The organism is Streptomyces sp. NPDC007872 (assembly GCF_042868165.1).
Lineage (GTDB): Bacteria > Actinomycetota > Actinomycetes > Streptomycetales > Streptomycetaceae > Streptomyces.
Genome location: NZ_JBIAEA010000014.1, coordinates 54,861 through 110,494 on the forward strand (window position 1 = coordinate 54,861; position 55,634 = coordinate 110,494).

The 55,634-nt window shown below is 72.6% G+C and carries 51 protein-coding genes (2 of these 51 cut by a window edge); 19 read left to right on the forward strand and 32 right to left on the reverse strand.

What is annotated here, in order from left to right:
• Window positions 1–86, reverse strand: the 5' portion of a protein-coding gene (locus tag ACFYNX_RS32705; RefSeq protein WP_365548503.1) for a hypothetical protein. It extends 58 nt beyond the left edge of the window; 86 of the gene's 144 nt are visible here — the first part of the coding sequence; its start codon is at window positions 84–86; its stop codon lies off the left edge, out of view.
• Window positions 87–162: 76 nt separating this feature from the next.
• Window positions 163–3,537, reverse strand: coding sequence for an RHS repeat-associated core domain-containing protein (locus tag ACFYNX_RS32710; RefSeq protein WP_365548505.1), 3,375 nt, complete (start codon window positions 3,535–3,537; stop codon window positions 163–165).
• A gap of 755 nt (window positions 3,538–4,292) precedes the next feature.
• On the opposite strand from ACFYNX_RS32710, the gene ACFYNX_RS32715 reads away from it, so the two are divergent.
• The 3 genes from ACFYNX_RS32715 (at window position 4,293) to ACFYNX_RS32725 (ending at window position 8,567) form a co-directional block, all read left to right on the forward strand.
• Window positions 4,293–4,745: a nucleoside deaminase gene (locus ACFYNX_RS32715; protein ID WP_388667016.1), complete on the forward strand. Its 453-nt coding sequence runs from the start codon at window positions 4,293–4,295 to the stop codon at window positions 4,743–4,745.
• A gap of 128 nt (window positions 4,746–4,873) precedes the next feature.
• Window positions 4,874–6,997, forward strand: a complete 2,124-nt coding sequence (locus ACFYNX_RS32720; RefSeq protein WP_388667019.1) for a hypothetical protein — start codon at window positions 4,874–4,876, stop codon at window positions 6,995–6,997.
• Window positions 6,998–7,001: 4 nt separating this feature from the next.
• Window positions 7,002–8,567 (forward strand): ABC transporter substrate-binding protein, encoded by a 1,566-nt coding sequence (locus ACFYNX_RS32725; protein ID WP_388667021.1) that lies wholly within the window; start codon window positions 7,002–7,004, stop codon window positions 8,565–8,567.
• Window positions 8,568–8,620: 53 nt separating this feature from the next.
• Here the strand turns inward: ACFYNX_RS32725 and ACFYNX_RS32730 are convergent, their stop codons facing one another.
• From ACFYNX_RS32730 to hemL, 8 genes are all read right to left on the reverse strand, one after another.
• On the reverse strand, window positions 8,621–9,160 hold the full coding sequence (locus ACFYNX_RS32730) for an SRPBCC domain-containing protein (protein ID WP_388667023.1): 540 nt from the start codon (window positions 9,158–9,160) through the stop codon (window positions 8,621–8,623).
• Window positions 9,161–9,216: 56 nt separating this feature from the next.
• A complete protein-coding gene (gene ccsB / locus ACFYNX_RS32735) occupies window positions 9,217–10,302 on the reverse strand; it encodes a c-type cytochrome biogenesis protein CcsB (protein ID WP_388667026.1) in 1,086 nt (361 codons plus the stop codon).
• Window positions 10,299–12,116 carry a cytochrome c biogenesis protein ResB gene (locus ACFYNX_RS32740; protein WP_388667029.1) on the reverse strand — a complete coding sequence of 606 codons (1,818 nt, stop codon included), beginning with the start codon at window positions 12,114–12,116 and terminating at the stop codon, window positions 10,299–10,301. Before ACFYNX_RS32740 ends, ccsB begins: the two co-directional genes overlap by 4 nt.
• A gap of 5 nt (window positions 12,117–12,121) precedes the next feature.
• Entirely contained in the window at window positions 12,122–12,859 is a 738-nt protein-coding gene (locus ACFYNX_RS32745) for a cytochrome c biogenesis CcdA family protein (protein WP_125660945.1), read from the reverse strand.
• 4 nt (window positions 12,860–12,863) lie between these two features.
• Entirely contained in the window at window positions 12,864–13,466 is a 603-nt protein-coding gene (locus tag ACFYNX_RS32750; protein ID WP_365548525.1) for a TlpA disulfide reductase family protein, read from the reverse strand.
• A gap of 104 nt (window positions 13,467–13,570) precedes the next feature.
• Window positions 13,571–14,839 (reverse strand): hypothetical protein, encoded by a 1,269-nt coding sequence (locus tag ACFYNX_RS32755; RefSeq protein ID WP_388667033.1) that lies wholly within the window; start codon window positions 14,837–14,839, stop codon window positions 13,571–13,573.
• A gap of 203 nt (window positions 14,840–15,042) precedes the next feature.
• Entirely contained in the window at window positions 15,043–15,690 is a 648-nt protein-coding gene (locus tag ACFYNX_RS32760; RefSeq protein WP_125660988.1) for a histidine phosphatase family protein, read from the reverse strand.
• A gap of 188 nt (window positions 15,691–15,878) precedes the next feature.
• Window positions 15,879–17,186, reverse strand: coding sequence for a glutamate-1-semialdehyde 2,1-aminomutase (gene hemL / locus ACFYNX_RS32765; protein WP_365548531.1), 1,308 nt, complete (start codon window positions 17,184–17,186; stop codon window positions 15,879–15,881).
• 269 nt (window positions 17,187–17,455) lie between these two features.
• Here hemL and ACFYNX_RS32770 point away from each other — a divergent pair, with 269 nt between their 5' ends.
• A complete protein-coding gene (locus ACFYNX_RS32770; protein ID WP_365548534.1) occupies window positions 17,456–18,091 on the forward strand; it encodes a hypothetical protein in 636 nt (211 codons plus the stop codon).
• Between the two features lie 130 nt (window positions 18,092–18,221).
• Here the strand turns inward: ACFYNX_RS32770 and ACFYNX_RS32775 are convergent, their stop codons facing one another.
• A complete protein-coding gene (locus tag ACFYNX_RS32775) occupies window positions 18,222–20,201 on the reverse strand; it encodes an APC family permease (RefSeq protein ID WP_388667036.1) in 1,980 nt (659 codons plus the stop codon).
• 118 nt (window positions 20,202–20,319) lie between these two features.
• Between ACFYNX_RS32775 and ACFYNX_RS32780 the strand changes: the two genes are divergently transcribed.
• Window positions 20,320–20,736, forward strand: a complete 417-nt coding sequence (locus tag ACFYNX_RS32780) for a MerR family transcriptional regulator (RefSeq protein ID WP_125660991.1) — start codon at window positions 20,320–20,322, stop codon at window positions 20,734–20,736.
• A gap of 34 nt (window positions 20,737–20,770) precedes the next feature.
• On the opposite strand, the gene ACFYNX_RS32785 is transcribed toward ACFYNX_RS32780, so the two are convergent.
• A complete protein-coding gene (locus ACFYNX_RS32785) occupies window positions 20,771–21,880 on the reverse strand; it encodes an ABC transporter substrate-binding protein (RefSeq protein WP_388667039.1) in 1,110 nt (369 codons plus the stop codon).
• A 259-nt stretch (window positions 21,881–22,139) separates the two neighbouring features.
• Here ACFYNX_RS32785 and ACFYNX_RS32790 point away from each other — a divergent pair, with 259 nt between their 5' ends.
• Window positions 22,140–22,382 (forward strand): hypothetical protein, encoded by a 243-nt coding sequence (locus tag ACFYNX_RS32790; protein ID WP_125660963.1) that lies wholly within the window; start codon window positions 22,140–22,142, stop codon window positions 22,380–22,382.
• A 29-nt stretch (window positions 22,383–22,411) separates the two neighbouring features.
• On the opposite strand, the gene ACFYNX_RS32795 is transcribed toward ACFYNX_RS32790, so the two are convergent.
• Window positions 22,412–22,990, reverse strand: coding sequence for a TIGR03086 family metal-binding protein (locus ACFYNX_RS32795; protein ID WP_388667042.1), 579 nt, complete (start codon window positions 22,988–22,990; stop codon window positions 22,412–22,414).
• A 139-nt stretch (window positions 22,991–23,129) separates the two neighbouring features.
• Between ACFYNX_RS32795 and ACFYNX_RS32800 the strand changes: the two genes are divergently transcribed.
• A complete protein-coding gene (locus ACFYNX_RS32800; protein WP_388667045.1) occupies window positions 23,130–24,011 on the forward strand; it encodes a DUF6597 domain-containing transcriptional factor in 882 nt (293 codons plus the stop codon).
• 14 nt (window positions 24,012–24,025) lie between these two features.
• Window positions 24,026–24,562 (forward strand): GNAT family N-acetyltransferase, encoded by a 537-nt coding sequence (locus ACFYNX_RS32805; RefSeq protein ID WP_388667123.1) that lies wholly within the window; start codon window positions 24,026–24,028, stop codon window positions 24,560–24,562.
• Here ACFYNX_RS32805 and ACFYNX_RS32810 read toward each other — a convergent pair.
• Window positions 24,550–24,999, reverse strand: coding sequence for a GNAT family N-acetyltransferase (locus ACFYNX_RS32810; RefSeq protein WP_388667048.1), 450 nt, complete (start codon window positions 24,997–24,999; stop codon window positions 24,550–24,552). The genes ACFYNX_RS32805 and ACFYNX_RS32810 overlap by 13 nt on opposite strands.
• Window positions 25,000–25,185: 186 nt before the next feature.
• Here ACFYNX_RS32810 and ACFYNX_RS32815 point away from each other — a divergent pair, with 186 nt between their 5' ends.
• On the forward strand, window positions 25,186–26,037 hold the full coding sequence (locus ACFYNX_RS32815) for an NAD(P)H-binding protein (protein WP_388667051.1): 852 nt from the start codon (window positions 25,186–25,188) through the stop codon (window positions 26,035–26,037).
• A 125-nt stretch (window positions 26,038–26,162) separates the two neighbouring features.
• A complete protein-coding gene (locus ACFYNX_RS32820; RefSeq protein WP_388667054.1) occupies window positions 26,163–26,900 on the forward strand; it encodes a Mut7-C RNAse domain-containing protein in 738 nt (245 codons plus the stop codon).
• Here ACFYNX_RS32820 and ACFYNX_RS32825 read toward each other — a convergent pair.
• Entirely contained in the window at window positions 26,897–27,397 is a 501-nt protein-coding gene (locus ACFYNX_RS32825; RefSeq protein ID WP_365548560.1) for a MarR family transcriptional regulator, read from the reverse strand. The genes ACFYNX_RS32820 and ACFYNX_RS32825 overlap by 4 nt on opposite strands.
• Window positions 27,398–27,457: 60 nt before the next feature.
• On the reverse strand, window positions 27,458–27,859 hold the full coding sequence (locus ACFYNX_RS32830; RefSeq protein WP_388667058.1) for a hypothetical protein: 402 nt from the start codon (window positions 27,857–27,859) through the stop codon (window positions 27,458–27,460).
• 221 nt (window positions 27,860–28,080) lie between these two features.
• On the opposite strand from ACFYNX_RS32830, the gene ACFYNX_RS32835 reads away from it, so the two are divergent.
• Entirely contained in the window at window positions 28,081–28,845 is a 765-nt protein-coding gene (locus ACFYNX_RS32835) for an SDR family NAD(P)-dependent oxidoreductase (RefSeq protein ID WP_388667061.1), read from the forward strand.
• 89 nt (window positions 28,846–28,934) lie between these two features.
• Here the strand turns inward: ACFYNX_RS32835 and ACFYNX_RS32840 are convergent, their stop codons facing one another.
• On the reverse strand, window positions 28,935–30,128 hold the full coding sequence (locus ACFYNX_RS32840) for an RtcB family protein (RefSeq protein ID WP_388667064.1): 1,194 nt from the start codon (window positions 30,126–30,128) through the stop codon (window positions 28,935–28,937).
• A gap of 174 nt (window positions 30,129–30,302) precedes the next feature.
• On the opposite strand from ACFYNX_RS32840, the gene ACFYNX_RS32845 reads away from it, so the two are divergent.
• The 3 genes from ACFYNX_RS32845 to ACFYNX_RS32855 all read left to right on the forward strand — a co-directional run bounded on the left by ACFYNX_RS32845 (window position 30,303) and on the right by ACFYNX_RS32855 (window position 33,556).
• A complete protein-coding gene (locus ACFYNX_RS32845; protein ID WP_388667067.1) occupies window positions 30,303–31,202 on the forward strand; it encodes a DUF3558 domain-containing protein in 900 nt (299 codons plus the stop codon).
• 160 nt (window positions 31,203–31,362) lie between these two features.
• The gene (locus tag ACFYNX_RS32850; protein WP_388667070.1) at window positions 31,363–32,088 is read left to right on the forward strand and encodes a DUF3558 domain-containing protein; all 726 of its coding nucleotides are present in this window, start codon (window positions 31,363–31,365) and stop codon (window positions 32,086–32,088) included.
• Between the two features lie 130 nt (window positions 32,089–32,218).
• Window positions 32,219–33,556, forward strand: a complete 1,338-nt coding sequence (locus ACFYNX_RS32855; protein ID WP_388667073.1) for a DUF2637 domain-containing protein — start codon at window positions 32,219–32,221, stop codon at window positions 33,554–33,556.
• A 67-nt stretch (window positions 33,557–33,623) separates the two neighbouring features.
• Here ACFYNX_RS32855 and lysS read toward each other — a convergent pair whose 3' ends face one another.
• Window positions 33,624–35,411: a lysine--tRNA ligase gene (gene lysS, locus ACFYNX_RS32860; RefSeq protein WP_388667076.1), complete on the reverse strand. Its 1,788-nt coding sequence runs from the start codon at window positions 35,409–35,411 to the stop codon at window positions 33,624–33,626.
• A gap of 175 nt (window positions 35,412–35,586) precedes the next feature.
• Between lysS and argS the strand changes: the two genes are divergently transcribed.
• Window positions 35,587–37,377, forward strand: a complete 1,791-nt coding sequence (gene argS / locus ACFYNX_RS32865; protein ID WP_388667079.1) for an arginine--tRNA ligase — start codon at window positions 35,587–35,589, stop codon at window positions 37,375–37,377.
• Window positions 37,378–37,449: 72 nt separating this feature from the next.
• Here argS and ACFYNX_RS32870 read toward each other — a convergent pair whose 3' ends face one another.
• Entirely contained in the window at window positions 37,450–38,871 is a 1,422-nt protein-coding gene (locus ACFYNX_RS32870; protein WP_388667081.1) for a helix-turn-helix domain-containing protein, read from the reverse strand.
• A gap of 236 nt (window positions 38,872–39,107) precedes the next feature.
• Here ACFYNX_RS32870 and ACFYNX_RS32875 point away from each other — a divergent pair, with 236 nt between their 5' ends.
• The gene (locus ACFYNX_RS32875; RefSeq protein WP_388667084.1) at window positions 39,108–39,863 is read left to right on the forward strand and encodes a DUF4232 domain-containing protein; all 756 of its coding nucleotides are present in this window, start codon (window positions 39,108–39,110) and stop codon (window positions 39,861–39,863) included.
• A 92-nt stretch (window positions 39,864–39,955) separates the two neighbouring features.
• Here the strand turns inward: ACFYNX_RS32875 and ACFYNX_RS32880 are convergent, their stop codons facing one another.
• The 7 genes from ACFYNX_RS32880 to ACFYNX_RS32910 all read right to left on the reverse strand — a co-directional run bounded on the left by ACFYNX_RS32880 (window position 39,956) and on the right by ACFYNX_RS32910 (window position 46,807).
• Window positions 39,956–40,228 carry a DUF1876 domain-containing protein gene (locus ACFYNX_RS32880; RefSeq protein WP_383445781.1) on the reverse strand — a complete coding sequence of 91 codons (273 nt, stop codon included), beginning with the start codon at window positions 40,226–40,228 and terminating at the stop codon, window positions 39,956–39,958.
• A gap of 96 nt (window positions 40,229–40,324) precedes the next feature.
• On the reverse strand, window positions 40,325–41,326 hold the full coding sequence (gene hemB, locus ACFYNX_RS32885; RefSeq protein ID WP_365548593.1) for a porphobilinogen synthase: 1,002 nt from the start codon (window positions 41,324–41,326) through the stop codon (window positions 40,325–40,327).
• Window positions 41,327–41,465: 139 nt separating this feature from the next.
• Window positions 41,466–43,136 carry a uroporphyrinogen-III synthase gene (locus tag ACFYNX_RS32890; RefSeq protein WP_388667087.1) on the reverse strand — a complete coding sequence of 557 codons (1,671 nt, stop codon included), beginning with the start codon at window positions 43,134–43,136 and terminating at the stop codon, window positions 41,466–41,468.
• Window positions 43,133–44,119, reverse strand: coding sequence for a hydroxymethylbilane synthase (gene hemC / locus ACFYNX_RS32895; RefSeq protein ID WP_365548596.1), 987 nt, complete (start codon window positions 44,117–44,119; stop codon window positions 43,133–43,135). Before hemC ends, ACFYNX_RS32890 begins: the two co-directional genes overlap by 4 nt.
• Complete coding sequence (locus ACFYNX_RS32900) at window positions 44,116–45,471, reverse strand: glutamyl-tRNA reductase (RefSeq protein WP_388667091.1); 1,356 nt, start codon at window positions 45,469–45,471, stop codon at window positions 44,116–44,118. Before ACFYNX_RS32900 ends, hemC begins: the two co-directional genes overlap by 4 nt.
• Window positions 45,468–46,256 (reverse strand): redox-sensing transcriptional repressor Rex, encoded by a 789-nt coding sequence (locus ACFYNX_RS32905; RefSeq protein WP_365548601.1) that lies wholly within the window; start codon window positions 46,254–46,256, stop codon window positions 45,468–45,470. The genes ACFYNX_RS32900 and ACFYNX_RS32905 overlap by 4 nt, the downstream gene beginning before the upstream one ends.
• A gap of 272 nt (window positions 46,257–46,528) precedes the next feature.
• Entirely contained in the window at window positions 46,529–46,807 is a 279-nt protein-coding gene (locus tag ACFYNX_RS32910; protein WP_388667095.1) for a glutaredoxin family protein, read from the reverse strand.
• Window positions 46,808–46,971: 164 nt separating this feature from the next.
• Here ACFYNX_RS32910 and ACFYNX_RS32915 point away from each other — a divergent pair, with 164 nt between their 5' ends.
• The 3 genes from ACFYNX_RS32915 to ACFYNX_RS32925 all read left to right on the forward strand — a co-directional run bounded on the left by ACFYNX_RS32915 (window position 46,972) and on the right by ACFYNX_RS32925 (window position 50,714).
• Entirely contained in the window at window positions 46,972–47,913 is a 942-nt protein-coding gene (locus ACFYNX_RS32915) for an HAD-IB family hydrolase (protein WP_365548607.1), read from the forward strand.
• A gap of 449 nt (window positions 47,914–48,362) precedes the next feature.
• Window positions 48,363–49,148 (forward strand): ECF subfamily RNA polymerase sigma factor, BldN family, encoded by a 786-nt coding sequence (locus ACFYNX_RS32920; RefSeq protein ID WP_125656872.1) that lies wholly within the window; start codon window positions 48,363–48,365, stop codon window positions 49,146–49,148.
• 312 nt (window positions 49,149–49,460) lie between these two features.
• Window positions 49,461–50,714 carry a DUF5667 domain-containing protein gene (locus ACFYNX_RS32925; RefSeq protein ID WP_388667099.1) on the forward strand — a complete coding sequence of 418 codons (1,254 nt, stop codon included), beginning with the start codon at window positions 49,461–49,463 and terminating at the stop codon, window positions 50,712–50,714.
• A gap of 105 nt (window positions 50,715–50,819) precedes the next feature.
• Here ACFYNX_RS32925 and ACFYNX_RS32930 read toward each other — a convergent pair whose 3' ends face one another.
• The 6 genes from ACFYNX_RS32930 to ACFYNX_RS32955 form a co-directional block, all read right to left on the reverse strand.
• Window positions 50,820–51,848, reverse strand: coding sequence for a lysophospholipid acyltransferase family protein (locus ACFYNX_RS32930; protein WP_388667102.1), 1,029 nt, complete (start codon window positions 51,846–51,848; stop codon window positions 50,820–50,822).
• A 15-nt stretch (window positions 51,849–51,863) separates the two neighbouring features.
• Window positions 51,864–52,931 (reverse strand): NAD-dependent epimerase/dehydratase family protein, encoded by a 1,068-nt coding sequence (locus ACFYNX_RS32935; RefSeq protein WP_388667105.1) that lies wholly within the window; start codon window positions 52,929–52,931, stop codon window positions 51,864–51,866.
• A gap of 181 nt (window positions 52,932–53,112) precedes the next feature.
• The gene (locus tag ACFYNX_RS32940) at window positions 53,113–53,211 is read right to left on the reverse strand and encodes a 30S ribosomal protein bS22 (protein ID WP_003948845.1); all 99 of its coding nucleotides are present in this window, start codon (window positions 53,209–53,211) and stop codon (window positions 53,113–53,115) included.
• A 193-nt stretch (window positions 53,212–53,404) separates the two neighbouring features.
• Window positions 53,405–53,614, reverse strand: a complete 210-nt coding sequence (locus ACFYNX_RS32945) for a helix-turn-helix domain-containing protein (RefSeq protein WP_030223786.1) — start codon at window positions 53,612–53,614, stop codon at window positions 53,405–53,407.
• A 127-nt stretch (window positions 53,615–53,741) separates the two neighbouring features.
• Window positions 53,742–54,557: a phosphatase gene (locus tag ACFYNX_RS32950; protein ID WP_365548619.1), complete on the reverse strand. Its 816-nt coding sequence runs from the start codon at window positions 54,555–54,557 to the stop codon at window positions 53,742–53,744.
• A 102-nt stretch (window positions 54,558–54,659) separates the two neighbouring features.
• Window positions 54,660–55,634, reverse strand: partial view of an acetoin utilization protein AcuC gene (locus tag ACFYNX_RS32955; RefSeq protein ID WP_388667110.1) — the 3' portion only. Its footprint extends 201 nt past the window's final position; only the last 975 of its 1,176 coding nucleotides appear in the window; its start codon lies beyond the right edge, outside the window; it ends in the stop codon at window positions 54,660–54,662.

Consider the following 55,634-nt stretch of genomic DNA (forward strand, 5'->3'; position numbering starts at 1 on the left):
CCCACGAAGGCGTACGGGAACCAGGACGGCCCGTCGGGCCGGTAGTTGGCGAGGTGGTCCTGCGCGAGGAGGTGGATCGGGTTCATCCGTCTGGTCCTTCCGTCCCGTGGTCCGGGCCGCGGTGCGCCTCGTGACGCGTCCCGCGGCCCGGACCGTGAGTGATCAGAGTGTGTACTTCGCGGTGGCGGAGCACTTGCCGGTGCTGCCGCCGGTGCTGATGCCCGCCGAACCGTCCGTGGAGGCCGAGACCTGTGCCGGCCCCACTCCGCAGCCGACCTCGCCGGTCAGGCCCTGCTCGGCGCTGCCGGAGGACAGCCCCGCGTCCACGCTGCCACCGGGGGTTCCGGTGCCCGCGGAGACGTACGGGTGCGCGCTGCCGTCCTCGTTGATGGAGACCCCGCCCCCGATGCAGACCCCGGCGCAGAACTCGCCGCCGATCTCGAAGGAGAGGGTGCCCTGCGGGTCGATCCGGTTGACCGGGTCGCCCTCGGCGTACAGGTACGGGTTCTTCTCCTGGCCGCTGGGGTCGGGCGAGGTGAACCGGATCATGTTCGGGTCGTAGTAGCGCGCCCCGAGGTGGTAAAGACCGGTCGGGTCCTGGTAGCCGCCGGCGAACCGGTACGGCTGGGAGACCTTCTCCGAGGTCGCCGCGCGCTGCACGCCGCGCGGGCTGTAGCTGTAGGTGTTGACCTTGGTGCCGGTGCCGTCCGCGAGGGCGACCACCGAACCGAGGGCGTCCGTCAGGTAGTAGTACGAAGCACCCCCCGTGGTCATGGAGTTCAAGGTACCCCCGGGCTCCCTGTTGAACCCCGTGTCCACCCCGGCCGTCGTCTTGGCCGACAGGCCCAGCGGGCCGTTGTGGAAGAAGGTGTCGCCGAGCTTGATCCGCTCGCTCTGGTCGGTCGAGCCGTACTGGCCGGCGTAGACCTTGCCGCCCACCGTGAGCGAGGTGAGCTGCGAGTAGTCCGACCACTTCTCGGCGGTGCGGGTGCCCTCCGGCGTCGAGGCGCCGGCCGTCTCGTTCCCGATCTTGTCGTAGGACCAGTTGGCCGACGATCCGTCCTTCGCGGTGATCTGCTGCGCGTCGTTGACCGTGAAGGTCGTGCCGCGCGGGCAGCCGGGGTCCGTGCCCTGCGAGGTCAGGTTGCCCGCCAGGTCGTAGCAGTACTGCCAGGAGGAGGTGAGCGTGCTGCCCTTCTCCTCCTTCGCGTAGGAGAAGCGGCCCGCGCCGTCGTAGGTGTACGTCGTCCTCGTGCCGGCGACCGCGTCGGTGCTGGTGCGGATCTTCCCGCCGTCCTTCGTGCCGTTGAGGTACGAGTAGGACAGGTCGACCAGCGTCCCCTTGGAGGAGGTGGCCTTGATCCTCGAAGGCCGGCCGGACTTGTCCGGGGTGGCCTCCTGCACCGTGCCGCCCGGGTACAGCGTCTTGCTGCGGAAGTCGTTCTCGTCGTACTCGTACGTCGTGACCTTGCCGGTCGGGTCCTTGAGCTGCTTGAGCCTGTTGACCTCGTTCCAGGTGTAGTCCGTGGTCCCGGCCGGGTCCTGGTAGTAGTCGACGTTGCCGGCCGGGGTGTAGGCCAGCTTGGTCTGCGAACCGTCCTGGAGGGTGCGCACGGTCTCGCGCGAGAGCGGGTCGAAGTCGTACTTCGTCACGCCCGTGCCGTCCGAGCGCTGCTTGAGGTTGCCGTCGCCGTCGTACGCGTAGGTGACCGTCGCGTAGTTCGAGGTGTCGACCTTGGTGATGCGGTCGCGGTTGTCGTACTCGTAGAGGGTCTTGACCCCGCGTCCGTCCGTCGCGGTGGTGATCCGGCCGAGGTCGTCGTACCTGTAGGTGGTGGCGGTGAGCGGCGCGGGCGGGGTGACCTTGCTCAGGTTGCCCTTGGCGTCGTAGGAGAAGGACGTGGAGACCGACTTGGTGTCGCTCATCTTCGCCGTCGCCTTGCAGCGCTGGCCCTCGAAGCCGCCGCAGGTCGGGGTGGCGGGGTTGTAGGTGAAGGTCTGGTTGCCGCCGCCGGTGCCGGTGACCGCGACCGACGTGGTGTTGCCGGCCGCGTCGTACTTGTAGTCGGTCTTGTTGTCGTCGGCGGTGGTCAGCGTGCCGGGCAGGTCCGCGCCCGAGATCGTCTGGTAGCCGGTGGCCGTCGCGGTCGCGCCGGTCGGCAGCTTGGCGGAGGTGGCGTTGTTGCGGGCGTCCCAGCCGTACTGGGTGACGTTGGCGCCGGTGCCGCCCGTGCCCATGGCGTCGGACGCGGTGGCCACGTTGTGGTTCGCGTCGAAGGTCCTGGAGCGGGAGTGGTTGAGCGCGTCGGTCACCTTGGTGACCCGGCCCTCGCCGTCGTGCTCGTGCTTCGTCGCGTGCTGCTCGGGGTCGGTGACCGTCGTGGTGCCGGCGTCCCAGGAGTTCGGGGAGGAGTAGGCGTACGTGTACGTCGGGCCGGTGTGGCCGGTGCCGTCGAAGGCGGTGGCCCGCAGCATCGAGGTGACGCGGTTCTCGGCGTCGTAGGTGAAGACCGTCACCCGCCCCTCCGGGGTGGTGATCTTCGTGACGCGGCCGGAGGCGTCGTAGCCGAAGGTCGTGGTCTTGCCCTCGGTGTCCGCCGTGCGGGAGAGGTTCCCCTCCGGGTCGAGGTCGAAGACGGCGGTGCGGCCGGTGTGGTCCTTGGCCTGCCACTGCGAGGGGTAGGTCTTGACCAGGTCCACCCAGCGCCCGGAGCGGGTCTCGGTGAGCTTGAAGCCCTTGTGCTCGGACCCCTCGTCGTGCTGGGTGACGGTGATCGTGCCGTTGTTGCGGTCCGTGACCTTGGTCAGCGTGCCGTCGGCGTCGTAGGTGTCCTTCAGGCCCGACTTGCGGTCGGTGAGGGTGTACGTGCCGTCCGCGTTCTTCTTCAGGTCCTTCGAGTACCCCTCGGGGGTGGCGAAGGTGCCGTCCGCGTTCTTGTCGAACCAGACCGAGTCGCCGGTCTTGTCGTAGACGATGACCGTGTCGGTGAAGACGTGCAGGTAGCGCTCGTACTCCTGCCACCAGCGCTGGGAGACCTTGCCCCAGGGCGCGTCGAACGAGTTGTACGTACGGGCGAGGCGCAGCGTCCGGCCGACGCCCGCCACCTGGAAGTCCGTGGCCGCCAGCATCAGGTTGCCGTTGGAGAGGTCGATCCGGGCCACGAGGGAGTCGGTGATCCGGAAGTCCGAGATCTGGTGCCAGGGAACGGCCCCCTGGCCGCTCGGCACGTAGGTCAGGACCGACGCCGTGGAGGCCTCGGACGCCGGGGGCTGCCCGGCGGTCTTGGCGGAACGATTCTGCGCAGCGGGCGCCGGCATCTCCCCCGTCCGCGCCCGCCTCTTCTGCGCCGCGCGCCAGGCGGCCTCCTCGGGCGAGGGGGCCTTCTCGGCCCGGTTGGGCACGGGCTTGTTCGTGCCGACGAGCACCGGCGGCACGGTGAGCGGCGCGTCCGGCCTGCCCCACGCGGACCCGGGACCGGGGCCACCGGGTTCGGCGAGCGCCGAGGTGCCGGAGAGGGTGACCGTCAGGGCGGTCATGACGGCCAGGACGGCCGTTCTGGAAGTGGTGCGGGCACGCCGAAGCGACGTGCCGGGAGCACGCGAGTGCATGTACTTCCCCCCACAGGAAGATGAGACCCGGCCGCCCCAACGGCCACCGGGGCCCCACACGTTGACACAGGCCCAGGAGCGTCAACGGGCCCTGCCCGGAAATCTCGAACGCATGCGCGGGGGAATCGGCCTTTCCGTTTTTCGGGAACGAATCACCGCACGTCGGACGGACAGACGGACCGCTTCCAGTCACCCCAAGCCCGTTCGACCTGCGCCGGAGCAAACCCCAAAGTCCGAAGCTGGCCGAAAATGCTTCCTGCTGGACAACCACCCGGATCCTCTTGGACACCCCGGCCGCCGACGGCCGGCGGTCGTCGAGAACCGGCACGCGGAACCGCGGCTCCACGACGCCGAACCGATCGCGCCCGGTTCGCACGTCCGGAAGGCGCCCCGGCAGGTCGTGACGGGTGCGCCGGTCCGATCACCGCCGGTCGGGCCGGCGCCTCGTGGTCGGTCGCCGGACAGGCCGGGACCCTTCCGGTGGCAAGGGCACTCGCACACGCAGTGGCGCGCCCCCGGTCTCCGAGGAGTACGGCATCGCCGTACTGACGGCCCGCCGGGCCATGCGCGAACTCCGCGAACGCGGACTGATCGTCACCGTGCCCGGCAAGGGCTCCTGCGTCCCGCCGAGCGGCCCTCCGACCGACGCGTGATCCCCCCGCCCCGGCGGGAAGGATCCGCCCATGGACAAGGACCAGGCCCACTCATGGCTCGTCACCGCCCTCGACGAGGCCCGTGCCGGGCTGCGTGAGGGCGGGATTCCCATCGGGGCCGCCCTCCACGGACCCGACGGCACCCTCCTCGGGCGCGGGCACAACCGGCGCGTGCAGGACGGGGACCCCTCCGCGCACGCGGAGACCGCCGCGTTCCGGGACGCCGGGCGGCAGCGCTCGTACCGGGGGACGACCATGGTCACCACCCTCTCGCCCTGCTGGTACTGCTCCGGCCTCGTCCGGCAGTTCGGGATCTCGCGGGTCGTCGTCGGGGAGGCCGAGACCTTTCACGGCGGACACGAGTGGCTCGCCGGACACGGGGTCGAGGTCGTCGTGCTCGACGATCCGGAATGCGCCGCGCTCATGCGGGAGTTCATCGCCGAGAGCCCCGAGCTGTGGAACGAGGACATCGGGGAGGAGTGAGGGGGCGCCCCCCAAACCTCCCCTTCCGCCACAGACCCGCAACGCCCCCACAACAGACTCGAAAAGCCGACCGCTTTCCCAACACACCGTCGATATCCTTGAGTTGACTGTTACGGGGGTGGCGGGGCTTGGACAGGGAGCTGTACGGCCGCGAGGCGGCCCTGGACGACGGCGGGCTGGTCGCGCGGCTCTGCGGGCTCACGCGGCACGGGGTGGCGCGGGTGGCGTACGAGCACGGGGACGATCCGCCGGTCACCGTCTTCACCGGTGGGCGCGGGACCGGGAAGACCGCGCTGCTCAAGGAGGTGCGGAACCGGTACCGGGGGTACACCCCGCTCGCGCTGCTCGACTGCGGCCACGTCGAGCCGCCCGCCGACCACGGGCCCGGCTGGACCCCGCTCACCGGGGCGCTGGCCGAGCTGGCCGTGCAGTTCTCGCCCAAGGTGCTCGGGGCCGCGCCCGTGCGGTTCCCGCGGCTCTCGCTCGGGCTCGTGGCCGTCGCCGCGATCGGCTGGTCCCGGGAGGACGACGAGCGGGCCCGCCGCGACCTCCAGCGGCTCGGGCCGCTGCTCGCGACCGTCGACGCGGCCCGGGGCGCCGCCGCCCACTGGGTCGGCAAGGTCCTCACCAAGCTCGCCGCCACCTTCGCGGAGACCGCCGCCCCGCTCGCCGGGCTGCTCGCCGAGGCGACCGTCGAGACCGTCCTGGAGGAGGTGTTCGGGCGGATGCAGCGGTCCGCCGAGGGGTGGTACGGCGGATACCGCAACGCCGGGGGACGCGGGAAGGCCGGGCTCCAGCAGCTCGCCAACGACTTCGAGCAGGGCGGCCGGCGCCGCGGCGAGGCCGAGGCGTTCCTCGTCGGGGCGCTCACCGAGGACCTGCTGCACGCCTACACCGGCTTCCGGCGCGGCAGCCGCATCGGCCGGCCCCTGCTCCTCCTCGACGACGCCCACGAGCCGCTCGGCCGGCAGTTGGTCGAACCGATTCTGCGCGCCCGCGCCGAGGGGCGCCGGGACCGGCTCGTCGTCCTCGCCGCCTCCCGGGTCCGCGACCACGAGGCGCTGCGCCAGGCCACCCGGCTCCGGCTGCCCGAGACCGCGCACCGGGCGCCCTGCCCGCGCGGGACGAGCGTCGGCTCCGGCATCCTCGCCGTCGAGCTGACCCCGCTCTCCCCCGCCCAGACCCGGGGCGCCTTCGACCGGTACGACCCGGCCGGCCGCACCCCCGCCGAACTGTCCCGCGCCGTCCACCGGCTGACCGGCGGCCGCCCCCTGGGCGTGGTGCTGCTCGGGCGGGCCGCCGGGGAGGCCCCCGCGCACCTGAAGCCCCGCCTCACCCCCGGCGCGCTGCTCGACCTGACCGTGGAGCTGCGCGAGGACGCCCCGCCGGTGCCCGTCGCCCCCGCCCTCCTCGCCGAGCTGCTGCCGGTGTCCCGGCCCGGCCCGTACGCCGTGCTCGCCGCCGCCCACGACGAGGAGTCCGCCAGGATGCTGGCCCACGCCCGGCTCCCGTCCGAGTCCCTCGACGGGGACGTGGCGCTGCGCGTCCGCGACCGGCTGCGCGCCGAGGACTGGGCCGCGTCCGCGCCCGGCTCCCGGCACTTCGTCGCCGACCCGCTGCTGCGCGCGCTGCTCCTGCACCGACTGCGCTTCGAGGACGGCGACCACCCGCGCTACGCCGCCTGGCACGCCGTCCACGAGACCCTGCGCCGGCACTACGGGCCCGGGCCCGGCCCGTACCGGCTCCACCACGACCTGGCGCTCGGCCGCACCGAGGACGCCGTCACCCACCTGCGGACCACGTTCCCCGAGCCGGACGTCCTCGGCTGGCTCGGGAAGCTGCGGTTCGTCGCCTCCGCCCCGTACCCGCGCGAACGCGGCGCGACCGGGCCCGATCCGCGCCGGGCCGTCGCCCTCGGCCAGGCCCCGGCGGGAGGTCGGGCCCCGGCGGGAGGTCGGGCCCCGGCGGGAGGGGGGGCTCCCGCGGACGGGCTCCCCGCCGGACTCGACGCCGACGCCGTCGAGCTGCACCTCTCCCTGCGGCGGCTGCTGCACGCCGTATGGCTGCTCACCGATCCGCTCGCCCTGCCCGACGACGAGGTGGCCGACCGGCTCGCGCACGAGCTGCGCCGGCTCTCCGGCCGTCACCTGTCGGGCAGCGGTTCGCTCTGGGACGCTGCCACCCACTGGCCGCGCGACATCCGCGCCTGGCGGGAGCCCTCGCTGCCGCCGGGCCGCGAGGACGGAGTCTGACGCCATGCCCGACCGCGTGACCGACCGCTCGACCGCCCGCCCGCTCGACCGGCTCCGCCGCCGCGTCCGCACCCCCCGCCAGAAGTTCTTCGCCTCCCTCGTCACGGCCGCCGTCGTCCTCGGCCTCGGCGGGTACGGCGTCGTCCGCCTCACCACCCCGGAGGACCGTTCCTGCGCGGCGGGCGTCGAGCGCCCCGCCGGCAGCGAGGAGTGCGTCGGCGTCAACGGCGACGGCCACGACTTCGGGATCGGCGAACTGGGCCCGATCGCCCGCGCCATCGGCGTCGAGAACGCCACGCTCGAGCCGGACGACCACGTGACCGTCGCCCTCCTGCTGCCGCTGACCTCCACCGACGGCGGCATGCGGGTCAAGGTGCGGCACGAGCTGGAGGGCGCCCACGCCTACCAGTACCGCGCCAACCACGAGTCCAACGACGAGCTGCCCAAGATCCGGCTCGTCCTCGCCAACACCGGCAAGGGCAACGCCCACTGGCGCGCCACCGTCGACCGGCTGATCGCCATGAAGGACTCCGCCGACCGGCTGCGGGCCGTCTCCGGCGTCGCCACCTCCTCCACCGAGGTGCGGGAGGCGCTGACCGCCCTCACCGGGGCCGGGATCGCCGTCGTCGGCACCACCATCACCGCCGACGACATCGCCAACTCCCCCAGGAACGAGCGCTTCCCCGGCCTCGCCCGCGTCTCGCCCACCAACGGCGACGAGGCGAAGGCGCTGGCCCACTTCGGGCGGGTGGACGCCACCAAGGCGCTCCTCGTCCAGGACACCCGCGGCGGCGACCACTACACGGACACCCTCAAGGCCGCCTTCGCCGCGACCCTGAAGAACAGCCCGCGCCCCCCCGAGGTGTTCACCTCGCCCGCCGATCCCAACGAGGAGGGCACCACCGCCAACACCTTCCGCCAGATCACCCACCTGATCTGCGACAGCCGCGCCGAGACCGTCTTCTTCGCGGGCCGGCACACCCAGCTCCGCCAGTTCATCAACGCGCTGGGCGCGCGCGGCTGCACCGACCGGGCCTTCACCGTCCTGACCGGGGACGAGGGCTCGTACCTGGGCGCGGACGCGAAGCTCGACCGCAAGGCCCTGAGGTCGAGGCTGACCGTGCGGTACGCGGCGCTCGCCCACCCGGACGCCTGGGTGCCGGCGGAGGGGCGGAAGGTCCCGGCCACGGGCGGTTCCCCCACGGCGTACGAGACCTTCCTCGGCGACATCACCCGGGGTACGAAGCAGCCGCCGGCGCTCACGGACGGGCAGGCGATCGTCGCGTACGACGCGATGGCGACGGCCGTCCACGCGATCCGCCAGGCCACCCCGCAGGGGGCCCGCCACCCGGCGGCGGCCGACGTGGCCACCCAGTGGCCGCAGGTGAAGGGCTCGCTGCGGGTGGAGGGGGCGAGCGGCTGGATCTGCCTGGACAACTACGGCAACCCGTACGACAAGGCCGTCCCGATCGTGGAACTGGCCCCGGACGGCTCCCAGCGCTTCGTCCAGATCGCCTGGCCGGAGGGGCGCCCGCCGGAGTCGCCGTGCCTGCCGCCGAAGCGGGAGTGACGGTACGGGGGCGGGCCGGGGCCCACGCGGGCCCCGGGTCCGCCGGGCGGGCCCTACGGCTCCCACGTCGGCCAGCGCGCCGCGTCCCGTTCGTACAGCTCGCGCAGGTGCAGCCAGCGCTCGGACGTCCGCTCCCGCCAGTCGGCGGGGTGGCCCTCCAGGGCGCGGGCGAGCCACTCGAAGTGGTCGTGCCAGGCGGCGAGCCGGTCGAGGCGGTGCTCCGGCGGGCCCCGCAGCTCGTTGGTGAAACGCAGCACGGTCGACCCGTCGCCGCCGGGTCCGGGCCCCGGTTCCAGGTGGAACCGGATCCGGCCGTGCGTCGGATCGACCGTGTACTCGGCCACGCTCCCGGGGTCCCAGGCGGTCACCCGCCCCGGGTCCTCGGTGTCGCCGCTGGTCAGCCGGTGGAGGACGACCCGGCCGCCGAGCCGGGGCTCCAGCGGGTCCGCCGCGCACAGCCAGCGCGCCAGGCCCTCGGGGGTGGTGACGGCCGTCCAGACCTCGGACGGCGGGTGCGGCAGCTCGACGGTGAACCGCAGCACGTGCGTGTCGCCGTCGTGGGTCTCGCTCCTGCCCCGGGAGATCTCGCTCATGGTTCCAGCGTCGCCCAGGGGCGGGAGCGGTGCCAGCGCGGGCACGTCCCGGGAGGTCAGACCCCGGAGTACGAGTGCTTGCTGCTCACGAAGATGTTCACGCCGTAGTAGTTGAAGAGGAAACAGGCGAAGGCGATGAGCGCGATGTACGCGGCCTTGCGGCCCTTCCAGCCGGCCGTCGCGCGCGCGTGCAGGTACGCGGCGTACCCGACCCACGTGATGAACGACCAGACCTCCTTGGCGTCCCAGCCCCAGTAGCGGCCCCACGCGTCGCCGGCCCAGATCGCGCCCGCGATGATCGTGAAGGTCCACAGCGGGAAGATCGCCGCGTTCACCCGGTAGGAGAACTTGTCGAGAGAGGCGGCGGCGGGCAGCCGCTCCAGGACCGAGCGGGCGAAGGCGCCGGGGTTGCCGCCGGTCGCGAGCTTGTTCTCGTACGAGTCGCGGAAGAGGTACAGCAGCGTGGCGACCGCGCCGAGGTAGAAGACCGCGCCGCAGAAGATCGCGGTGGAGACGTGGATCCACAGCCAGTACGAGTCGAGCGCGGGCACGAGCTGGTCGCTGGGGGTCTTCAGCCAGGTGGTGGCCAGGCCCAGGTCGAGCAGGACGGTGGTGACCAGCGGCAGGCCGATCCAGCGCACGTTCTTCTTGGCGAGGAGGAAGCCGAGGTACGCGCCGACCGCCACCGTGGAGAAGGTGGTGGAGAACTCGTACATGTTGCCCCAGGGGGCCCGCTGCACGGAGAGCGCCCGGGTGACCACGCCCGACGCCTCGACCAGGAACGCGAGGACGGTGAGCGAGACGGCGATCCGGCCGTAGAGGTCGCCCTTGACCGTGCCGCCGGCCGCGCCGGGGCCGTCCGGGACGTCGCGGGTGCCGGCCGCGGTCCGGGTGACGACCGTCGGCTTGTCGAGCACGGCGGTGGAGCCGGCCTGCTTGACCCGGACGGTCACGGCGGCGGCCGGGGCCTCCCCGGCCGGCCGGGTGAGGGCGGCGGCGGTGCGGCCGACCTTGCTGCGGCTGCCGAGCACCCATTCGGCGATGTGGGCGAAGAAGGCCAGGGTGTAGACGGCCATCGAGGAGTAGACGAGCAGGTCGCTCATCCGCGCCAGGCTCTCGTCGGTCGTGGCGGCGAGGATCACTTGTCAGCCTCTCCAGAAGGGGCGGGGTCTTCGGCGGGGTCTTCCGCGGGACCGGCGGGTACACCGGACGCGGGGGGTGCGGCGGGTGCGGTCGCGCTCTCCGCGGTCCCCGCGGTGTCCGGTACGGCCTCCGGATCGGCTCGCGGGGTCTCCGCGGCGGGCGGGGCCTGGGCCGTGAGCGCGACCGCGAGGTCGGCCAGCTCCTCGGGGAGCTTCGCGGACTCGCTGCGGCCGAGACCGGCCATCTCGACGACGGTGACGCCGTCCTCGCCCCGTACGGCCCGGACCCAGATCCGGCGCCGCTGGATGAAGAGCGAGCCGGTCAGGCCGGCGATCGCGGCGATCGCGCCCGCGAGGGCGAGGCCGTTGCCCGGCTGCTGCGAGACCTGGAAGCTCGCCCACTCCTTGACGTCCTTCTCGAAGGTGATCGAGCCGGCCCCGCCGGGGAGCGTCATGGTCTCGCCGGGCAGCAGGCGCTGGGCGAGCTTGTTGCCGGACGCGTCCTTGAACTGGGTCATCTTGGACTTGTCGAGCTGGTACACGTTCTGCGGGAGGCCGGCGTTCACGCGCAGGTCGCCGTGGAAGCCGGTGAGCGCCATGACGGGGAAGTCGAGCGCCGGGAACTGCGAGAACATCGTGCCCTGGCCCGCGCCCGCGAAGGTCGGCACGAAGAAGGCCTGGAAGCCGAGCTGTTCCTTCTTGCCGTTCTTGTCGCGGTAGCCGTCCATGACCTTGATCGCGCCGGTCGACGTGATGTTGTTGTCGATCGGGAGCAGGGGCACGGCGCCGTGGAAGACGGTCTTGCCGCGCCCGTCCTTGACGGTGACGACGGGCGCGTAGCCGTGGGCGATCAGATAGACCTTGGAGTCGCCCACCTTCAGCGGCTCGTTGACCCGGATGACCGCCTTCTCGTCCGCGCCGCCCCGCGAGTAGGTGACGGCCGCCTCGAAGGTGCGGGGGGTGCCGCGCTGCGGTCCGCTCTTCTCGTACGTGCCGGTGAAGGAGTCCAGCGTGAAGCTGAACGGCTCCAGGGCGTCGGTGCCGAACAGCGAGCCGGACTTGAAGTCGTCGTACTGGGTGAGCGTGTTGGAGAAGCCGTCGCCCTCGACGATCAGCTTGCCGCCCTCGGACTTGAGGAGCTGGCCCCAGGCGAAGGCGACGAGCATCACGATCAGGGCGACGTGGAAGGCCAGGTTCCCGGCCTCGCGCAGGTAGCCCTTCTCGGCGGCGACCGCGTCCCCGGCCCGGTGGGCGCGGAAGCGGCGCTTCCGCAGGAGGGCGAGCGCGGCCTCGCGGGCCTGCTCGGGCTCGGCCGCGGTGCGCCAGGTGGTGTACGCGGGGAGCCGGTCGAGGCGGCGGGGGGCGCCCGGCGGGCGGCCCCGGAGCTGGCCGACGAACTGGAGGCTGCGCGGGACGATGCAGCCGATGAGGGAGACGAACAGCAGGAGGTAGATCGCGGAGAACCACACCGAGCTGTAGACGTCGAAGAACTGGAGCTTCTCGTAGAGCGGCGTGAGCGTGGGGTGGGCGTCCTTGAAGGCCTGCACCTTCATCTCGTCCGCGCTGTTCTGCGGGACGAGGGAGCCGGGCACGGCGCCGAGGGAGAGCAGGAAGAGGAGGATCAGCGCGACCCGCATGGAGGTGAGCTGCCGCCAGAACCAGCGGATCCAGCCGACGGCTCCGAGGACGGGCCCGCCGGTGACGGCGTCGCCGCGGTCCTGCCGGTCCTCCCGGTCCTCCCTGGGGGCGGTCGACAGCTCGGCACCGGCCGCCTCGTCGGCGGCGGTGCTCTCCGTCGTGTCGGTCTTGCTCATGGAACTCAGATCCCCACCGTGAAACCGTCGGACCAGCCCTGCATCGTGGCGACCATGCTGTCCCACGCCCCTGTGAGGAGCAGGACTCCGGTGACGATCATCATGCCGCCGCCGATCCGCATGACCCAGACGTAGTGCCGCTTGACCCAGCCGAACGCGCCCAGCGCCTTGCGGAAGGCGAGGGCGGCGAGCACGAACGGTACGCCGAGACCGAGGCAGTACGCGAAGGCGAGCGCCGCGCCGCGCCCCGCGCTGGCCTGCTCCAGGGCGAGCGCGTTGACGGAGGCGAGGGTCGGGCCGATGCAGGGGGTCCAGCCGATGCCGAAGAGGGCGCCCAGCAGCGGGGCGCCGACCAGGCCCGCGGCGGGCTTCCGGTGGAAGCGGAACTCGCGCTGGGTCAGCCAGGGCATCAGGCCGAGGAAGAAGACGCCCATGAGGACCATGAGGACGCCGAGGACCGTGGTGAGCGTCTCGCGGTACTCCTGGAGGGTGGACCCGAAGTAGCCGAAGAGGGCGCCGCCGGAGACGAACACGGCGGTGAAGCCGAGGACGAAGAGGACGGCGCCGGTGGTCATCCGGCCCCGGCGGCTCTCGGCGAGGTCGGCGCCGGTGACCCCGGTCACGTAGCTGAGGTAGCCGGGGACGAGCGGCAGGACGCACGGCGAGAAGAAGGAGACGAGCCCGCCGAGGACCGCGAGGGGCAGGGCGAGCAGCAGGGCTCCGCTGGTGACCGTCTCGTTCACCGGCTCACTTCTCCTCGAGGAGCGGGTCGATCATCGAGCGGAGCTTCGTGTCGTCGAGGGCCATGAGGGCGCGGGCGGCGATCTTGCCCTCCTTGTCGAGGACGACGGTGGAGGGGATGCCCTGGAGGCTGAGGGTGCCCTTGGGGAAGCCGAAGAGGATCAGCTTGCCGGCGGGGTCGTAGAGGCTCGGGTAGGGGACCTCGTAGTCCTCTTCGAAGGCGAGCGCCTGCTGCTTGTTGGCGTCGCGGGTGTTGAGGCCGACGAACGCGACGTCCTTGCCCTTGAGGTCGCCCGCGACCTTGGCGAAGTGGGGGGCCTCGGCGCGGCAGGGGGCGCACCAGGAGCCCCAGGCGTTGAGGACGACGACCTTGCCCTTGAGGTCGGCGACGTCGAGCCGCTCGCCGTCGAGGGTCTCGCCGGCGAGCTTGCCCGGGGTCGCGCGCTCGCCCCTGGGGGCGGTGGAGATGCCGCCCTTGGTGGTGACGAAGTTGGTGCCGCCCCCGCCGGACGTGCCGCCGCCGTCGCCGCCGCAGGCCGAGAGCGCGAGGGCGGCGGTCAGCACTCCGACGGCGAACAGGGTGCGTCGAGGGGCACGGCTAAGGCTCATGTGAAAAGTTTCGCATGGGCGTTTGGGGGATCTTGGGCACCCCCCTACGTGCCCGTAAAGCACCTTGTCAAGGATGCCTAAGCGAGGGGTGCCCACGGGAAGGGTCAAGCGGCCTTGAGGAAGGTCTTCCAGCCGCCGGCGGGCTTCTCCCCCACGCCCAGGCCGCGCAGCTTGGCGAGCACCTTCGGGTCCTGGACGTCGAGCCAGTCCACGAACTGCCGGAAGGAGACGAGCCGGACGTCCTTCTTCCCGGCCATTCCCTTGAGCGCCTCTTCGACGGCGTCCATGTAGATCCCGCCGTTCCACTGCTCGAAGTGGTTGCCGATGAAGAAGGGCGCGCGGTTCGTCTCGTACGCGCGCGTGAAGCCGGAGAGGTACGCCTCGGCCGCCTGCTTGCGCCAGCCCGGGTAGCGCGAGGGCATGCCCTTCGTGGAGTTCTTCGACTGGTTGGCGAGCATGTTGTAGTCCATGGAGAGGACTTCGAAGGAGTGCCCGGGGAAGGGCACGGCCTGGAGGGGGAGGTCCCAGATCCCCTGGCGCTTGTCGGGCCAGGTCTGGCGGCCGCCGGGCGAGCTGGCGTCGTAGCGCCAGCCCAGCCGCTTGGCGGTGGGCAGCAGGTTGTCCTGGCCGAGGAGGCAGGGGGTGCGGCCGCCGACGAGTTCCTTGGAGTAGTCGAAGGGGAGCGGGTCGAGCTCGGTCCAGCCGCTGTTGGTCTTCCACTCCGTGACGAACCTCACGGCCTGGTCGATCTCGTTCTGCCACTGGGCCGGGGTCCAGTTGCCGACGGAGCCGGAACCGCCGCAGAAGTGCCCGTTGAAGTGGGTGCCGATCTCGTGGCCTTCGAGCCAGGCCTGCCGGACGTACTTCAGGGTGTCCTTGATGTGGTCGTCGGTGAGGTAGCCGATGTCGGAGGCGCCGACGCGGTTGTTCGGCGGGCGGTAGAGGTTCTTCTTCGCCTCGGGGAGGAGGTAGATCCCGGAGAGGAAGAAGGTCATCGCCGCGTCGTGGTTCCTGGCGAGTTCGAGGAAGCGGGGGAAGAGTCCGTTGCCGACCTCGCCGGCGCCGTCCCAGGAGAAGATCACGAACTGGGGCGGGGTCTGGCCGGGTTCAAGCGGGACGGGCGCGCCGGGCTGGTGCGGCTGCTTGCCGGTGTCGGCGGTGGAGCCGTCGCCGATGAGCCGGCCGGTGTCCTTGGTCGGGGTGGGGGTGGCCGGATCCGCCGTGACGTCACCGCCCTTGCCGGGCTTGTTGGGCCCGGGATGTCCGGCATTGTCCTTGTTCGAGGTGCTGCACGCCGCGACGCCCATCGCCGCGGCGGCCCCAACGCCCGCCCCGAGCAGCCCCCTTCGAGTGATTCCACTGATCTCGCGCATCTCGTCCCCATTCGCGCTGACGTATGACCTGAATGTCATCCAAACCGACAAACAGTGAGATGCAGGGAGGAACACGGGGGTTCCCGTTAAATAGCACAAAAATTTAAGGGCGTTCGGATGACATGAACATCATCCGAACGCCCTGAAAGGCGATCCGTCAAGGCCGAGCCGTCCGGCGGACGGATCCGGCCCCGCGAACGGGGCTACGCCCCGAAGGCCTTCGACTTCCCCTTGACCGGCTTCGCACCCGCGAGCAGGTGCGCCGGGACCAGGTCCCGGGCCGGCTCGCTGTACCCCACCGAGACGATCTTGTCGCCCCGGTACGTGAACGAGGTCAGCGACGCCAGCGTGCACTGCCGCCGCCGCGGGTCGTGCCACAGCCGCCGCTTCTCCACGAAGCTGCGGACGATCCAGATCGGCAGTTGGTGGCTGACGCAGACCGCCTCGTGGCCCCGGGCCGCGTCCTTCGCCGCGTCGAGCGCGCCCATCATGCGGACGACCTGCTCGACGTACGGCTCGCCCCAGGACGGCTGGAACGGGTTGGTCAGGTGCTTCCAGTTCGCCGGCTTGCGCAGCGCCCCGTCGCCGACGCCGAAGGTCTTGCCCTCGAAGACGTTCGCCGCCTCGATGAGACGCGGGTCACTGGCCAGGTCCAGGCCGTGCGCCTTGGCGATCGGCGTGGCCGTCTCCTGCGCCCGCTCCAGCGGGGAGGCCACGACGTACGTGACGTCCCGGTCGGCCAGGTGCTCCGCGACCCGGTCCGCCATCTGCCGGCCGAGCTCGGAGAGGTGGTAGCCGGCGCGGCGCCCGTAGAGGACGCCGTCGGGGTTGTGCACCTCGCCGTGGCGCATCAGGTGCACCACGGTGATGTCGTCGTCGCCCTTCGCCCGCGCCTGCACCCGGTCCTCGGGCGTGGTGGCGGACCCGGTCGCGACCTCGGTGCCGCTGAGGCCCCCGGTGCCGGTGGCGGTCACGGTCTCGGTGGCGGTCTCGGTGCCGGTCACGGCCTCCCCCTCCGTACGGTCGTCCGTCGCGTCGCTCATGCCGTGGCCTCCGCGGCGGCGCGGGCGGCGGCCGGCAGGGCGGCGGCGATCCGCTCGACCGCCCGCTCGTCGTGGGCGGTCGACACGAACCAGGACTCGAACGCGGACGGCGGCAGGTACACCCCGTCGGCCAGCATCGAGTGGAAGAAGGCGTTGAAGCGGAAGGCCTCCTGCTTCTTCGCGTCGTCGTAGTTCCGCACCTCGTCGGCGGTGAAGAACACCGAGAACATGTTGGAGGCGGTCTGGAGCCGGTGCGCCACGCCCTCCTTGGTGAGCGCGTCCGTGACCAGGCCCCGGATCTCCGCCGAGACCGCGTCCACCTTCGCGTACGCCGCGTCGTCGAGCAGCCGGAGCTGCGCGAGCCCGGCGGCGGTCGCGACCGGGTTCCCGGAGAGCGTGCCCGCCTGGTAGACCGGGCCCGCCGGGGCCAGGTGGCCCATGACGTCGGCGCGGCCGCCGAACGCCGCGGCCGGGAAGCCGCCGCCCATGACCTTGCCGAAGGTCAGCAGGTCGGGCTCGACGCCGTCGACGCCGTACCAGCCGGCCTTCGAGGTGCGGAAACCGGTCATCACCTCGTCCGAGACGTACAGCGCGCCGTTCTCCCGGCACAGGTCCGCCAGGCCCTGGTTGAAGCCCTCGGCCGGCGGGACGACGCCCATGTTGCCCGGCGAGGCCTCGGTGATGACGCAGGCGATCTCGCCCGGGTGCGCGGCGAACGCGGCCCGCACCGCCTCCAGGTCGTTGTACGGCAGCACGATCGTGTCGCCGGCCTGCGCGCCGGTCACCCCGGGCGTGTCCGGCAGCGCGAAGGTGGCGAGGCCCGAACCGGCCGAGGCGAGCAGCGCGTCCACGTGGCCGTGGTAGCAGCCCGCGAACTTGACGACCTTCGCGCGTCCGGTGAACCCGCGGGCCAGCCGGATCGCGGACATCGTCGCCTCGGTGCCCGAGGAGACCAGGCGCACCTGCTCGACCGGCTCCACGCGCGCGACGATCTCCTCCGCGAGCGCCACCTCGCCCTCGCCGGGGGTGCCGAACGAGGTGCCGCGCGCCACGGCGGCCTGCACGGCGGCGGTGACCTCCGGGTGCGCGTGGCCGAGGATCATCGGTCCCCACGAGCAGACCAGGTCGACGTACTCCCGCCCGTCCGCGTCGGTGAGGTACGGACCGGAACCGGACACCATGAACCGGGGCGTTCCGCCCACGGCCCGGAAGGCACGCACCGGTGAGTTCACGCCGCCGGGCGTCACGAGGGAAGCGCGGTCGAAAAGCGTCTGTGAGACTGGGGCTTCGTATGAATACGGCACTGTGATCCTGACCTGCGAGAACGTTGTGGGGCACGACATCGGGAACGGAGGGACGGCGTGGGCACCCCCTGTGTTACGCCGGGGCGTACGCCCGCCGCGTCTGCGAAACTGGGGCGTCATAGGGATGGCTCACGGAATCCATGGTGTCAGAGGCCACGGCGTTCTCGCGGACCGGTATTTCGCCGTACGAGCGCGGGGGAGGTCACTGTCACGATGATCGGGTTGCGCGGCGGGGTCGTGTTGCCGAGAAAAAGCAGTCGGGTGGAGATATGCATCGCGGTGGCGGACCGGGCGAGGGGACGGACGACCTGGGTCCGGAGTCTGCCCGGCGGGGAAGGCACCGGCGCCGGCGGACCGAAGACCCGAGCCCGGACGCTCCGGGGAAGCGGGGAGGCCCGGAGGCTTCGCGCAAGCAGGGGAGCCCGGGCGCTCGGGACGAGCGGGACGCCGTGGGCGGGAGGGGCCGGTTGGGGGTGACGTACAAGTACTTCGGCGCGCCCGACGGCGCGACGGCGGCCCGCGTGCCGGTCTCGATGCGACCCGAGGAGCTCGGCGGCGACGAGCTCGGCATGGGCGGCATGTTCACCAAGATCAAGCCGGAGACCATAGCGGCCATGGTCCTCACCGGCATCCAGGGCATGCCCCTGCACAAGGTGCCCCCGCTGGAGCTGGTGGTGCTGCACCCCGACTACGCGGTGGTGAAGCTGCCGATGACCGTCGTCGACCCGCTGCGCGCGATCGGCGAGGAGTCGGTCGGCGCCGCCGCCTTCATCTGGTCCACGGTCCCGGACCGCGGCGGCCCCCGCGACGCCTTCGACGTCTACCAGTTGCTCCACGAGTGGCAGGACTTCTCGGTGCGCCTCCACGAGGCGGGCCACCAGCCGTACTGCCTGGTGTGGCCGTAGGGCCTGCCGGGTCGGCGGGTACGGCCTCAGGACCCGCCCGGCCGACGGGCGCGACCTCAGGACCCGCCCGGCCGACGGGTGCGGCCTCAGGACCCGCCCGGTCGGCGGGTGCGGAAGGAGCCGGGTCCCGTCAGGGCCGGTCCTCCCGCTCGGCGGCCTTCGCCGCCTCCGCCGCCCGCGCGCGCTCGGCGGCCAGTTCGCGCGCGGAGGGCAGCCGGTAGGGGACGTCGATGACCACGACGTTCTTCATGAACAGCAGCCGGGCCTTGAGGCGCAGGGCGCTCTGGTTGTGCAGCGGCTGCTCCCACCAGTGCCCGACCACGTACTCGGGGATGACCACCGAGACGACCGAGTCGCCCCTCCGCTCCGGCGCCTCCCGCACGTGCCGCAGGACCGGCTGGACGACCGAGCGGTACGGGGAGCCGAGCACCCGCAGCGGCACGTCGATGCCGTGGGCCTCCCAGGACGCGCGGAGCACCTCCGCCTCCGCCGGGTCCTCGGCGACGGTGACGGCCGTGAGCGAGGCGGGCCGCAGGGTCTTCGCGTACGACAGGGCGCGGAGGCTGGGCGCGTTGACCGAGGCCACGAGGACCAGGACGTGGTTCCCGGCGAGGGCGCGGGGCCGCTCGCCGGGGCCGACGGCGACCTCGGCGGCGACGGCCTCGTAGTGCCGCCGCACCCCCTTCATCCCGGCGTAGAGCACCGGCATCGCGAGGACGACCAGCCAGGCGCCGTGGGTGAACTTGGTGACGAGGACGATGACGAGGACGACCGCCGTCAGGCAGGCGCCGAAGGCGTTGATCGCGAGGCGGCGGTGGAGGACGTGCCGGGCCGTGTCCCCGGCGGGCCTGGCGAGTTCTCGCCGCCAGTGCTTGACCATGCCGGCCTGGGAAAGGGTGAAGGAGACGAAGACGCCGACGATGTAGAGCTGGATGAGGCGGGTCAACTGGGCGTCGAAGGCGACGATCAGGGCGATCGCGGCGAGCGCGAGGAGGACGATGCCGTTGGAGTGGACGAGCCGGTCGCCGCGGTGGAAGAGCTGGCGGGGCGCGTAGCGGTCCCGGCCGAGGACGGAGGCGAGCATCGGGAAGCCGTTGAAGGCGGTGTTGGCGGCCAGGACCAGGACGCCGGCGGTGACGGCCTGGAGCGCGTAGAAGAGGACGTGCCAGTCGCCGAAGGTGGCCCGCCCGATCTGGGCGAGCGCGGTGGACGTCGGGGTGCCCGGGGCGAGCCCCAGCTCCGTGGGGTCCTCCGCGACGTGCACCTCGTACACCATGGCGAGCACGGTGATCCCGAAGAACATGGTCACGGAGAGCCCGCCCATGATCGCCAGGGTGGTGGCGGCGTTGCGGCTCTTGGGTTTCGCGAAGGCGGGGACGCCGTTGCTGACGGCCTCGACGCCGGTCAGCGCGGTGCAGCCGGAGGCGAAGGCGCGCAGGCCGAGCAGGACGAGCGCGAGCCCCGAGTAGGCCGAGACCTCTTCCACGGGCAGGCCGGCGGACTCGGCCCGGATCGTCGCGCCGGTCGCCATCCGCACGGAGGCCACCGCGAACATCAGGTAGATCACGCCGATGAACGCGTACGTGGGGAGGGCGAACCAGCGCCCCGACTCGCGCACCCCGCGCAGGTTCAGCCAGGCGAGGACCACCACGAAGAACACCGACAGGGCCACCGCGTGCCCGTCGAGCGCGGGGGCGGCCGAGGTGATGGCGGCGACCCCGGAGACGACGGAGACGGCGACGGTCATCACGTAGTCGATGAGCAGTGCCGAGGCGGCGGTGAGCGCGGCCCGCTGCCCGAGGTTCTCGGCGGAGACCACGTAGGCCCCGCCGCCGCCCGGATAGGCGTAGCAGGTCTGCCGGTAGGAGGCGACCACCACCAGGAGCAGCACGACGATGCCGGCCGCCGCGTACCAGGCCAGATGGAGCACGGCCAGGCCGCCGAGGGCCAGGATCAGCAGGATCTCCTCGGTGGCGTAGGCGACCGAGGAGAGCGGGTCGCTGCAGAAGATCGGCAGCGCGACCCGCTTCGGCAACAGGGTCTCCCCGAGCCGCCCGCTCTCCAGCGGACGGCCTACGAGCAGGCGTTTCGCCGCACTTCCAGCTCTCATAAGTGCTGAAGTTAGGACGAATGGTATGTAATGCGCGGAAGCCGCGCCCTGAGGGGGTGCCCCACACCCCGTGGAAGCGCCTGTACGAGGAGGGACCCGACGCGTGAGCGGAGTACGAATGGCCGGCGGACCCATGCAGATCGGCGAGGTCGCCGCACGGACCGAACTGTCCCTGCGCACCATCCGGCAGTACGAGGACAGCGGCCTGGTCGTCCCGTCGGCGGCCTCCCCGGGCGGCTTCCCCCTCTACACGGACGAGGACGTGTCCCGGCTCATGGTGGTCCGCCGGATGAAGCCGCTCGGCTTCACCCTGGACGAGACCCGCGAACTCCTCACGGCCGTGGACCGGCTGGCCGCCGACCGCCCCGGCACCGACACCGAGCTCGACCCGGACGAGCGGGCCGCGCTCGTGTCCCGCGTCCACCGCTACGAGCAGGCCGCCGCCGAACGGGTCGCCGAACTGCGGGCACAGCTCACCCGCGCGGAGGAGTTCGCCCAGTCCCTCCGCACGCGGTTGGCGGCGGCGCCGGCCTGAGGAGCCGAAGCACCACTCCTCAGGAACTCCTCCCTCAGGGCGCGAGCGCCTCCGCGAGGTCGCGGAAGAAGCGGGCGTACGCGGCGGCGCTGGGCGGGGTCTCCGGGTTCCAGGGGGTGAGCCGGACCCCGCCGGGCAGGGCGTACGGGGGCGTGGCGTGGTCCCGGCTGTCGAAGAGGACCAGGTCGGGACGGAGGCCGGCGGCGTGCCCCCAGTCGGTGGTGAGCCAGTTGGCGCCGGGGCCGGGGCCCGGGTCGAGGAGCCGGACGCCGAGCCCGGCGAGCCACGCCAGCTCGGGCCAGGCCTGCGGGCGGGCCAGGTGCACCTGGTCGGGCCCGGCCCCGGAGAGCGCGAGCACCCCGAGCCCGCTGCGGGCCGCCGCCTCCCGGAGGGCGGCCTCGGCGGCCTCGAACTCCGCGAGGGCGGCGCCCTGACCGGGCCCGACGGCCGGGCTCACGGTCACCGGGGTCACGATCTCCGGCCCCACGGCGTCGGACCCCACGACCACGGGGTTCACGGCCACGGGGTGCGCGGCCCGGGGGCCCGGGACCACCGGATCGGCGTGTGCCGGACCCGTGACCGCCGGGCCCGCGTACGCCGGGTCGACGTCCACCGGGTCGGCGCCCGCCGGATCGGCACTCGTCGGGCCCCCGTCTGCCGGGCCCGCGTCCGCCGGATCCGCGTATGCCGGGCCCACGTCCGCCGGGCCCGTGACCCGCAGATCGGCGGCCAGCGCGGCGAACCGGTCGAGCATGGCCGGCAGGTCGAGTGCGCCGCCGCCGACGGAGAGGGCGATCAGCGGCACCCCGAGCCGCTCGACGAGCACCGCGTCCAGCGCGTAGGGGCTCTTCCCGTCGTACGTCACGTCGACGACGACGTCCGGCCGCAGCTCCCGCAGCACCGCCTCGTCCAGGCCCCGGCCCGGTCCGAGGTAGGGCACCCCGACCGCCTCCAGGACCCCCGCCTTCGCCGGGTCGTACACGTCGCCGTCGTGCCCGGAGCCGTACACCGCGACCGGCGTCACCCCCAGGTCGTACAGGGCGGCCCCGGCCCGTACGTACGCGACCACCCGCCTCGGCACCCGGGCCGCCCCCGACCGCGTGCCCCTGTCGTCCGTGAATCCCCATGCCTGCGTTTCGGACATGCGGCTGCTCCCTCCCCGGCCGGAATCTCCCTGTTCCGCCACCTTGGAACGGTTGTCCGGCCCGCACAAGAGGGCCTGCGCCCGGCGCGCGCCGTCCCGGCCGGAACCCCGGCCCCGGCTCCCCCTGCCGGAAGGGCGCCGGGGGGTGTTAACTGAACGCGTCGGGAGGAAGCAGCAGGAATCGCCACGCCGTCGTGCGGGCGCGCCCCTCCGCCGGGGCGCACCGCGTACGGGCGGCCCTCACGCCCTGGAGTGAGCCATGCCCTTGCCCGGCCGGTTCTCCGACCCCCGTGCGATCACGCTCTTCGGCCTGCTCGCCGTCTCGACGGCGACGGGTCTGGCCCTGGGCCTGCGCGCCCGCGCCCGCCGCGACCGGGCGGACGCCCCGCTGGAGCGCGTCTGGCACCCGCAGGAGTCGGTCCCGCTGACGCCCGCCGAGGAACACGCCTTCGGCGAGGTCGCCTCCCGCCTCTCCCCCGGCCCGACGGGCCGCCCGCGCTGATCACCCGCGCCGACCACCCCGGCGGGGCCCTACCAGGCGCGCGGGTCGCGGCCGGTCGTGGCGAGCAGGCGCTCGAAGGCGGTGGCGTCCCCGGGCAGGTCGACGGCGTCCCCGAAGACGCCCATCCTCCGGGCCATCGGGGCCATCCCCTCCACCTCCCCGGCGAGCCCGGCCACCACGGCCGGGTCCGGTGCGAAGGCCCGGCCGGTGGCCCGGGCCAGGTCCCAGACGTGCACGGTCAGGTCGAGCAGCACCATGCAGCCGACCGTCCGCGCGGGCAGCCCCAGGGCGCCGGACGTGCCCTCCTCGGCGCCGGGCGCCGACCACGCCTCGACCAGCTTCCCGGCCTCCGCCCCGAACGCCTCGCGCCAGCCGGCCGCGGCGACCCGGTCCGGGGTCTCGGAGAAGTCGGGCGTCCCCTTGGCGGCGAGGACCTGGAAGTTCACGACGACGGAGAAGAGGTGGTTGAGCAGGGCGCGCACGTCGTACTCGGCGCAGGGCGTGGGCGCGCCGAGGGAGGCGTCGTCGATGCCGCCGACCAGGGGGACGGCGTCGCCGGCGGCGGTGCGGAGCAGGTCACCGATGCGGAGCTGGGCCTCGTTCGTCATGATCCCGACGCTACGGAAGCATGCCCGGCCCCGTCTTGAAGAAACACGACAGCCGGGGGGAAGGTGTCCAGGGCCTGTCCGGCGGATCAGCGTCGCGGCCCCGGTCATGATCCGCCGGACAGGCCCTAGCATGCGGGACATGTCCGCCTCAGGTCCCCGGCGGGACACCCGGGGCATCGTCGACCCCGCCGGGCTGCTCTCCCGGGTCCGCTTCCGCCGGCACCTCCCGGCCCCGGAGCTGCGGCCCTACCTGGAGCACTACTGGCTGATCGACTGGGACCTGCCGGAGCCGTACGCGAGCCACGTCGTCCCGCACCCCTCGGTGAACGTCGTCTTCCAGCGTTACGGCCCGCTGGGCGCCCCGGCGGCCGGGGGAAGCGCGTCGGCCGAGGTCGCGGGGATCGGTCTCGGCCTGTTCACCCACAAACTGGAGGAGGCGGGCCGGGTCTGCGGCATCCAGTTCCGCCCCGGCGGCTTCCGGCCCTTCGCGCCCGCGTGGCCGGTGTCGACGTGGACGGGCCGCCGCGTCCCGCTGGCGGAGGTCTTCCCGGAGCCCGCGCGCTCCCGGGCCTCCGACGTACCGGATCCCGGCGTCCTGGCCGCCGTCCTCACCCCCGACGAGGACCACGCGCGCGTGGCGGCGCTCGACGCCTTCCTCCTGGCGCACGGCCCGGCCCCCGACCCGGCCGCCGACCTCGCCGTGGAGCTGGTGGAGCTGGTCCGTTCGGACCGCACGATCCGCAGGGCGTCCCGACTCGCCACCGCGTCGGGCCTGTCGGCCCGCTCCCTCCAGCGCCTCTTCGCGAGCCGCGTCGGGGTCGGCCCGAAGTGGGTGATCCTGCGCTACCGCATCCACGAGGCCCTGGAACGCGCCGAGGCCGCGGAGACGGAGGGCGCCCCGGACTGGGCCGCCCTCGCGGCCGAACTGGGCTACAGCGACCAGGCCCACCTCGTACGGGACTTCACGGCGACGATCGGGGTGCCGCCCACGGCGTACGCCCGCGGACCGTCAGTGGCGTGACCTACGGTGCGGAGATGGAGAACGACACCTCACGCGTACGCCTGGAGCCCTGGTCCGAGGAGGACGCGGGGCTCCTGCGGGCCCTGAACGCACCGGCGCTGACGGCCCACCTCGGCGGCCCGGAGACCGAGGAACAGCTCGTGCGGCGCCACCGGCGGTACGTGGAGATGAGCGCCGCGGAGCCGGGCGCGGGCAGGATGTTCCGGATCGTGCTGCTCCCGGAGGAGACCGCGGTGGGCAGCATCGGGTTCTGGGCCCAGACCTGGGACGACGAGCCGGTGTACGAGACCGGATGGGCCGTGCTGCCGGGCTTCCAGGGCCGGGGCGTGGCGACGTCCGCCACGCGCGCGGTGATCGCGGAGGCCCGGGCGGCGGGCCTCCGCCGGCACCTGCACGCGTTCCCGTCGTCGGACAACACCGCCTCGAACGCGGTGTGCCGCAAGGCGGGGTTCGCACCGCGCGGCGAGCGGGACTTCGAGTACCCGCCGGGGCGCCCGATGCGGTGCAATGACTGGCGGTTCGACCTGGGGGTCCCGGCTCAGGAGGCCTGACCGGGCGCGGTGAGCGGCCGGGTGAAGTGGAAGGCCACGATGTCGAAGCGCTCCCGCAGGTAGAAGCGGTGGGCCCCGGTGCGGTGGGTGCCGGAGTCCAGATTGAGCTCGTGGCAGCCGGCCGCGCGGGCGTGCCCCTCCAGGTGGGCGATCAGCGCGTGCCCGACGCCGGTGGACCGGTCGGCCTCCGCCGTCACCAGGTCGTCGACGTAGAGCTTGCGCAGGGAACTGGTGTTGACGACGATCCGCCAGCCGGCCGCGCCGACGCAGCGCCCGTCGTCGGCGTAGGCGGCGCTGAACCGCAGTCCCTGGGAGTGCCCGGCCTCGTACACCTCGCGGAAGAGCTCCGGGGTGAGGTGGGGCCGGAGTTCGGAGAGGACCGGCAGGAGGTCGCCCTCCAGGCGGGGATCGCCCGGTTCGAGGTCGGTGATCTTCATGCCGGGACGGTACCCCAGGTTTTTTCAGGGTTGACCACCGAGGCGCGGTCCCGGATATTTGCCTGTGTCACGCAGACTATTCGCGACGCAACAGAGCCGGCCGGCCCTGCCGCCCACCCACGGCGGGGCCACCGACCACCGGGCTACCGTCCGCCCGCACGATCACCCGTCCCGAAAGGACACCCCATGACCGTTCTCGTCACCGGCAGCCGCGGCCGCGTCGCCGCCACCCTGCTCAGCCTCCTCGCCGCCGCGGGCGTCGAGGCCAGGGCCGGCTCCACGAACCCCGCGGACCTCTCCCCGCCCGCCGGAGTCGCCGCCGTGCACTGCGACCTCACCGACCCGGCCACCTTCGACACCGCCCTGAAGGGCGTCGACTCCGTCTTCCTCTACGCCGAGGCCACCCACGCCGGCGCCTTCGCCGAGCGGGCCCGCGCCGCCGGCGTCGAGCACATCGCCCTGCTCTCCTCCAGCTCCGTCCTCGCCCCCGGCGCCGACACCGACGCCATCGCCTCCCGCCACCTCGCGGCCGAGCGCGCCCTGGCGGCCGCCGCCGACTCCGGCGCCTTCGAGGTCACCCACCTCCAGCCCGGCGCCTTCGCCACCAACGCCCTCGCCTGGGCACGGACGCTCAAGGCGGGCCACGGCCCGGCGCTGCCGTACCCGCACGCGCACAGCGACCCGATCCACGAGCGCGACCTCGCCGAAGCCGCCCTCGCGGTCCTCACCGAAACCCGGCTGCGCGGCTCCTCCCACTGGCTGACGGGCCCCGCGTCACTGGACTTCACCGAACAGCTCGCGATCCTCGCCGAGGTGACCGGACGCCCCGCACCGCACACCGTCACCACCCCCGAGGAGTGGAAGGAGTCGGTCGCCGCCTTCATGCCGGAGCAGGTCGCGGACGCCCTCCTCTCCCACTGGGCCGCCCACGACGGCCGGCCCGCGCCCCTGACCGACACCGTGGAGGAACTGACCGGACACCCGCCCCGCACCTTCGCCACCTGGGCCACGGACCACGCGGAGGCCTTCCGCCCCTGACCGGACCGCACCGCGCCCGCGGGCCCACGCCCCGCCCCGCCCCTTTTCGCCCCGGACTCCACCGCACCCCCGCCCCGGACCGAATTCCCTGGCAGCCCGTCCGCCCCCGGTGCCATCCTGTCCCCGTGAACGGACCGGAGATCCAGATCAGTTTCGCCCCCGGCCTGCGGCTCTTCGTCTCGGCGGAGCGGCGCACCGGCCCCACCCCCGTGACCACCGACGGCGCCTCGTCCCTCGGCCACGTCGTGGAATCACTGGGAGTGCCCCTCACCGAGGCCGGACGGCTCCTGGTCGACGGACGCCCCGTCGACACCGCGCACGTCCCGAGCGCGGGCGAGACGGTCGAGGTCGAGGACGTGGCCCGCCCGCAGCAGGTCCCCGGCGCGCCCCTCCGGTTCCTGCTCGACGTCCACCTCGGCACCCTGGCCCGGCGCCTGCGCCTGCTCGGCGTGGACGCCGCCTACGAGAGCGAGGACATCGGCGATCCCGCCCTGGCCGCCCTCTCCGCACAAGAACGACGCGTCATGCTCTCCCGCGACCGCGGCCTGCTGCGCCGCCGCGAACTGTGGGCGGGCGCCTACGTCTACAGCGACCGACCGGACGAACAACTCCGCGACGTCCTCGAACGCTTCGCCCCGCCCCTCGCCCCCTGGACCCGCTGCACCGCCTGCAACGGCGAACTGAGCAACACCGACAAGGACGCGGTCCGCGCCCGACTGGAACAGGGCACCGAGAAGACCTACGACGTCTTCGCCCAGTGCGTGAAGTGCGACCGGGTCTACTGGCGCGGCGCCCACCACGCACGCCTGGAGACGATCGTCTCCGACGCGATGAGGGAATTCGGCGGGGCGACGGCCGGCTAGGACTCGTCCGGCCGGTCCAGGTCGCCCCCGCGCAGCCGCTCGACCTGTCGGGCGCTCACCTCGACGGTGCGCCGCATGTGGGCGATGAGCAGGGCCACCTCGGCGTCGCTGTAGGCGTCGAACATCATGCCCCAGGCGCCGTTGAGCTTGCGCCACAGGGCGCCGAACTCCGCCATCCGCCCGGGGGCCGGCGAGACCAGGACCCGGCGCCGGTCCTCGGTGTCGCGCGCCCGCGTCACGTACCCGGCCCGCTCCAGCCGGTCGACGAGCCGGGTCGCGGAGCCGGTGGTGAGCCCGGTCAGCTCGGCGACCCGCCCGGTGGTCACCGGCCCGCCCTCCAGGCTGAGCAGGTTCAGGCACTGCACATCGGTCGGATGGAGCCCCAGGTGGTCCGCGACGGCCTGGTTGAACAGGGCGTAGGCGGCCATGTAGCGGCGGGCCTCCCCGTACAGCTCGGTCATCAGCGTCTCGCGCCGGGCGGAGCTCTTCTGCGTCATGCAGGGATCGTACGGACCGGCCGCCCCGCACCCGAAGGGCACGCCCCGGAAGAGCCCGCCTCAGAAGACGTACGGATCACCGGTGTCCAGCACCAGGACGCGGTGCCGGTCGTTCCCCGGGTTCCGGTCGACCGCCCCGTCCCGCCAAGGCGTACTGATCTCCGCCGTCAGCTCCTCCGGAAGCCCCGCGACCCACAGGTCGAGCGCCAGCTCCCCGCCCCTCCCGCCCACCGCGAGCTCCCCCGTCCGGCAGGACACCACCCGGTCACTGCTCCACAGACAGGCTTCCGGCAGCCCGTACCCGCCGGCCATCGGCACCGAGAAGGCGATCCGCACCGTCGCCCGGGCGACGGGGGCGGGCCCGTGGTTCTCGCTCACCAGCCGGACGCCGAGCCGCCCGTCCCGGAGGAAGAGGTGTCCGTGGTGGGACAGATCCGCCTCGGCCCCGTCCACAGCACCCACGGCCCCGGCCCCCGCCCCCACCACCACGGCGGCCGCGAGAACGGCCCCGAGCGCACCCCGCCACAATCCACACATAAGCACAAAATAACCACACACACGCTCCTCTCCCCCCACCCCCGGCCCGCGTGTCCCCACCACGCCCGCCCCGCTCCCCCCACCACCACCCCGCCTATCCTGACCGGGCGATCACCACCATCGATCACCTGCGCGAGGAGCACGCCATGACCGCCACCGGTACCCCCATCGCCGTCGTCACCGGCGCGAGCAGCGGAATCGGCGCCGCCACGGCCAGGCAACTGGCCGCCGCCGGCTACCGCGTGGTCCTCACCGCCCGCCGCAAGGACCGCATCGAGGCCCTCGCCGCCGAGATCAACGACGCCGGCCACCAGGCCACCGCCTACGCCCTCGACGTCACCGACCGCACCGCCGTCGACGAGTTCGCCACCGCCTTCCGCACCCTCGCCGTCCTCGTCAACAACGCGGGCGGCGCCCTCGGCGCCGACCCCGTCGCCACCGGCGACCCCGAGGACTGGCGCCGCATGTACGAGGTCAACGTCCTCGGCACCCTCCACATGACCCAGGCCCTGCTCCCCGCCCTCACCGCCGGCGGCGACGGCACGGTCGTCGTCCTCTCCTCCACCGCCGGCCACGGCACCTACGAGGGCGGCGCCGGCTACGTCGCCGCCAAGAACGGCGCCCGCGTCCTCGCCGAAACCCTCCGCCTGGAGATCGTCGGCACCCCCGTCCGCGTCATCGAGATCGCCCCCGGCATGGTCAAGACCGACGAGTTCGCCACCACCCGCTTCCGCGGCGACACCGACAAGGCCGCCAAGGTCTACGCCGGCGTGACCGACCCCCTCACCGCCGACGACGTCGCCGAAACCATCACCTGGGCCTGCACCCGCCCCCCGCACGTCAACATCGACCTCCTGGTCGTCCGCCCCCGCGCCCAGGCCTCCAACACCAAGGTCCACCGGGAGCCGTAGAACCGCGAAAGGGGCCGGTGCGCACGGCACCGGCCCCTCCCGTCCACGGAAGCGGAACCCCGAAGCGGCAAGGCCCCGGGGGGAACGACTCAGCCCTTCACGCAGATGAGCTGCTTCAGCTTCGCGACGACCTCCACCAGGTCCCGCTGCTGGTCGATCACCTTCTCGATCGGCTTGTACGCGCCCGGGATCTCGTCCACGACGCCGGAGTCCTTGCGGCACTCCACGCCCCGCGTCTGCTCCTCCAGGTCCCGCGTCGTAAAGCGTCGCTTCGCCGCGCTCCGGCTCATCTTCCGGCCCGCGCCGTGCGAGGCCGAGTTGAAGGACGCCACGTTCCCGAGGCCCTTCACGATGTACGAGCCGGTGCCCATCGAGCCCGGGATGATCCCGAACTCCCCGGAGCCGGCCCGGATCGCGCCCTTCCGCGTGACCAGCAGGTCCATGCCCTCGTACCGCTCCTCCGCCACGTAGTTGTGGTGGCAGGAGATCACCGGCTCGAAGGTCACCCGGGCCTTGCGAAACTCCCTGCGGACGACCTCCTGGAAGAGCGCCATCATGATCGCGCGGTTGTACTTGGCGTACTCCTGCGCCCAGAAGAGGTCGTGCCGGTAGGCCGCCATCTGCGGGGTGTCCGCGACGAACACCGCCAGGTCGCGGTCGACGAGTCCCTGGTTGTGCGGCAGCTTCTGCGCCTCGCCGATGTGGTGCTCGGCGAGCTCCTTGCCGATGTTCCGGGATCCGGAGTGCAGCATGAGCCACACCGAACCGGACTCATCGGTACAAAACTCCACGAAATGGTTGCCCGATCCGAGCGTTCCCATCTGCTGCCCCGCCCGCTCCCGCCGGAACTTCACCGCGTCCGCGACCCCGTCGAACCGCGACCAGAAGTCGTCCCACCCCGCCGTCGGGAACTGGTACAGCCGCTTCGGGTCCACCGCCTCGCGGTGGAGGCCGCGGCCGACCGGGATGGCCTGTTCGATCTTGGAGCGGAGGCGGGAGAGATCGCCCGGCAGGTCGTCGGCCGTCAGGGAGGTCTTGACCGCCGACATGCCGCAGCCGATGTCCACGCCGACCGCCGCCGGACACACCGCGCCCTGCATCGCGATCACCGAACCGACCGTCGCGCCCTTGCCGTAGTGCACGTCCGGCATCACGGCCAGGCCCTTGATCCAGGGGAGCGTCGCCACGTTCTGCAACTGCCGCAGGGCGCCGCCCTCCACCGTGGAGGGGTCGGCCCACATCCGGATCGGCACCTTCGCCCCGGGCACTTCCACGTACGACATACTTCCTCGATTCCCCCGAAAAGACCGATAACGCAAAAACCGGAGCCAAAGCCCGTGAAGGTGACGGGGGACCGGCATCGACGGCAGCGTGTGCGATAGACATTGTGTCCATCGGCCGGGTTCGCGCGGCAAACAGTTTTCGGGAAAGTCTTCGGGAGAAGGGAGCCTGGGACCGTGCAGCGAAAGAGGTACGCCCCCGGCCGCGCCGGGTCCACGGCTCGTACCACCGTCGTCCTCGCGCTCGGCCTCGGCCTCGGCGCGGGCCTCGCCGGCTGCTCCTCCGGCACCCCCGCCGACGACGTCACGGTCGACGCCAAGGCCGGTCTCGCCTCCGCCGCCGCGCCTCCCGGCCGGTACCGCACCCTCTTCGAGGCGTGCGGCGCCGTCCCGCAGGCCGTCCTCAAGGAGATGCTCCCGGGCGCCGCCGCCCTGCCCGACGCCGAGCGCGCCAAGGCCTACCGGGGCACGGCCGCCGTCACGTACGACACCGACCGGCGCGTCGGCTGCTCGTGGCGGGCCGACACCCCGGAGACCTCGCACCGGCTCTCGCTCGACATCGAGCGGGTGGTCTCGTACGACACCGCCGTCAGCGACGACGACCGGGCGCAGGAGGTGTACGTCCGCAAGCAGCTCGCGGCGGGCATTCCGCTGCCGCCGACCGCGCCGCCCGAGGCCACCGGCTCCCCCGGCGGCACGGCCTCCCCCACGCAGACGGCGACCGCCCCTCCGGCGCACAAGCCGTCGGCGACCGCCCCCCCTTCCCCCGCCGGGTCCGCTCCCGCCGGGTCCGCCTCCACCGGGCCGACCCCGTCCGGCGCCCCCGCCACCACCGGTCTGGAGTCCCGCGTCCTGGAGGGGCTCGGTGACGTCGCGTACCTCGACGACGTCCTCGGCAACGCCGGTGCGAACAGCCGTCAGCGGTCGGTCAGCGTGGTGTTCCGCACATCCAACGTGATCGTGACGGTGTCCTACCGGGAGGAGACGAGCGGCCCCGCCGAGGCCCCGGACAGCGCGGAACTGCAGGAAAGGGCCCGGAAGCTGGCGCGGTCGCTGGCCGACCGGCTGGAGGAGTAGCCGTTCGGTGCCGCTCCGTGAGCGGACGGCGACCACGTAACGTGTCGCCGTGGCCCGTGGCCGTACCGGTGGTCGCGGTCGCCGGACCGTGCGCCGGCCGGAACGACGGCCGGGACCGTACGACAAGTGTCCGACCGTACGACAAGCGACTGAAGGAACCATGCAGCGATCAGCTCCGCGCCTCACCCGCATACTCGCCTGCGCCGCCGTCCCGGTGATGCTCGTCGTCGCCGGCTGCTCCTCGGACTCCGGTGACTCCGGGAAGCCGAAGGCGCAGGAGACGACGGGGGCGTCCGCGACCCCCTCGCCCGTGCAGACGACGAAGGCGGTCGAGCCGGCGAAGTTCGCGAAGCTGCCCCAGGTCTGCCGTTCGGTCTCGGCGAAGACGACGGAGGCCCTGGTGCCGAAGGCGAAGACCAAGGCCGGGACGCCGGGTGTCTCCAGCGACCTGAACAGCCGTGGCGGCTGCTCGTGGAACGGTCTGGACGACAAGGGCGTGAAGGGTTCGCAGTACCGCTGGCTGGACGTGTCGGTCTACCGGTACGAGTCGGACGCGTCGCTCGGCAGCGGTCAGGAGCGTGCGGAGGAGAACCTCGCGAAGGAGGTCGCCAAGATCGAGGGGACCGCGGGGGCGAAGAAGCTGCGGACCGTGGCGGCCCCGGGCGTCGGCGACGAGGCGAAGGCCGTCACGTACCACGAGAGCAAGACGGGCGAGGACTTCGTGTACACCTCGGTCGTGGCGCGGACGGGGAACGTGCTGGTGCTGTTGTCGTACAACGGTGCCGGTTACGCGGGTGCGCCCACTCCGTCGGAGAAGACGATCACGGACGGTGCGGTGAAGGCGGCGAGGGAGGCCGTGGTGTCGGTGGCCGCGGCCAACAAGTAGGAACACCAGCAGGAACAAACCCGTACGGAACGGTACATCGGTACGGAGCCCGTCCCTCCCCCGAGGGCGGGCTTCGTTCACATGTGCCACTCTGTGCGCGCGAGATGTCGATCGACGGGAGGGTTCGCGGGTGGCCGCGATGCAGTTGACACGCACACACCGGGTTCTCATCGGCCTCGTCGTCGCCGGCGCCCTGATCATCGCGGGGATCGGTTTCGCGGGTTCGTACGCCGCCGTGCGCGAACTCGCCGTGCACAAGGGTTTCGGCACCTTCTCGTACTTCTTCCCGATCGGCATCGACGCGGGCATCTGTGTGCTGCTCGCGCTCGACCTGCTGCTGACGTGGCTGCGGATCCCGTTCCCGCTGCTGCGGCAGACCGCGTGGGTGCTCACGGCGGCGACCATCGCCTTCAACGGCGCGGCGGCCTGGCCGGATCCGCTGGGCGTGGGCATGCACGCGGTGATCCCGGTGCTGTTCGTGGTGGCCGTGGAGGCGGCGCGGCACGCGGTGGGCCGGATCGCGGACATCACGGCCGACAAGCACATGGAGGGCGTGCGGCTGACCCGTTGGCTGCTGTCGCCGATACCGACCTTCCGGTTGTGGCGGCGGATGAAGCTGTGGGAGCTGCGCTCGTACGAGCAGGTCATCAAGCTGGAGCAGGAGCGGATGATCTACCAGGCGCGGCTCCAGGCGCGGTTCGGCCGGAACTGGCGTCGGAAGGCGCCGGTGGAGGCGTTGATGCCGCTGCGGCTGGCGCGGTACGGGGTGCCGCTGGCGGAGACGGCGGCGGAGGGGCTCGCGGCGGCGGGCATCGAGCCGGCGGTGCTGCCCGCGCAGCAGGAGCGGGTGTACGGGCAGCTCCCGTCGTCTCCGCAGTCCCAGCAGCCTCCGCAGTCTCCTCAGTCTCCTCAGCCTCAGCAGTCTCCGCAGTCCCAGCCGTCCCTGGCACCGCAGGGGGCGCCACAGGGAGCGCCGCAGCTTCCGCAGCAGGCGGGGCAGGCGGCTCCTCAGGGAGCGCCGCAGGAGGTGGCGCAGGGGGAGGACCTGCCGCCGAACCACGACAGTCCGTGGTTCCAGGCGCAGCAGCTTCCGCCGGAGGCGCACGAGACGGCGTACGCCCCGCAGATCGCGGAGGGCCTGGAGCCGACGCCGGTCGCCGTTCCGCTGGGTCCGGAGGAGTTTCCGGTGGTGGACGGGCGCCAGGAGCAGGGTCCGCAGGAGTTCCGGCCGTATCCGGAGTACGTCGATCCGGAGCCGCCGGTCGACGCCTTCGAGGAGACCGTCTACAAGTTGGTGTGGTCGTACGTCAACGAGTACCGGGAGTTCCCGTCCGAGGAGGTGCTGGAGCGGCTGGTGGCCGAGCACTACGAGCTCTCGGAGTTCCCCGACCCCGATCTGCTGCGCCGGCTGGCTCCGGTGATCGAGCAGCGTCTCCGCCGGGAGATGGCCGACTTCGAGACTCCCTGAGCCGTACGCGGTACGCGGGAAGGGGCCGCCGCCCGGAGGTTTCCGGGGGCGGCCCCTTCTCGTCCTTCTACGCGCCGAGGAGCTTCCTCACCCGCTCCGCGCCGACGGCGAGGAGGAGGGTGGGGAGGCGCGGGCCGGTCTCGCGGCTCACGAGGAGCTTGTAGAGCAGGGCGAAGAAGGCGCGCTGGGCGAGCTTGAGTTCGGGCGTCGGCCTGGCCTCGGGGTCGAGTCCGGCCATGACCTTCGGGACGCCGTAGACGAGGGTGGTGAGCCCGTCGAGCGACCAGTGGGTGTCGAGGCCGTCCAGGAGGAGGCGGAGCGACTCGCGGCCCTCGTCGTCCAGGGAGCCGAGGAGTTCGGTGTCGGGCTCGTCGCGGACGATGGTGCGCTGGTCGGCCGGGACCTGGTTGGTGATCCAGTTCTCGGCGCGGTCGAGGCGCGGCCGGACCTCGTCGAGGGAGGTGACGGGGTTCTCGGGATCGAGTTCGGTCAGGATCCGCAGGGTCTGCTCGTCGTGTCCGGCGGTGACGTCCATGACCGAGGCCAGGGTCCGGTACGGGAGCGGGCGCGGGGTGCGGGGCAGTTCGCCGGCGGCGGTGCGGGCGGCGCGGGAGTGGGCGGCGGCGTCGGCGGGCAGGACGGTGCCGTCGGCGACCTTGGCCTCCAGCTTGTCCCACTCGTCGTAGAGGCGCTGGATCTCCTGGTCGAAGGCGATCTTGAAGGACTGGTTGGGCTTGCGGCGGGCGTAGAGCCAGCGCAGCAGGGGCGCTTCCATGATCTTCAGGGCGTCGGCGGCGGTGGGGACGCCGCCGCGCGAGGAGGACATCTTGGCCATGCTGCTGATGCCGACGAAGGCGTACATGGGGCCGATGGGCTGGACGCCGTCGAAGATCTCGCGGACGATCTGGCCGCCGACGACGAAGGAGGAGCCGGGCGAGGAGTGGTCGACGCCGGAGGGCTCGAAGATCACGCCCTCGTAGGCCCAGCGCATGGGCCAGTCGACCTTCCAGACGAGCTTGCCGCGGTTGAACTCGCTGAGCTTGACGGTCTCGGAGAAGCCGCAGGCCGTGCAGGTGTAGGCGAGCTCGGTGGTGTCGTCGTCGTAGGAGGTGACGGTGGTGAGGTCCTTCTCGCACCGGCCGCAGTAGGGCTTGTACGGGAAGTAGCCGGCGCCGCCGCCGGAGCCGTCGTCCTCGGCGGCCGCGCCGGAGCCCTCCTCGGCCTCCAGCTCGGCTTCGTCGAGGGGCTTCTGGGACTGCTTCTTGGGCGCCTTCTTGGTGCGGTACTGGTCGAGGATGGCGTCGATGTCGGCACGGTGGCGCATGGCGTGCAGGATCTGCTCGCGGTAGGTGCCGGCGGTGTACTGCTCGGTCTGGCTGATCGGGTCGTACTCGACGCCGAGCTCGGCCAGGGACTCGACCATGGCGGCCTTGAAGTGCTCGGCCCAGTTGGGGTGGGGCGAGCCGGCGGGGGCCGGGACGGAGGTCAGCGGCTTGCCGATGTGCTCGGCCCAGGTCTCGTCGACGCCCTCGACGCCGCCCGGGACCTTGCGGTAGCGGTCGTAGTCGTCCCAGGAGACGAGGTGGCGGACGGTGTGGCCGCGGCGGCGGATCTCGTCGGCGACCAGGTGCGGGGTCATGACCTCGCGGAGGTTGCCGAGGTGGATCGGGCCGGAGGGGGAGAGTCCGGAGGCGACGACGACCGGTTTGCCAGGCGCACGTCGCTCCGACTCGGCGATGACCTCGTCCGCGAAACGGGAGACCCAGTCGGTCTCGGTGCTGCTCTGAGCCACGGTCGGTACGTCCTTCTTTCCGTTAATCCCTCGGTGCCCTGGGTCGGGCCCTACGCCTGTCATTGTCCCAGACGGAACGACGGGCCCCGGGGTTGTCCACAGGTGTGAGTTGTCCACGGGCGCGGACGGTCTCCCGGGGGCCGGGTTGTCCACAGGCGGAGAAAACACGTTGCTCTCCCATGGGACACTTGACAAGCGAAATAGACCACCGGAACACCTCTCAACGGAACGGAAGCTCATGGCCTCGGTCCCTTCCCTCGCTTCGACCGTGCAGCAGCGCCTCGCGGACGGACTCTCGGCAGCCCTGCCGGAGGCCGCGTCCGCCGATCCGCTGCTGCGACGTAGCGACCGGGCCGACTTCCAGGCCAACGGCATCCTGGCGCTCGCCAAGCGGCTGAAGGGCAATCCGCGCGAGCTGGCGACGCGGGTCGTCGAGGCGATTCCGGCGAACGACGTCCTGAAGGAGGTCGAGGTCTCGGGCCCCGGCTTCCTGAACATCACGGTCACCGACCGGGCGATCGTCGAGACCCTGGCGGCCCGTGCCGCCGACGCGCGGCTCGGCGTGCCGTTCAACGAGTCGGCCGGCACGACGGTGATCGACTACGCGCAGCCGAACGTGGCGAAGGAGATGCACGTCGGCCACCTGCGGTCCGCCGTGATCGGCGCGGCGATGGTGGAGATCCTGGAGTTCACCGGCGAGACGGTGGTCCGGCGGCACCACATCGGCGACTGGGGCACCCAGTTCGGCATGCTCATCCAGTATCTGATCGAGCACCCGCACGAGCTGGACCACTCCTCGGAGTCCGAGGTGTCGGGCGAGGAGGCGATGTCGAACCTGAACCGGCTGTACAAGGCGTCGCGTGCCCTGTTCGACTCGGACGAGGAGTTCAAGACGCGGGCCCGGGCGCGCGTGGTGGACCTCCAGGCCGGTGACGAGGAGACCCTCGCGCTGTGGCAGCGGTTCGTGGACGAGTCGAAGATCTACTTCTACTCGGTCTTCGACAAGCTGGACATGGACATCCGGGACACCGACGTGGTCGGCGAGTCCGGGTACAACGACATGCTGGTGGAGACCTGCCGGATCCTGGAGGAGACGGGCGTCGCGGTCCGCTCCGAGGGCGCGCTGTGCGTGTTCTTCGACGACGTGAAGGGCCCGGACGGCAACCCGGTGCCGCTGATCGTCCAGAAGTCCGACGGCGGTTTCGGGTACGCGGCGACGGACCTGTCGGCGATCCGGGACCGGGTGCGGAACCTGAAGGCGACGTCCCTGCTCTATGTGGTGGACGCGCGGCAGTCGCTGCACTTCAAGATGGTCTTCGAGACGGCCCGCCGGGCGGGCTGGCTGAACGACGAGGTGAAGGCGCACCAGCTCGCGTTCGGCACGGTCCTGGGCAAGGACGGCAAGCCGTTCAAGACCCGTGAGGGCGAGACGGTCCGGCTGGTGGACCTGCTGGACGAGGCCGTGGAGCGGGCGACCGAGGTCGTCCGCGAGAAGGAGGAGTCCTACCGGGAGAAGACCGGGCAGTCGCTCCTGACCGAGGCGGAGATCGTCGAGAACGGGCGGTACGTGGGCATCGGCGCGGTGAAGTACGCCGACCTGTCGACGTCGGCCGCGCGGGACTACAAGTTCGACCTGGACCAGATGGTGTCGCTGAACGGCGACACGTCGGTGTACCTCCAGTACGCGTACGCGCGGGTCAGGTCGATCTTCGGCAAGGCGGGCGACCGCACCCCCGTCGCCCACCCGGAGCTGGAGCTCGCCCCGGCGGAGCGCGCGCTCGGCCTGCACCTGGACGGGTTCGCGGAGACGGTGGCGGAGGCGGCCGCGGAGTACGCGCCGCACAAGCTGACCGCGTACCTGTACCAGCTCGCCTCGCTGTACACGACGTTCTACGACCAGTGCCCGGTGGTCAAGCCGGAGCCGGCGCGGGAGGTCGCGGAGAACCGGCTGTTCCTCTGCGACCTGACGGCCCGCACGCTCCACCAGGGCATGGCGCTCCTGGGCATCCGGACGCCCGAGCGCCTCTGATCCTCCGCGCGCCCCTGATCCCCGCGCACCGACGGGCACCCCTCACGTACGGGAGGGGTGCCCGTTCCGCGTTCAGTTCCCTTCGTCCGGGCGCCATTCGCCCGGCTCGACCCACCAGACGTACGAGGGGCGTCCGGCGGTCGCGCTGGTGCGGAACGGGCGGCCGCCGTCGTCGACCCTGACCGTGCCCCTGCGGTCGCCGCTGCTCCAGTCGACCTCCAGGTACCACCGGACGTCGTGGGCCTTCGTGGTCACGTCGAAGCGGAGCACCTGGGGGTCGTGGGAGGCGACCTTGTAGGGGAAGTCCTTGGCGGGGACGACGATGTCGCCGTCCTGTCCGGCGACCGGCCGGACGCCGGGCTGGGGGCGGTCGAGGTCCACGGCGAACGTCTGCGGGACGACGCCGCTGCCGCAGCCCTCCCCCATCGAGAACGCCGACCAGGGCAGCGCGGGCGAGCGCCCCACCACCCGGACGTGGATGTCGTTGATCACCACGGAGTCGGACGTGCGGCCCGTGGCGGTGAGTTCGAGGCGCATCCCGCCGCCGTCCACCGCGCCGAGCGCCCGCGCCCAGCCCCGGTGGTCCTGGGGCGGGGGCGGGGGCGGCACCGTGCCGGGGTCGCGGTCGAGCAGGTAGTACTGGCCGCAGGGGTGTTCCCAGTTGTACGAGCTGATGCCGACGCGCAGCGGGACGCCGGTCGCGGGCGCGCCGGTCCGGGAGGCGGTCGGCGCCGGGTCCGGAGAAGGAGCCGAGGGGGACGGGGAGCCCTTGCCGTCGGGGAGCCCGGACGGGGAGCCGCTCGGAGCCGGAGGACCGGACGGACTCGGAGTACCGGACGGAGTCGGGGTCACGGCCGGGGACGACGCGGGGCCGGGGCGTACGGGGAGGGCGCCGCCGGTCGCCGGACCGGACGCGGCGGGTGCCGGTGCCGCCCGCTCCGGCCGCCGTTCGCCGTCGCCACCGGCCGCGAACACGGCGACCGGCACGACCACCGCGACGACCACGGCGGCGGCGAGCGCGACGAGCACACGACGACGGCGCGCACTGCCGTCCCCGGGGCCGGGCGGGCCTGTCGCGTCGGACACGTCAGGCGCATCGGTCACCTCCGGAACGTCTTCCGCGTCCGGCTCCGTGCCCGCGTCCGGCTCCGTACCCGCGTCCGTGCCCCCGTCCGCGACGACCGCCGCTCCCGCTCCCTCCACCGGCTCCGACGCCCCCGGCTTCGCCGCCGAACGCCCCCGCGTCCGCGCGTCGTCCGCGACGATCCAGCGCCGGTGCAGCTCGATCAGTTCTTCGCGCTCGGCCCCGCACAGGCGCGCGAACCGCTCGACCGCCGCGAACTCGGCCGGTACGGCGTCTCCGTTGCAGTAGCGGTGCAGGGTCGACGTGCTGACGTGCAGCCGCCCCGCGAGCATCCCGTAACTGCGCCCCGAACGGTCCTTCAGCCGCCGCAGCAGCGCGCCCAACTCCTGGGCCTCCGGTGTGGTCGCCACCGTGCCCCTCCCCGTACTCGATGTCCTCGCGTCCCGGGACGGCGTTCCAGGCAGGGGCCGTTCCCGCTGGTCACCGTACCCGTGAGCGTTCCGGCGTCCCCCATGGGCCGTTCGGCGTTGCGGCCGGAATCCGCCGCCCCGCAACCTGGAGCCATGCCGCACGGCTCCGGTCGACGGACGGTGCGGCAGCCGCAGACCGACCGAAAAGCAACGACACCCACGGGGGTTCCACCACCATGCGTACGCACCGCATCCGCATCGCCGCCGCGGCGACCCTCACCGCCGCCGCCCTCTCCCTCACCGCCTGCCAGGGCGCGGGAGGCGGGACGCGGGACGAGGGCCGGGCCTCGTCCGCGACCACCACCGCGCCGACGACGCCGGCGCCCACGGGCACGCCGGCTCCCACGGGCACGCCCTCGGAGGCGCCGACCGGCCCGGACGCCTCCGGCAACGAGAGCACCTCCCCGCAGGGCTCCGCCGACGCCCCCACCGTCCCCACCACTTCCGCCGCCCCCGGCAAGAACGGCAAGAACGGCAAGAACGGCGGGAAGAGCACCGCCGGCACGGTGGACCGCCCGTGCGACGCGTCGGCCGTGCGGGTCGTCTACAGTCCGGTCAGCCGTCCGCTCAACCACGCGCTGCTGACCGTCACCAACACCGGCCGCACGGCGTGCAACGCCTACTACGCCCCGGTGCTGCGCCTGGACGACGGGCAGGCGGCGGTCGCGGTGGACCAGGACAGCAAGCCGCAGGCGGTCGTCACCCTGTTCCCGGGCGAGAGCGCGTACGCGGCGATGATCCTGTCGGCGGCCGACGGCAGCGGGCAGCACGGCCGGACGTCGAAGAAGCTGACCGTGTGGTTCGCGCCGCGCGACAACGCGGGTTCGGCCGGGGGCCCGGCGGTCCTGAAGCTGCCCGCCGGCACGTACACGGACAGCACGACCCGGGTCACCTACTGGCAGACCTCGATGGAGCACGCCCTGGGCTTCTGAGCCGACGGGTCACCTCCGGCGCGCCGCGTCCCGCCCCCGGGCCGCGGCGCGCCGCCGTCACCACGGAGTCACCGCGTCACCGCTTCACCGCGTCACCGGATGGTGTGCGAGGTGCGTCCGGACACCGCGTCGATCTCCGTGTGGGCCTTCTGGAGGAGCTGCGAGGCGAGGTCCATCAGCGCGCGTGCGCCGGCGATCTCCTCGCCGACCCGCAGTTGGTCCGGGTCGGAGGGGTGCCGGTTCGCGGTGCCGTGGGCCCGGAACTCGGTGCCGTCGCCGAGCCGGACCATGGCCGCGGCCCGCGTCCGGTCGCCCTCCTCCTGGAACTCCATCTCCACGTGCCATCCGACCAGCGTGTGCGTCATGAGGGCCACCTCCGGCGAGGTAGGGGTACCTGTCGGCCACCCCTCCAGGGTGCGCCGACCGGCGGCCCCCCACCAGCCGGAAGGTGAGGGGAGCGGTCAGATCCCGCGGCCGAGCTTCTGCGCGGCCTCGGTCGCCCAGTACGTCAGGATCATCTGCCCGCCGGCCCGCCGGATGCCGGTGAGGGTCTCCATGATCGCCTTGTCGCGGTCGATCCAGCCCTTCTCGGCGGCGGCCTCGACCATCGCGTACTCGCCGCTGATCTGGTACGCGGCGACGGGCACGTCCACGGAGGCGGCGACCTTGGCGAGGACGTCGAGGTAGGGGCCCGCGGGCTTGACCATCACCATGTCCGCGCCCTCCTCCAGGTCGAGCGCCAGCTCGCGCATCGACTCCCGGAGGTTGGCCGGATCCTGCTGGTAGGTCTTGCGGTCGCCCTTGAGGGAGGAGCCGACGGCCTCGCGGAAGGGGCCGTAGAAGGCGGAGGAGTACTTCGCGGTGTACGCGAGGATCGCCACGTCCTCCTTGCCGATGGTGTCGAGGGCGTCCCGGACGACGCCGACCTGGCCGTCCATCATCCCGGAGGGGCCGACGACGTGGACGCCGGCGTCGGCCTGGACCTGGGCCATCTCGGCGTAGCGTTCCAGCGTGGCGTCGTTGTCGACGCGCCCGTCGGCGTCGAGGACGCCGCAGTGGCCGTGGTCGGTGAACTCGTCGAGACAGAGGTCCGACATGATCACGAGGTCGTCGCCGACCTCGGACCGCACGTCCCGGATCGCGACCTGGAGGATCCCGTCGGGGTCGGTGCCCGCCGTGCCGGCGGCGTCCTTCTTGGCGTCCTCGGGCACGCCGAAGAGCATGATCCCGGAGACCCCGGCCTCCAGCGCCTCCACGGCGGCCTTCCGCAGGGTGTCGCGCGTGTGCTGCACGACCCCGGGCATCGCCCCGATCGGCACGGGCTCGGTGATCCCCTCGCGCACGAACGCGGGCAGGATCAGGTCGGCGGGATGCAGCCGCGTCTCGGCCACCATCCGCCGCATGACGGGCGTCGTCCGCAGCCGCCGCGGCCGCGCCCCGGGAAAGGATCCGTACGAGTTCATACGATCGAGGCTACGCCCGCACAAACGGTGCACTTACCGACAGGGTGTTGCCGCGCAGGGGGCCGCGACCCCGCGCCTCCCTCCCGCAACGCGAAGGGTGCGGGCCCCGTACGGGACCCGCACCCCGGCAGGAGAGCGACTACGTCGTCCGGCGCCGTCTCGCGCCCGGTCGCCGCTCGCTCGGCCGCGTCACCGGGTCGCCCGCCTCCAGGGCGGACTCCCGCCGGCGCGTGCCGAAGTCCGCGAGGGCCTCCGCCAGCTTGTGGACGGACGGCTCGGGCGACAGGACGTCGACCCGCAGGCCGTGCTCCTCCGCCGTCTTGGCGGTGGCCGGGCCGATGCAGGCGATGACGGTGACGTTGTGCGGCTTGCCGGCGATGCCGACGAGGTTCCGCACAGTCGACGACGAGGTGAAGAGGACCGCGTCGAAGCCGCCGCCCTTGATCGCCTCGCGGGTGTCGGCCGGCGGCGGCGAGGCCCGTACGGTCCGGTAGGCGGTGACGTCGTCGACCTCCCACCCGAGCTCGATGAGGCCCGCGACCAGGGTCTCGGTCGCGATGTCGGCGCGCGGCAGGAAGACGCGGTCGATCGGGTCGAAGACCGGGTCGTACGGCGGCCAGTCCTCCAGGAGTCCGGCGGCGGACTGCTCGCCGCTGGGCACCAGGTCGGGCTTGACGCCGAAGTCGACGAGCGCGGCGGCCGTCTGCTCGCCCACCGCGGCGACCTTGATCCCGGCGAAGGCGCGGGCGTCGAGCCCGTACTCCTCGAACTTCTCGCGGACGGCCTTCACGGCGTTGACGGAGGTGAAGGCGATCCACTCGTAGCGGCCGGTGACCAGGCCCTTGACCGCGCGCTCCATCTGCTGCGGGGTGCGCGGCGGCTCGACGGCGATGGTCGGGACCTCGTGCGGCACGGCGCCGTACGAGCGGAGCTGGTCGGAGAGCGAGGCGGCCTGCTCCTTGGTGCGCGGCACGAGGACCCGCCAGCCGAAGAGCGGCTTGGACTCGAACCACGACAGCCGGTCCCGCTGCGCCGGGGCGCTGCGCTCGCCGACCACGGCTATGACCGGCCGGTGGCCCTCGGGCGAGGGGAGGACCTTGCCCTGCTTGAAGACCTGGGCGATGGTGCCGAGGGTGGCGTTCCAGGTCCGCTGGCGGGTGGTGGTGCCGGCGACGGTGACGGTGAGCGGGGTGTCCGGCTTGCGGCCGGCCGCGACCAGTTCGCCGGCGGCCGCGGCCACCGCGTCGAGGGTGGTGGAGACGACGACGGTGCCGTCGGAGGCGCCGACCTCGGTCCAGCACCGCTCGTCGGCGGTCCGGGCGTCGACGAAGCGCACGTCGGTACCCTGCGCGTCGCGCAGCGGCACGCCGGCGTAGGCGGGGACGCCGACGGCGGTGGCGACGCCGGGGACGACCTCGAAGGGGATGCCCTCGGCGGCGCAGGCGAGCATCTCGGCGCCCGCGTTGCCGTCGAGGCCGGGGTCGCCGGTCACCGCACGGACGACCCGCCTGCCGCCCCTCGCGGCCTCCATGACAAGATTGGCCGCGTCCCTCAACACGGGGATCCCGGCGGCTGTTGACGCCTCGTCGACAACCGTCAGTTCCGGCGTGCTCACCCCCGCGCGCGCATGGCCGCGGACGACGTCGAGGACCTCGGGCTCGGCGATCAGGACGTCCGCACCCGCGAGGGCCTCGACGGCCCGGAGGGTCAGGAGCCCGGGATCACCGGGTCCCGCTCCGAGGAAGGTGACGTGTCCGTGGCCCGCGAGGGCCGGGGACAGGGGGCTGGTGGTCGGGCTGGTGGGGTTCAAAGTGCTCGCTCCCCCATAAGACCGGCCGCACCCTTGGCGAGCATCTCGTCCGCGAGTACGCGTCCGAGCGCCATGGCCTCGTCGTGCGAGGTGGGTACGGGTCCGGTGGTGGACAGCTGCACCAGCGTCGAGCCGTCGGTGGTGCCGACGACGCCGCGCAGGCGCATTTCGGTGACAGCCTGCCCGTGACCGGGGTCGTCGGCCAGCAGGTCGGCGAGCGCACCCACGGGTGCGGAGCAGCCGGCCTCCAGGGCGGCGAGCAGGGAGCGCTCGGCGGTCACGGCGGCCCGCGTGTACGGGTCGTCGAGAGCGGCGAGAGCGGCGACGAGTCCGGCGTCGGACGCCGGACACTCGACGGCGAGGGCCCCCTGGCCGGGGGCTGGCAGCACGGTGTCGACCGGGAGGTGGTCGAGGGTGAGGGAGCGGGTGAGCTCCTCGGTGCCGCCGATGCGGTTGAGTCCGGCCGCGGCGAGGACGACCGCGTCCAGTTCACCGCTGCGGACGTAGCCGACGCGGGTGTCGACGTTGCCCCGGATCGGGACGCAGGTGATCTCCAGGCCGTGGTCGCGCGCGTAGGCGTGGAGCTGGGCCATGCGCCGCGGCGAGCCGGTGCCGACCCGGGCGCCCGCGGGCAGCCGGTCCAGCGTGGTGCCGGCGGGGGCGATCAGGACGTCGCGGGGGTCCTCGCGGCGGGGGATCGCGGCCACGACCAGGTCGGGGTGCGGGGTGGTCGGCAGGTCCTTCAGCGAGTGGACGGCGAAGTCCACCTCGCCGGCGAGCAGCGCGTCGCGCAGGGCGGCGACGAAGACGCCGGTGCCGCCGATCTGCGCGAGGTGCTCGCGGGAGGTGTCCCCGTACGTCGTGATCTCCACGAGCTCGACGGGCCGGCCGGTCACCTGCCGTACGGCGTCGGCCACGTGCCCGGACTGGGCCATGGCGAGCTTGCTGCGCCTGGTCCCGAGCCTCAGTGCCCTCTCGGTCATACTCGCCCTCGGTTCTTGACGTCGGCGTCATTCAGGTCGGCCCGGCTGACGGCGGCGACCGTCTCCGGGTCGAGGTCGAAGAGTGTCCGCAGCGCGTCGGCGTACCCGGCGCCGCCGGGCTCGCTGGCGAGCTGCTTGACCCGCACGGTCGGCGCGTGCAGGAGCTTGTCGACCACGCGGCGCACGGTCTGGGTGATCTCGGCGCGCTGCTTCTCGTCGAGGCCGGGGAGGCGGCCTTCGAGGCGCGCGACCTCGCTGGTGACCACGTCGGCGGCCATGGCGCGCAGGGCGACGACGGTGGGGGTGATGTGGGCGGCGCGCTGGGCGGCGCCGAAGGCGGCGACCTCGTCGGAGACGATGGACCGGACCCGGTCGACGTCGGTGGCCATGGGCGCGTCGGCGGAGGCCTCGGCGAGCGACTCGATGTCGACGAGCCGGACGCCGGGGACGCGGTGGGCGGCGGCGTCGATGTCGCGGGGCATGGCGAGGTCGAGGAGGGCGAGGGGGGCCTCGCGGTCCCGTACGGCGGCGGCCACGTCGTCGCCGGTGAGGACGAGTCCGGTGGCGCCGGTGCAGGAGACGACGATGTCGGCCCGGCCCAGTTCGTCGCCGACGGCAACCATCTCGGCCGCGTGTGCGGAGACTCCCGTTCCGCCGGGCTCGGTGAGGATCTGCGCGAGCCGTTCGGCGCGGGCGAGGGTGCGGTTGGCGATGACGATCTCGGCGACGCCGGAGCGGGCGAGGGTGGCGGCGGCCAGGGAGGACATGGAGCCGGCGCCGATGACGAGGGCCTTCTTGCCCTTGGCCCAGGTCTCGACGTCCTCTCCGTTGGCGAGCTGCTCCAGCCCGAAGGTGACGAGCGACTGTCCGGCCCGGTCGATGCCGGTCTCGCTGTGGGCGCGCTTGCCGACCCTGAGGGCCTGCTGGAAGAGGTCGTTGAGGAGGCGTCCGGCGGTGTGCAGGTCCTGGCCGAGGGCGAGGGCGTCCTTGATCTGGCCGAGGATCTGGCCCTCGCCGACGACCATGGAGTCCAGGCCGCAGGCCACCGAGAAGAGGTGGTGGACGGCCCGGTCCTCGTAGTGCACGTAGAGGTAGGGGGTGAGCTCGTCCAGGCCGACGCCGCTGTGCTGGGCGAGGAGCGTGGACAGCTCGGCGACGCCGGCGTGGAACTTGTCGACGTCGGCGTAGAGCTCGATGCGGTTGCAGGTGGCCAGGACGGCGCCCTCGGTGGCCGGTTCGGCGGCGAGCGTGTCCTGGAGGAGCTTGGTGCGGGTGTCCGCCGACAGGGAGGCCCGCTCCAGGATGGAGACGGGGGCGCTGCGGTGGCTGAGTCCGACGACGAGGAGGCTCATGCCGGCATCACGGCGGGGACGTCCCCGTCGGGTCCCTTGCGGCTGCCGGTGCCCGTGGTGCCCCGGGGGGCGGGCGGCACGACGGCAGGGGTGTGCTCCGCGCCGTCGTCGGCCCCGGCGTCCTCGCCGGCCTTGCGCTGCTCGTGGAAGGCGAGGATCTGGAGCTCGATGGAGAGGTCGACCTTGCGCACGTCGACGCCGTCGGGGACGGAGAGGACGGTGGGGGCGAAGTTCAGGATGGAGGTGACGCCGGCGGCCACGAGGCGGTCGCAGACCTGCTGGGCGACGCCGGCCGGGGTGGCGATGACGCCGATGGAGACGCCGTCGTCCTCGACGATCCGCTCCAGGTCGTCGCTGTGCTGGACGGGGATGCCGGCGACGGGCCGGCCGGTCATGGCGGGGTCGGCGTCGATGAGCGCGGCGACGCGGAAGCCCCGGGAGGCGAAGCCGCCGTAACCGGCGAGGGCGGCGCCGAGGTTGCCGATGCCGACGATGACGACGGGCCAGTCCTGGGTGAGGCCCAGCTCGCGGGAGATCTGGTAGACGAGGTACTCGACGTCGTAGCCGACCCCGCGGGTGCCGTAGGAGCCGAGGTAGCTGAAGTCCTTGCGCAGCTTCGCGGAGTTGACCCCCGCCGCGGCCGCGAGCTCCTCGGAGGAGACCGTGGGTACGGAACGCTCCGAGAGCGCGGTCAGCGCGCGCAGGTACAGCGGAAGCCGGGCGACGGTGGCCTCGGGAATTCCTCGGCTACGGGTCGCCGGTCGGTGAGTTCGGCCAGTTGCCACGGTGCTCCTGCGGGATGAGCGGGGCTGCAGGCGGCCACATGTCCCAAGACCGCCCCGTCGAATGCAGGCTATGTCTTTGTGAACGCGTGCACAAAGATGGTGTCCGTTTTGTCCGGCCAAAGTGACCGGGGTCACGCGGCCGGTTCCCGTCGCCGTGGAACCGCGGAGAAGATCGGCGCGTTGAGAACCCGAAGGGGGCAAAGCCGCACACTCTCCTCACGACGCCGCCCCCGAAACCCAACAAAACGTCCATGATGGTAACCGGGTTTCGGTCACGCACCCAGTTCGCGCCGGAGCCGATCGGCGTCCACGCGCCAGAAGGTGTGCTGCTCCCCGTCGACCAGGACGACCGGGATCTGCTCCCAGTACGCCCGGTACAGCTCCTCGTCGCGGGTGATGTCCTTCTCCTCCCAGGACGCCCCGGTCTCCGCGCACACGGCCTCGACCACCGTCCTTGCGTCGTCGCAGAGATGACACCCCGGCCTGCCGATGAGGGTCACGGTCCGCGCCCCGGCGTCCGCCTTCTTCTTCCGTCCGAACATGACGCCCATTCTGTCCCCCCGGCGCACCGCGGCCGCCCCGCCGGAACGGGTTCCGGACGCACTCGGGACGTGACCCGGGGACGTGACCCGATTAACAGGGGGGCACCCCACTGTTCACGCCGCGGCATCGTCACAAGTCGGGAAGTACCGAACAGACTGGCTATGCTCACGGCATGGCCGCTCTGGGATGGCTCACCCCTCGTAGGCGCTCCGCCACCGCGCGCAGCGTCCTCGCAGGCGAGGCCGCTGCCGAGGCAGCGCGCAAGACCTCGCTCCAGTTGGAACGGGAGCGCGAGGAGGCCGCCGCCGAACCGCCCGCCGAGCCCGAGTTCCCGGTCGTCGGCGACGTGCGGGCGGCCGCCTTCTTCGACCTCGACAACACCGTGATGCAGGGCGCCGCGATCTTCCATTTCGGCCGCGGCCTGTACAAGCGGAAGTTCTTCCAGCGCCGCGAACTCGCCCGCTTCGCCTGGCAGCAGGCCTGGTTCCGGCTCGCCGGCGTCGAGGACCCCGAGCACATGCAGGACGCCCGCGAGAGTGCCCTGTCCATCGTCAAGGGCCACCGCGTCTCCGAGCTGATGAGCATCGGCGAGGAGATCTACGACGAGTACATGGCCGACCGCATCTGGCCCGGGACCCGGGGCCTGGCCCAGGCGCACCTGGACGCGGGCCAGAAGGTGTGGCTCGTCACGGCCGCCCCGGTCGAGACGGCCACGATCATCGCCCGCCGGCTCGGCCTGACCGGCGCGCTCGGCACGGTCGCCGAGTCCGTCGACGGCGTCTACACCGGCAGGCTGGTCGGCGAGCCCCTGCACGGCCCGGCCAAGGCCGAGGCGGTACGGGCGCTCGCCGCCGCCGAGGGGCTCGACCTGGGCCGCTGCGCCGCGTACAGCGACTCGCACAACGACATCCCGATGCTCTCGCTCGTCGGGCACCCGTACGCGATCAACCCGGACACCAAGCTCCGGAGGCACGCGAAGGAACGGGAGTGGCGGCTGCGCGACTACCGGACCGGGCGCAAGGCCGCCAAGGTCGGCATCCCCGCCGCCGCGGGCCTGGGCGCGCTGGCCGGCGGCACGGCCGCCGCGGTCGCCCTGCACCGCCGCCGCCACTGACGCCCGGGCCCCGACCGCCCCGCCCGTCTGCCCGCCTGCCTTCCTACCTGCCTGCCGATACGTTTCGGCTGCGATCATCTGCGACAACCCCGGACCAGGCGCCCTCACCCGTCCGTGGTCGAACAGCACCGCACAGGTCGACTCCCGGGCATTCCCGGGCCCTTACCCCGCAGCGGCCCCGATCACTCGCGCATCTCTCACTTGAGCACAACAGAGCGTGCACGTGATCACATTCGAAAGCAGACCGATCAACAACCAGTCACCAACTGGACCTTGATTCGACTGCAAGCAGTAACAGATACGACGGAACCGGCGATTTCTGCAACTGGGTGTAGCGCTGCCTGTACGAAGCGTTATTCTCCTCAGACGCACAAAGGACCCCTCACGTCGCTACGACGGGTGAACGGTCCCGCACTGCACGTGATGGAAGCTCTGCCTCTGGGAGTCCCGTGTACCCACACGTCGGGGTTGACGCCTCGGGCCTGGCTACGCTGCGCGCAACGGTCCTCGACCACTTGCGCGGCTTCGTCCCCACCGCGTACGCCGGCCCTGTCCCCGCCTTCGCCTTCGCCGCACCGGCACCCGTCGGACCTTGCTACGCCCTGGCCGACGGCGGCGCCGCCGTGGGCAGACGGGGCGCCCGCTCCGGAGCCCCGACCGCCTCCCGCCGTCCCGCCGCGGACAGCGACAGCGCCCGCATGATGGACCTCGTCGAGCGCGCCCAGGCGGGCGAGGCCGAGGCCTTCGGCCGCCTGTACGACCAGTACAGCGACACGGTCTACCGCTACATCTACTACCGCGTCGGCGGGAAGGCGACGGCGGAGGACCTCACCAGCGAGACCTTCCTGCGCGCCCTGCGCCGGATCTCCACCTTCACCTGGCAGGGCCGCGACTTCGGCGCCTGGCTCGTCACCATCGCCCGGAACCTGGTCGCGGACCACTTCAAGTCCAGCCGCTTCCGCCTTGAGGTCACCACCGGCGAGATGCTCGACGCCAACGAGGTGGAACGCAGCCCCGAGGACTCCGTCCTGGAGTCCCTCTCCAATGCCGCCCTCCTCGACGCGGTCCGCCGTCTCAACCCCCAGCAGCAGGAGTGCGTGACCCTGCGCTTCCTCCAGGGCCTCTCGGTCGCCGAGACCGCCCGCGTCATGGGGAAGAACGAGGGGGCGATCAAGACGCTCCAGTACCGGGCGGTCCGCACCCTGGCCCGCCTCCTCCCCGACGACGCCCGCTGACCGGGCGCCGATCCCCGACCGACCCGCCGACCGGGCGCCGTCCGGCGCCCCCACGCGCCCGGCACCGCCCCCGTCCCCCACATGTCCCACGACCCCCGTCCAACTCACAGTCGGTGACGCCTCGATGACGCACTGGTCCGATCATCTCTCGCGCGTAACCCAAGTGCCGCGCCGCTCGTTGTGCGGGATGCAGGCTCCCTGTGGTCACGCCGTGCCCGCAGCCACTCACTCTTTCGTGTGGATGCGCTCAAGGTGTGCAACCCTCCGGACACCCCGGGGAGTCGACCGTCATGACGAGAGGAGGTGCCGCCAGTGATCGCGAACGTATCGGCGCACCGGCGGGCGAACGCCTTCGCCCAGGCCCTGGAGGACCGGGCGTCCGAGGGCGCTGCGGCCGAGCAGCCCGAGACCCCGGTCGAACCGGCCGAACCTGCGGAGCAGGGACGGCTCCTGGCCTTGGCGAACGGACTCGGCGAGCTGCCCAAGCCGCAGCTCGACCCCGAGGTCAAAGTGGTGCATCGGGCCCGGATGATCGCCGCCATGGAAGCGATGCTCATGGAGGGGACCGCCGCCGCGGGCCCCACCGTCCCGGAGCAGCGGACGTCCACCGGCAAGGGGGCCCACCGGGCCTCCCCGCTCCGGAAGCTGCGCCCCCGGTCCCGCTGGACCAAGGGCCTCGCCGCCGGCGGCCTCACGGTCGGCGTGGCCGCGGGAGCCTTCGGCGGAGTGGCCGCCGCCAGCTCCGACGCCCTTCCCGGTGACTCGCTCTACGGGCTGAAGCGCGGGATGGAGGACATCAAGCTGGGCATGGCGGACGACGACGCGGACCGCGGCGGCATCTACCTCGACCAGGCCTCCACCCGCCTCAGCGAGGCCCGCCGCCTCATGGAGCGCGGCCGCGCGGGCGACCTCGACCACGAGTCGCTCGCCGAGATCCGCCGGGTCCTGGGCGGGATGAAGCACGACGCCACCGAGGGCCACCGGCTGCTCCGCCAGGCGTACGAGCGGGACGGCGCCCTCGGCCCGATGGCCCGGCTCAACTCCTTCGCCCAGGCCCACCGGGACACCTGGGACGGCCTCCGCGACCGGCTCCCCGTCCAGCTCACGGACGTCGGCAACGAGGTCACGGACGTCTTCGACGCCATAGACGAAGAGGTCGAGCCGCTCCAGTCGGTGCTCCCCCGCGTCCCCGAGAAGGGCACGGTCGGCACCGAGGGGCCGCGCAGCACGCCCAGCACCTCGCGGGAGACCGGGGAGACGGCCACCCAGCGCCCGCCGACCGGCCGGGAGACGCCCTCCTCGGGCGGTACGTCCACCGCGCCCCGCCCGTCGACCCCCGGCACGGGCACCGGCCCGACGACGGACGGCACCACCACCGCCCCGCCGAAGGACGACGGCCTCATCGGCGGCGGCAGCGGCGGACTGCTCAAGCCCTCCCCGTCCGGGACGCCCACGTCCCCGCCGGAGGCGGACCAGCCCGTCCCGGACGTCCCCGACGTCACCATCCCGCCCATCCTGCCGGGCCTGCTTCCGGGCCTCGGCATCGACAGCGAGGACGCTCGCTAGCAAGGAGGAGGGGCGCCCCCACGGACGGGGGGCGCCCCTTCTTCATGCCCTGCTCCGGTCGGAAGGTCTCAGAAGAACACCGACCTCTCCGACATCCTCGTCGCGTCAGAAGAACACCGACCTCCGCTGCACCAACAACTTGTACAGCGTGTGCTGGATCTGCTCCCGTACCTGGTCCGTCAGGTTGAACATCAGCATCGGGTCCTCCGCCGCCTCCGGCGCGTACGAGTCCGTCGGGATCGGCTCCCCGAACTGGATCGTCCACTTCGTCGGCAGCGGCAGCGCCCCCAGCGGGCCCAGCCACGGGAAGGTCGGGGTCAGCGGGAAGTACGGCAGGCCCAGGATCCGCGCCAGCGTCTTCGCGTTCCCGACCATGGGGTATATCTCCTCCGCGCCCACGATCGAGCAGGGCACGATCGGCACCCCGGCCCGCAGCGCCGTCGAGACGAACCCGCCCCGCCCGAACCGCTGGAGCTTGTACCGCTCCCCGAAGGGCTTCCCGATCCCCTTGAAGCCCTCCGGCATCACCCCGACGATCTCGCCGGCGCGCAGCAGCCGCTCCGCGTCCTCCGCGCACGCCAGGGTGTGCCCCGCCTTCCGCGCCAGCTCGTTGACGACCGGCAGCACGAAGACCAGGTCCGCGGCGAGCAGCCGCAGGTGCCGCCCCGCCGGATGGCGGTCGTGAACGGCGACCTGCATCATCAGGCCGTCCAGCGGCAGCGTCCCCGAGTGGTTGGCGACGATCAGCGCCCCGCCCTTGTCGGGGATGTTCTCGACGCCCTTCACCTCCACCCGGAAGTACTTCTCGTACAGCGGGCGCAGCAGCGACATCAGGACCTGGTCGGTGAGCTCCTCGTCGTAGCCGAACTCGTCGACCTCGTACTCGCCGGTGATCCGCCGCCGCAGGAACGCGAGCCCGCCCGCGAGCCGCCGCTCCCAACCGCCTCCGGCGGCCGGCCGCTCCGGGGCGGCGGGGGTCACCGGCTCCTCCTCCGCCGTCCGGGCGGCGGGGAGTTCCGGCTCCTGCGGCCCAGGCAGGGCCCGTACGGCCGCCGCCTCGCCGTCGGTCCGGGAGGGGCGGCGACGGGCCCGTGAACGGTCGTCGTCGAAGGGAATGACCTTGGCGTCCGCCATCGCAGTCGGGCCTCCTCAGGCGCCGTCGTGAACTGTGGGAACTCCGGGAGGAGAAGCGGGGGCCAGGCGCCCGGCGAGCCGGTCCACCGCCCCGGCCAGCGTCTCGGGCGGCAGCAGCCCCCGCCCCCGGCCGCGCGCGAAGGCCGCGAAGGCCTCCGCCGTCGTGTGCCGGGGCGAGAAGCCGAAGACCTCGCGCGTGTGGACCGTCGAGACGACCCTGCCGTGGGTGAGCAGCCGGATCTGCTCGGGCGCGAAGTCGGTGATCCCGACCGTGCGCAGCGCCGTCCCCACCCAGGTGACCGCCGGGAGCAGCACCGGCACCGTCGGCCGGCCGAGCCGCCGCGCGCACTGGGAGAGGAGCAGCACCCCGTCCCCCGCCACGTTGAAGGTGCCGCTGTTCTGGGTGGCCCGGCGCGGCTCGTGCGCCGCCAGGCGCAGCACGTCGATCACGTCGTCCTCGTGGACGAACTGGAGCCGCGGGTCGTAGCCGAGGACGGTCGGCAGGACCGGCAGCGCCAGGTACTCGGTCAGCGGGGAGTCGATCCGGGGCCCCAGGATGTTCGCGAACCGCAGTACGCACACCGCCACGTCCGGGCGGCGCCGGGCGAAGCCCCGTACGTACCCCTCAACCTCGACGGCGTCCTTCGCGAAGCCCCCGCTCGGCAGCGCCTTCGCGGGCGTCGTCTCGGTGAAGACGGCCGGGTCGCGCGGCGCGGAGCCGTACACGCTCGTACTGGACTTGACGACGAGCCGCGCGATCCGCGGCGACTTCTGGCACGCGCCGAGCACCTGCATGGTGCCGATGACGTTGGTCTCCTTGACCGACGTCCGGCCGCCCCCGCCGAGGGCCGTCCCGGTGACGTCCAGGTGGACCACCGTGTCGACGTCGTGCTCGACGAGGACCTTCGCGATCTCGGGGCGGCGGATGTCCACCCGTACGAAGTCGGCGGCGCCGAGCTGGTGCGCCGGGTCGACCGCGTCCACCGCGATCACCCGCTCCACCTCGGGGTCCCGCTGGATCCGCCGCACGAAGCGGCCGCCGAGGTGCCGGGCGGCACCGGTGACGAGCACGACCTTGCCCAAGATCAGCGCCTTCCGTCCGTCTTCCGTCCGTCTTCCGCGGAACGCTTCCGCCGGTTCCGCCGGTTCCGTAGGTCGCCACCGTAGCGCTTCCAGATTTCCGCGCAATAAAAGACGTGGCCCTCCACCGCGAACGGTGAAGGGCCACGCCCGACGCACTGAATGCTGCGGTGCAGCGGTCGCCTTACTTCTTGTTGCGACGCTGAACGCGCGTGCGCTTGAGCAGCTTGCGGTGCTTCTTCTTCGCCATCCGCTTGCGCCGCTTCTTGATAACAGAGCCCACGACTACCCTCGCTCACTTCTCGGAACATTCCCGCCTCGGCGGAAATCGGTGCGGGGCGTCTGGGCCCACACGACCTACGTCGGCCTAGCCTACCGTCCCGAGCACCCCGGTCGTAATCCGAGGGCGATATCCGGCTCTCCCGGGGGCCGCCCGGGGTCCTCCCGGACTTTCCCGGCGACGCGCCGCGCGCTCGCTACGCGGTCCCCACCCCCACGAAGGACTCCCGGAGGTACTCGTGCACCGCCTGTTCGGGCACCCGGAAGGACCTGCCCACCCGGATCGCCGGCAGATGACCGCTGTGCACCAAGCGGTACACGGTCATCTTCGAGACGCGCATCACCGAGGCGACTTCCGCCACGGTCAGAAACTTGACCTCGTTGAGAGGTCGATCGCCAGCAGCCATGACCCACCTGTACCTTCCGCCGCGACGCCCACCGGCTTCCCCTCCGGTGACTCTTCGTCGCCGAGCGCTCACGATCCAGAGTAGGGGCGGGTGGTACGAGTGGGGAAGAGGAGCTGCGACCGGCCGTTTACCGTGACAGACGGGCTCGATTGAGTACATAGCGCGTCAGCGGGAGGTACGAGGCGGAGCGCACGCCGTCGTCAAGCGGAACCACCGCCGACACCTGCCCCTCCGCCTCCCCGACGAACAGCGCGGGATCGTCCGTGTCGGCGAGCCCGATGGCCTCGATACCGAGCTGACCTGCCCCGCAGACCCATCCGTGGTCCCCGACCACCAGCTCCGGGAGCGGCCCGCCGGAGTCGGCCGCGCTCTCCAGGGCGGCCCTGACCGGTAGCGGCGAATGGGAGTGCGCCCCCGGTGCGCGCCCGTCCCCGGGCGGTCCGGGTTCCCGTACGAACACCACCCCCCGCGCGTGGTCGAGGAGGAGCGTGCGTACGCCGAACCGGGTCGTTATGTCGACACGTCTCCCCTGCGCCGGGGTGAGGACAAGACATCCCGCCGCCGACAAGGCGTCTGCGAGTACGGCGTAGAAACCGAGCAGCCGGTGCGGATGGCCCGTGCCCAGGAGCACCGGAACCCGCCGCGCCGCCGCCGCGCCGAGCCGCTCCGCGAAGGCGTCGAGGCCCCGCAGCGTGCGCTCCGGATCGATGACGTCCGGCCCCGACCGGTGCCCCGGGTCCCCCGACACCCCGCACTTCTCGGCCATGAGCCGCAGCAGTTCGGCCTCGTCCCAGCCCCGTACGGGGTCGAGCCCGAGCAGCACCCGGGGATCGCGCGCGGCGAAGAGGCGGTAGCTCCGCAGGTTCTCCTCCCGCGGCGTCGCCACCGTGCCCGCCAACCCCGCCGCCAACAGATGCGCCCGCAGCGCCCCGGTACTCAACACCCTCCCGATGCTGCCGGAACGCGGCCGCCCGGGGACGGGAACCTCCAGGACGCCCCACCGTCGGCGTAACTTCCGGTAGGGCGTTCTCCAGACGGGTGGGGCCTAGGCCAGCAGCCCCCGCAGCGGAAAGGCGGCCCTACGGGTCGCGAGCACCGCCTGGTCGAGCCGGTCCGCCGGGTCGTACCCCTCGGCCCAGTCCCGGAAGTCCACCGGCCACCGCCCGTCCGTCATCCGCGCCGGCCCCGACTGCCGCGTCCGCGCGTACACCTCGTCCCGCCAGGACGACGGGATCACCGAGGCCGGTTCGACGGGCGCGTGCGCCGCGATCCCCACCAGGTGCGTCCACGACCGGGGTACGACGTCCACCACCGCGTACCCGCCGCCGCCGAGCGCCAGCCACTTGCCGCCGGCGTGCTCGTGCGCCAGCTCGTGACAGGCCTCCTGGACCGCCCGCTGCGCGTCGAGGGAGACCGCCAGGTGGGCGAGCGGGTCCTCGAAGTGGGTGTCCGCGCCGTGCTGGGTCACCAGGACCTGCGGCCGGAAGTCCGCGATCAGCTCCGGCACGACCGCGTGGAAGGCCCGCAGCCACCCGGCGTCCCCGGTCCCGGCCGGAAGCGCCACGTTCACGGCCCCGCCCTCGCCGGGCCCCGGCGCACCGGTCTCCTCCGGCCAGCCGGTCTGCGGGAACAGGGTCCTGGGGTGCTCGTGCAGCGAGACCGTCAGGACCCGCGGGTCCTCCCAGAACGCCGCCTGCACCCCGTCCCCGTGGTGCACGTCCACGTCCACGTACGCCACCCGCTCCGCGCCCAGTTCGAGCAGCCGGGCGATGGCGAGCGAGGCGTCGTTGTAGACGCAGAAGCCGGCCGCCGCCCCGGGCATCGCGTGGTGCAGCCCGCCGGAGAAGTTGACCGCGTGCGCGGCCTCCCCGCGCCAGACCGCCTCCGCCGCGCCCACCGACTGCCCGGCGATCAGCGCCGACACCTCGTGCATCCCGGCGAACGCCGGATCGTCGACCGTGCCGAGCCCGTACGCCTGGTCGGCGCGGCGCGGATCGGCCGAGGCCGCCCGCACGGCCGC

Excerpts from the sequence above, each read along its gene's own strand:
- ACFYNX_RS32710 (WP_365548505.1), bottom strand. The coding sequence starts at position 3,537 with ATGACCGCCCTGACGGTCACCCTCTCCGGCACCTCGGCGCTCGCCGAA.
- ACFYNX_RS32715 (WP_388667016.1), top strand. The coding sequence starts at position 4,293 with ATGGACAAGGACCAGGCCCACTCATGGCTCGTCACCGCCCTCGACGAG.
- ACFYNX_RS32725 (WP_388667021.1), top strand. The coding sequence starts at position 7,002 with ATGCCCGACCGCGTGACCGACCGCTCGACCGCCCGCCCGCTCGACCGG.
- ACFYNX_RS32730 (WP_388667023.1), bottom strand. The coding sequence starts at position 9,160 with ATGAGCGAGATCTCCCGGGGCAGGAGCGAGACCCACGACGGCGACACG.
- ACFYNX_RS32740 (WP_388667029.1), bottom strand. The coding sequence starts at position 12,116 with ATGAGCAAGACCGACACGACGGAGAGCACCGCCGCCGACGAGGCGGCC.
- ACFYNX_RS32750 (WP_365548525.1), bottom strand. The coding sequence starts at position 13,466 with ATGAGCCTTAGCCGTGCCCCTCGACGCACCCTGTTCGCCGTCGGAGTG.
- ACFYNX_RS32755 (WP_388667033.1), bottom strand. The coding sequence starts at position 14,839 with ATGCGCGAGATCAGTGGAATCACTCGAAGGGGGCTGCTCGGGGCGGGC.
- ACFYNX_RS32760 (WP_125660988.1), bottom strand. The coding sequence starts at position 15,690 with ATGCGCCACGGCGAGGTGCACAACCCCGACGGCGTCCTCTACGGGCGC.
- ACFYNX_RS32770 (WP_365548534.1), top strand. The coding sequence starts at position 17,456 with ATGCATCGCGGTGGCGGACCGGGCGAGGGGACGGACGACCTGGGTCCG.
- ACFYNX_RS32775 (WP_388667036.1), bottom strand. The coding sequence starts at position 20,201 with ATGAGAGCTGGAAGTGCGGCGAAACGCCTGCTCGTAGGCCGTCCGCTG.
- ACFYNX_RS32780 (WP_125660991.1), top strand. The coding sequence starts at position 20,320 with ATGGCCGGCGGACCCATGCAGATCGGCGAGGTCGCCGCACGGACCGAA.
- ACFYNX_RS32785 (WP_388667039.1), bottom strand. The coding sequence starts at position 21,880 with ATGTCCGAAACGCAGGCATGGGGATTCACGGACGACAGGGGCACGCGG.
- ACFYNX_RS32790 (WP_125660963.1), top strand. The coding sequence starts at position 22,140 with ATGCCCTTGCCCGGCCGGTTCTCCGACCCCCGTGCGATCACGCTCTTC.
- ACFYNX_RS32795 (WP_388667042.1), bottom strand. The coding sequence starts at position 22,990 with ATGACGAACGAGGCCCAGCTCCGCATCGGTGACCTGCTCCGCACCGCC.
- ACFYNX_RS32800 (WP_388667045.1), top strand. The coding sequence starts at position 23,130 with ATGTCCGCCTCAGGTCCCCGGCGGGACACCCGGGGCATCGTCGACCCC.
- ACFYNX_RS32805 (WP_388667123.1), top strand. The coding sequence starts at position 24,026 with ATGGAGAACGACACCTCACGCGTACGCCTGGAGCCCTGGTCCGAGGAG.
- ACFYNX_RS32810 (WP_388667048.1), bottom strand. The coding sequence starts at position 24,999 with ATGAAGATCACCGACCTCGAACCGGGCGATCCCCGCCTGGAGGGCGAC.
- ACFYNX_RS32815 (WP_388667051.1), top strand. The coding sequence starts at position 25,186 with ATGACCGTTCTCGTCACCGGCAGCCGCGGCCGCGTCGCCGCCACCCTG.
- ACFYNX_RS32825 (WP_365548560.1), bottom strand. The coding sequence starts at position 27,397 with ATGACGCAGAAGAGCTCCGCCCGGCGCGAGACGCTGATGACCGAGCTG.
- ACFYNX_RS32835 (WP_388667061.1), top strand. The coding sequence starts at position 28,081 with ATGACCGCCACCGGTACCCCCATCGCCGTCGTCACCGGCGCGAGCAGC.
- ACFYNX_RS32840 (WP_388667064.1), bottom strand. The coding sequence starts at position 30,128 with ATGTCGTACGTGGAAGTGCCCGGGGCGAAGGTGCCGATCCGGATGTGG.
- ACFYNX_RS32850 (WP_388667070.1), top strand. The coding sequence starts at position 31,363 with ATGCAGCGATCAGCTCCGCGCCTCACCCGCATACTCGCCTGCGCCGCC.
- lysS (WP_388667076.1), bottom strand. The coding sequence starts at position 35,411 with ATGACAGGCGTAGGGCCCGACCCAGGGCACCGAGGGATTAACGGAAAG.
- argS (WP_388667079.1), top strand. The coding sequence starts at position 35,587 with ATGGCCTCGGTCCCTTCCCTCGCTTCGACCGTGCAGCAGCGCCTCGCG.
- ACFYNX_RS32875 (WP_388667084.1), top strand. The coding sequence starts at position 39,108 with ATGCGTACGCACCGCATCCGCATCGCCGCCGCGGCGACCCTCACCGCC.
- ACFYNX_RS32880 (WP_383445781.1), bottom strand. The coding sequence starts at position 40,228 with ATGACGCACACGCTGGTCGGATGGCACGTGGAGATGGAGTTCCAGGAG.
- hemB (WP_365548593.1), bottom strand. The coding sequence starts at position 41,326 with ATGAACTCGTACGGATCCTTTCCCGGGGCGCGGCCGCGGCGGCTGCGG.
- hemC (WP_365548596.1), bottom strand. The coding sequence starts at position 44,119 with ATGACCGAGAGGGCACTGAGGCTCGGGACCAGGCGCAGCAAGCTCGCC.
- ACFYNX_RS32900 (WP_388667091.1), bottom strand. The coding sequence starts at position 45,471 with ATGAGCCTCCTCGTCGTCGGACTCAGCCACCGCAGCGCCCCCGTCTCC.
- ACFYNX_RS32910 (WP_388667095.1), bottom strand. The coding sequence starts at position 46,807 with ATGGGCGTCATGTTCGGACGGAAGAAGAAGGCGGACGCCGGGGCGCGG.
- ACFYNX_RS32915 (WP_365548607.1), top strand. The coding sequence starts at position 46,972 with ATGGCCGCTCTGGGATGGCTCACCCCTCGTAGGCGCTCCGCCACCGCG.
- ACFYNX_RS32930 (WP_388667102.1), bottom strand. The coding sequence starts at position 51,848 with ATGGCGGACGCCAAGGTCATTCCCTTCGACGACGACCGTTCACGGGCC.
- ACFYNX_RS32945 (WP_030223786.1), bottom strand. The coding sequence starts at position 53,614 with ATGGCTGCTGGCGATCGACCTCTCAACGAGGTCAAGTTTCTGACCGTG.